Origin of the sequence: Promicromonospora alba (genome assembly GCF_042654905.1) — a bacterium.
Taxonomy (GTDB): Bacteria; Actinomycetota; Actinomycetes; order Actinomycetales; family Cellulomonadaceae; genus Promicromonospora; species Promicromonospora alba.
This window is the reverse complement of sequence record NZ_JBHSFI010000005.1, coordinates 113,985-171,655: the sequence shown is the minus strand read 5'-3', so window position 1 is coordinate 171,655 and position 57,671 is coordinate 113,985. Positions and strand designations below refer to the sequence as shown.

Here is a 57,671-nt window from a genome sequence, read left to right as displayed (position 1 = left end):
CCGGCTCGACGCCCGTCATCGAGCGCGTGCCGTACGGGGTGGTGAGCGTGACGTCGACCGGCCCGTCGTGGTCGTTCACCGCGCGCACGGCCAGCGTCGCGCTGCCGGCCAGGCACCGCGCCTCGGCCGTGACCGCCACGGCGGGATCGGACGGCCCGGTGCCCGGGTCGTCGGCGATGACCCGCCACTCGGTGGCGGCGACCGCGGAGAACTGCGTGCCGTCACCGTTCGCGTGGACCGTCGCCCGCAGGCGTGAGGTCGTGACCGGCCCGAACGTCATCCGGTTGAACTGGCTGGTGCTCGTGCCGGCCGCCGACGGGTCGGGTACGGGCGCCCACTCCTGCGCGGTCTCGTCCCAGTACGACAGCTCCCAGGAGTCGGGCGGGGCCACGCCCACGCCGGTGCCCTGCGGCTGGTCGGCCCAGAACCTGATCTCGGCCGCGGTGAGCCGGATCGGCCGGGGCCAGTCGTACCGGACCCACTGGGTGGCCGGATGGTCGCCCGACCACGTACCCCAGAGCTGCGCCTGCGGCGGGTTCGCGGGGTCCAGCCCGTCGTTGAGCGCGAGCACGGAGTTCCAGCCCGCCGTGTACGACGCCGTCGGCGTCGCCAGGGCCGCGACGTTCCCGGTGAGCGGCCCGCTGATATCGGCGGGGATGCTGATCGTCCGAGCGGCTTCGGCATTGCCCGCCCGGTCGACGGCGCGGTAGCGCACCTCGTGCCGGTCGGTGCCGCCGGCGGTCACCGGCCCGTCGTACGGCTCGAACCCGCCGCCGTCCACCGCTACCTCGATGCGCGCGACGCCGGACGCTGCGTCGGAAGCTGTCACCGTGACCGCCCGGGTCCGCTCGTCGAGCGTGGCGGTGCTGCGCGGCGGCGTGCCGTCGATGCGGACATCGAGGGAGGCCTCCGTCGAGGAGTTTCCGGCGCGGTCGGCCGCCGTCGCCCTGACCGTGTGCTCGCCGTCGCCCGTCACCTCCACGTCGGTGTACCGGACGGGATCGGTGACCACGGGCTCGGCGTCGTCGACCGACGTGGTGAGGACCACGCGCCCGCCGCCGTCGTCCGTGCCGGAGACCCGGGCGCGGACCGCCGAGCGGAACCAGCCGCCGGTGCCGGCGCTGCCGATCGGGGTGATCGCCACCTCCGGAGGTGTCTCGTCCCCGGAGGTGTCCGCGGGATCGACGACGGTCACCGTCCCCGTGACCCGTCCCGCGGCGTAGCCGAGCATCGAGCCCTGAACGGTGAGCTCGCCCGGCTGGGCGACGTCCTCGGGCGTGAGCGCGTCCCAGTAGGCGGGCACCTGGAGGGTGTGCCCGCCCGGGTAGGTCGCGGCGACGGTGCCGGGCAGCTCGGTCTCGCCGACCTCGACGGTCATCCGCCCGGGCGTCACGCTCTCCGGCTGCTCAGCCAGCACCTTCCACTCCTCGACGGCGATACCCGAGTAGGTGGAGCCGTTGGTGGACGCGTCGAAGACCGCCCGGACCTGTGTGGTGGTCACCGGGTCGAACGACGTCGGCTGGAAGCCCGACGTGCCGGTCGGGTAGCCGTCGGCCCCTGGTACGTCGGCCCAGGCGCCGTCGTCCCAGTACTGGATGCGCCACGACGTCGGGGCGGCCACACCCACGCCGGAGCCCTGCGGCTGGTCGTTCCAGAACTTGATCTGCGAACCGGAGACGCGCACGGGCTGGTCCCACGTGTACTGCACCCACTGCTGGGGCGGGTTGTTCCCGGTCCAGGTGCCCCACATGTCCGGCGGCAGCGGGTTGGGCCGCACGAGCTCGTCGTTGAGCGCCTTGACCCAGTACTGCGTCGGCACGGGATCGTTCGAGACGGTGACGCGCGCCTCCTGCGCGACGTTCGCGCGCGGCGTGCGGTCCGGCTCCCTGACCGGCGTGGTCGTCACCGGGAGCATCCGCGGCGGGCTCTGCGTGTCGTCCCACTCGACGCGGTCGATGGCCACCGACCGCCGGAAGTGGTTGCCACCCTCGGCGTCGGCCGTGTGATAGGCGATCCACCACTCGCCGTTCAGCTCGACGATGCCGGGATGGCTGGTGGTCGACGAGACGGGCGGGAGCACCGTGCCCCGGTAGGTCCACGGGCCCTCGGCCGACGGCGCCGTCGCGTACGCGATGCACGCGTGGTAGTTCGCGGGCGTGCATTGGCTGGTCGGGCCCGCGTTGTTTCCCGCGTACGCCAGGTAGTAGGTGCCGTTGCGCTCGAAGAGCCAGGGCGCCTCGAAGAACCCCGTGAGGCCCGTGACGGTCCGGACGCCGTCGACCGGCGTCTTCATGTCCTGCGCCAGCTCGACCTGACGCAGGTTGCCGAAGCTGCCCCAGTACATGTGGACGCGACGGGCGTCGCCGGTGCCGTCCACCAGCACGGTCGGGTCGATGTTGTGGATGGTGTTGGGCGTGGGGAGCCGCTGGGAGACGATGGGCCCGCCCGCGTGGTCGGTCCAGGGGCCGGTGGGGGAGTCGGAGACGGCGACGCCGATGCCGAACTTGTCGCCCGCCGGGCTCGCCGCCTCGTGCACGGGGACGTACCAGTAGTACCGGCCGTCGACGCCCTGCTGGACCTCGCCCGCGTAGGCGCGCCCCGGCGTCGCCCATGAGAAGACGTCCTCCGGGCGCATCAGGGACGGGTGGTGGGTCCACTGGCCGGCGTCGACGTCAGCGGTCACGAGCGCGCCCCACTCGTTCATGATGAAGTCGTTGCGCGTGGGGCCCGCCTCGTCATGGCCCGTGTAGACGTAGAGCTGGTCCGCGCCGGTGTCGTTGCCCGGTGCTCCCGCCGGGACGACCAGCGGGGCCGGGTCCGCCGAGTAGTAGCTGCCGTCGGCGAGGATCGGGTTCTCCGTGCTCGTGAAGCTGACGGGGTCCGCGGCCTGTTCGGCGGCCTGGGCCGCGGGGGCCGCGGGGACCGTGAACCCCGTGGCAAGCACTGCTGCCAGGATTCCCGCCGCTACCGGTCTTCCCCCGTCGATCTGTCTTGTGCGTGTCTGTCTCATGCGCGTTCTCCTGTCGTGGCACCTCGTCGTGGCACTGCCGCACTGACGCGCCGACCATCGCACAGCGGAGAGCCCTCAACAATGGGTTTCGGTCTTTTTCGGCGTGCAGATGCGCCATCAGGGTGATCATCAACCGAAAACACCGAAAACCATTGCCGGGGCCCGGAGGTGATGCTTCACTGGTCGGCGCCGGGCTCCTCGATGGCGAGCGAGCCGGCGGAACCACCTGGCGGACGCAAGCGAGCCGGGGTGGGGAGCGCAGCGATGCGCGGCCTCCGCCCGAGCGGCCACCGTCCGTCCGACTGCCTGGCCGTCGACGGAGAGGACATGTGATGTCGGGACGAACACGAAAGGGCGCGGTAGCGGCTACCGCCGTGGCGGCGCTGGTCGCGTGCGGGAGCGTGGCGCTGCTGCCGCCCACCGCGTACGCGGCCTCGCCGGTGCTGCCGGGGAACGAGGCCGACGTCGGCGTCTACACCGACGGGCTCGCGGACTCCCTGGACATCGGCGACCCGGTGTACCGCAACCTGGACGCCGTGGACGCCGCGCTCGACCCCGGCGTCCCGTTCACCGCGGACAGCATGTACCAGTCGATCTTCGACGCCGACGTCGCGGCCGGTGGCACCGACTTCTACCTCGACCGGGTGCTGGGCGTGACGGGGACGGCGGGCAACTCGGTGCTCCAGACCCGCGGCCGCACGCTCTACCTGCGGGGCGCGAGCGGGACGGCCTGGAACACCATGGGCTTCGCGGGCAACGCCTACGCGGGCGGGCCGAACGACCTCGGGAACTTCTACACGATCACCGTGCCGGGGCAGACCGTGAGCGAGGTGGGCACCGCCCGGTTCAACGCGCCGAGCCACGCGAAGGCCCGGTACACGATCGGCTCCACCGGCGTGACCGCCGACCTGCGCAAGCTGATCACCTACGACAACACCGCGCTGTCCGCGGTCACCTTCACCAACCCCGGCACGAGCGCCGTCACGTTCACCGTGCGCGCCGCGTCGCCGATCGCCCGGGCCGCCGCGGACGCCGCCGACGAGCTGACCGGCACCCGCACCCTGACCAGCGGCGCGAACAACGGGCTGGTCGACACCCCGTGGTCGACCGTGACGGTCGGCCTGAAGGCCGAGGGCTTCGCCCGCAACGGCACCAGCCTGGACCGCGAGGTGACCGTCCCGGCGGGCGGGTCGGTGGACCTGTCGGTCGTCGGCTCCCTGTACTCCGCCGCCCTGCCCGACGGCGAGGAGCAGCTCCGCGACTACGCGGGCATGGCGCCCGGCGCGGCGTTCCGGGCCGGCGTCACCGCGTTCAACGAGCGCTGGGCCGCCGACATCCCGTACATCGACGTGCCCGACCCGGCCGTCGAGAAGGCGATCGTCTACCGGTGGTGGGGCGAGCGGTACAACAGCCTGGACGCGAACGAGCCGGGCTACGTCTACCAGTACCCGACGACCATCGAGGGCGTGAACCTGTACCAGAACTCGGTGGTGCTCACGCAGCCGATGCACCTGCAGGACACCAAGTGGATCCGCAACCCGTACCTCGCGTACGGCCAGGTCCTGAACGTCGGCGAGCTGTCCGGGTCGTCGGCCTTCCTCGACAGCCCGGGGCACACCAGCTGGAACAACCACTACTCCCAGTACCTCGGCACGGCGGGGCTGGAGGCGTACAACGTGCACGGCGGCGGACCGGACGTCGCCGAGCGGTTCGCCCGCTACTTCGAGCAGGACGGCGTGGGCCAGCTCGAGCACTACGACGGCAACGACGACGGCCTGATCGCCTACGACACCAACTACATGCCCGGCAACGACGCCGACGCGATCAGCTTCGGCTACCCCCGCGCCAACGCCGGCGCCCCGGGCGCCCGCACCATCGAGCGGCCCGAGTCGGCGTACGTCTGGGGTGCGTTCGACGCCGCGAGCAAGCTCTACGAGATCGCCGGCGCGGACCCGGCGCGCGTGACGAGCACGGCCGCCCAGGCGGACCGCATCCAGCAGGCGGTGCTCGACAACCTCTGGAGCGAGGCGACGCAGATGTTCCTCGCCGGCACGTCGCACGGGGCGACGTCGGCGGCGTCGTCGGGCGGCAGCGCCAACCCGCTGCCCGAGGCGGAGCGGGACCTGATCCCCGCCAAGGAGTCCAACCTCTACGACGTCTACGCGCAGAACCTGATCCCGGCGGACGAGTGGGAGACGTACGTCGACGGGTTCCGGTTCCTGCGCTACGGCGACAACTTCCCGGTGTTCCCGTTCTACACGGCCAACCAGTACGACCGGTCGAAGTTCGCCATCGGCGGCTCCAACAACTTCTCGAACATCAACTTCACTGTCCAGTACCGGGGCGTGCGCTCCGCGCTGCGGCACTACGACCCCGAGCAGCGCTACATCACGCCGGAGTACGCGGCCAAGCTGCTCGACTGGATGGCGTGGAGCATCTACCCGAACGGTGACGCACGCGTCGCCAACCAGGCCGAGTACTACTCGGGCTGGAACGCGCAGACGCAGACCTACAACCGCAACAACCCCAACCACGTGATGCTCGGCAACATGAGCTACATCTTCGTCGAGGACATGGGCGGCCTCCAGCCCCGTTCCGACGACATGATCGAGCTCTCGCCGATCGACCTCGGCTACGAGCACTTCATGGTGAACAACCTCCGGTACCACGGCCACGACGTCACGGTCGTCTGGGACCCGGACGGCACGCACTACGGCCTCGGCGCCGGCTACTCGCTGTTCGTCGACGGGGACCGCAAGGCGTCCGCGGAGCGCATCGGCTCCTTCGTGTACGACCCGGCCGCCAACGAGGTGGTCTCCGCGGACGCGGGCATCGGCGCCGTCGTCGTCGCCGACCAGGGCGCCGACCTGCCCGCTGCGGTGGACACCCCCATCGAGGACGAGCGTGTCGTGTCGTACCTGAGGACGGCGGGGATCGACCTCACCGGGGATGCCGTCAACCTCGCGGAGGGCGCGACGCTCAGCTCGTCCGCCACCCAGGAGGGCGCCCGCCCGACGCCGTGGCGCAACTTCCACACCCCTGGCTTCTCCAGCGGCTCGATGAACTACACGCCCGGCGCCATCGCCACGACCGAGCGGCCCGTGTCCCTGGACGCTGTGACCGACGGCGTCACGGCGAACGAGCCCTACTGGGGCAACTACGGGACCGACGGCGACACCGGCCACGTGGAGCTCGATCTCGGCGAGCCGGTGGCGGTCGACAACGTCAAGGTCTGGTTCGTCGACGACCGGCAGGACGCCGGGTACGCCCCGCCGCAGCGCTACTCGGTCCAGGTGCCGGACGGCGACGGCGGCTGGACGGCGGTCCCGGGGCAGGCCAAGGCGCCCAAGGTGCCCGGGCCCAAGACGAACGAGGCGCTGTTCCCGACCGCCACCACCGACCGGGTCCGGGTGGCGTTCACCAATGCGCCAGGCCGCTGGACGGCGATCTCCGAGGTCCAGGTGTTCGACTCGGGCCGGGAGGTGCCGCCGGTCGAGAACGACCCGCCGGCGGTCACAGCGACCTCGGACGACAGCGCGGACGGCAACCTGTCCACCCTGCTGGTGGCCACTGCCACCGACGACGGCATCCCGGAGGACGGCGAGCTCACCTACGGCTGGGAGACCGTCTCGGCCCCTGAGGGCGCGGGCGTGATCTTCGCCGACGACGCAGCGCTCACCACCCGGGTGACCGGCACCGCCGCGGGGGAGTACGTGTTCCGCTTCCGTGCGACGGACGGGGAGCTCACCACCACCCGGGACGTCACGGTAACCCTCGCCGAACGCGAGACGTCCGCCGAGTTCGGGCGGCTCGCCACCATCACGACGAGCGGCGCCTCGCCGTGGGAGAACCCGCTGCGTGTCAACGCTGAATCGACGCCGGCGAGCTCGGCCCCCGGCGCGGGCAACGGCTGGGGCACCTGGGGCCAGGCGCAGAACGGCACCAGCGTGGGAACGGCCGCCTGGATCCGGTACGCGTGGAACGCCCCGGTCCGGGTCAGCTCCACGGACATCTACTGGTACGACGACAACGGCGGCGTCCGCACCCCGCGAGCCGACACGTACGCGGTCGAGTACACATCGGACGGCAGCACCTGGAGCCCGGTCACCCTCGCGGACGGGTCCACGTACAGCGGTGCGCTCGCCAAGAACACCTACAACCACCTCGCGTTCGAGCCCGTGGAGGCCAGCGCGCTCCGCATCAGGGTCTGGGGCGTGCAGACCGGCGGCGCCGGGACCGGCGTCCTGCGCTGGCGCGTGAACGGCGACACGGTGGACTCGGTGGCGAGCCCCGTGGTCATGCGCACCACCACCGGCGTCGTCCCGGAGCTGCCCGGTGGGCTCGACGTCGTCTACTCGGGCGGCACGCGCGGGACCCTGCCCTTCACCTGGCAGGAGATCACGCCCGCGATGGTGGCCGAGACCAACGTCGAGCCGTTCACGGTCTACGGCACCAACTCGGAGTACGGCCTGATCGCCGAGGCCCAGGTGTACGTGCGGCCGGAGACGGCCCAGGACGGCATCGCCATCCAGGGCGCGGAGCAGTTCGAACGGACCGTCGACGTCGGCGAGCTGCCCCACCTGCCCACGCGCGTGGCCGTGTCGTACAACGACGGGTCCCGCGACAACCAGGCGATCGGCGTCGAGTGGGACTTCGACGAGGTGGTGGTCCAGCGGCCGGGCGTGCACGTCATCACCGGGCAGCTCGTGCTGCCCGACTACGTGAGCGAGGCGGGGACCACGCAGACCACGCTCACGCTCACCGTGCTCGGCGACCCCGCCGAGGGGCCCGTGGTCACCGCGACCGCCGAACCACGCTGCCTGGCCGGGCGGGCGACCCTCGCGGTCCGGGCGGTGAACGACGAGGACGGCCCGATCGACGTCGCTCTCACCAGCACGTACGGCACCAAGGAGTTCACCGGCGTCGCCCCCGGCGCGGCGGCTTACCAGTCGTTCGTCACGCGCTCGACGGCGGTCGCGGCCGGGTCGGTCACGGTCACGGCGTCCGACGACGCCGGGGCCACCTCCGAGATCAGCGTCGAGTACCCCGCGCTCACGTGCGGCTGACGGAAGGGAGCACCATGCACAGCGAACCCGAGACCACACCGCGGAGCACCGCGTTCTCTCGCCGGTCGCTGCTCCGCCTCGGAGCAGCCGGCTTCGCCGGGGGCGTCGTCGCCCTCGGGCTCCCCGCCGGGGCGGCTACTGCCGCCCCGGCGGGGGCCGGACCGGCCGCCGTCGCGCGGCTGCCCCGCCGCTACCTGCGGCTCCTGGACCGGACGGCGGCGTCCGACCGCTGGCTCGCCGCGCCGTTTCCGCTCGCCGACGTGACCCTCGCGCCGAGCGTCGCCACCCGGTCGCAGGACCAGCTCCTGCACCTGCTGCGGGTATACCCGGTCGACCGGGTGCTCGCGGTCTTCCGCCGCAACGCCGGCCTCGACACCCGGGGCGCCAACCCGCCGGGCGGCTGGGAGGGCTTCGGCCACGCGAACGAGCAGCCCTGGGGACCCGACGACTATCCCGGCCGGGCCAACGTCCAGACCGCCAACCTGCTGCGCGGCCACTACGGCGGCCACTTCCTGTCGGCGCTCTCGCTCGCGTGGGCCTCGACGGGCGAGCAGGTGTTCAAGGACAAGGTCGACGAGCTGGTGGCCGGGCTGGGCGAGGTCCAGGCGGCGCTCGCCGCGATGGGCCGGTTCACGCACCCTGGCTTCCTCGCCGCCTACGGCGAGTGGCAGTTCAGCCAGCTCGAGAAGTACGCCCCGTACGGCGAGATCTGGGCGCCCTACTACACGTGCCACAAGATCATGGCCGGGCTGCGGGACGCCTACCAGCTCGCGGACAGCGACCGGGCGCTGGAGATCCTGGCGCCCATGGCGGACTGGGTCTCCGGCCGGCTCGACCCGCTGCCCGCCGACCAGCTCACGCGGATGTGGGGCATCTACATCGCCGGCGAGTACGGCGGCATGAACGAGGTGCTGTGCGACCTCGCGGCGATCACCGGAGAGGACCGGTACCTGGCGACCGCCCGGAAGTTCGACCTGACCCCGCTGGTCGACGCCTGCGCGGCGGGCACCGACACCCTCAACGGCAAGCACGCCAACCAGCATATCCCGCAGTTCCCCGGCTACCTCAAGGCGTACGAGCAGACGGGGGAGCAGCGGTACCTCGACGCCGTCACGGGGTTCTGGGGAATGGTCGTACCCGGCCGCACGTACGCGCACGGCGGCCACGGGGAGGGCGAGCTGTTCGGCCCGCCCGGAACCGTCGCGGGCGACATCGGGGCACGCAACGCCGAGACGTGTGGCACGTACAACATGCTCAAGCTGTCCCGCCAGCTGTACCTGCACACGCTCGACCCGAAGTACCTGGAGTACTACGAGCGCGGCCTGCTCAACCACGTAGTGGGCTCCAAACGGAACACGCGGTCCGACACGAGCCCTGACGTCACCTACATGTACGGCGTGAACCCCGGCACCCGCCGCGAGTACGGCAACACCGGTACCTGCTGCGGCGGCACCGGACTGGAGAACCACGTCAAGTACGCCGACACCGTGTACCTGCGGTCGGCGGACGGGACGGCGCTGCACGTGAACCTCTACCTCGCCTCGACGCTGGACTGGCCCGAGCGCGGGCTCCGGGTGGTGCAGGAGACGGAGTACCCGAAGGCCGGTTCCACCCGCCTGACGTTCGAGGGCTCCGGCGAGCTCGACCTGCGGCTGCGGGTGCCCGGCTGGGTGCGCAAGGGCTTCACGGTCCGGGTCAACGACGTGGTTCAGGACCTGGAGGCGGTCCCGGGCACGTACGTCAGCATCGCCCGCACCTGGGCGTCCGGCGACGTGGTCGACGTCGACATGCCGTTCAGCGTCCGGGCGGTGCCGACCATCGACGACCCGGCGGTGCAGAGCATCGAGTGGGGACCGACCGTCCTGCTCGTCCGCGACCCCTCGACGAGCTACCTCGACATCTCCCTCTACGGCCACATGGGCCTGGACGGCACCCTGGAGCGCGCGTTCGAGGCCACCGGCGACGGGTACTTCCGGCTCGGGGACCGCGTCCTCGAACCCGCGTGGTCGGGCGACCACACGACGTACCACATGTACGTGCGCCGCTCGGAGCCGCGCGTCGTGTTCGCCGGCCTCGACAGCGGGGTGGTGAACGCCGCCCGCCCGGACGGGACCACCCTGCTCGACGCCGTCTGGGCCGACGGCGGGTTCGCCACCCGGGCGGACTTCCTCGCTCATGTCCAGGCGGTCACCGAACGGTTCACCACCGAGGGCCTGATCAGCCGGCGCGACGCCCAGCGCGTCCTGCTCACCGCCGGGAAGGCGAGGATGGCATGACCACGACACACAGGACCGGGAGGCGAATCGTCGCCGTCCTCGGTGCGCTGGTCATCGCCCTGACCGGCATCGGCCCGGCCGCGGCCGCCGAGCCCGCGAACGTCGCGACCCTCGCCACCCCGACCGCGAGCTACACCGCCTCCTGGAACCGCGTCACGTCCGTGAACGACGGCGGGGGCGTCAGCAGCGGCGGCTCCCACGAGGACACCTGGGCGACCTGGGGCGAGGACCCGCGCCCCGCGACCCAGTGGCTCGAGTACACGTGGGAGGTGCCAGTCCGGGTCGACCGGTCGGTCCTGCGGTTCTGGTCGGACGGGACGGAGCCCAACGGCGACAACGTGCGCGTACCCGGCTCCTGGACCATCCAGTACTGGGACCAGGCCACCGGCGCGTTCGCCGACCTGCCCGGGGCGAGCGGCTTCCCGACCGACCGCCTGGGCCTCAACGAGACCACCTTCGAACCCGTCTCGACCACCCGGCTGCGCGCGACGTTCCAGGCGCTCGCGGGCGGCGCGGACAGCACGTACTCGGCGGTCGGGGTCTCCGAGTGGGAGGTCTGGGGAACCGGCGGCGTCGTCGATCCGGATCCGGAGGACCCGTTCGGCCCGATCGACCACACGCCGGTGCACATCCCGACCCCGGTCGGCGTGCTGCCCGAGCTGCCGGGGCAGCTCGACGCCGTCTACGCGGACGGGCGGGTCGTGCGTGTCCCGGTGACCTGGGCGCCTGTCGCGGCCGACGACGTCGCCGAACCCGGCTCGTTCGAGGTCACCGGCACGTCGCCCGACCTGGTGGAGCCCGTCACGGGCACCGTGTACGTGCGCGACGGCGAACCCGGCCCCGTCGTCGCGATCGACAACGTCGCCGTGGTCACCGTCGCGGGCACCGAGCCGGTGCTCCCGCCGTCGGTCACCGCGGAGTACGACGACGGGTCGCGGGACAGCCGCATCCCGGTCACCTGGGACGACGTCTCCGCCGGCGACTACGCGGAGGCCGGCGGTCTGTTCTTCGTCGCGGGCGCGGTCGAGGGCACCGACGTGGCGGCCGAGGCCGTCGTGTTCGTCCTGGAGCCGGACACCGCGGAGGACACGTCCCCGCCGTCGGTCACCCTGACTGCCGAGCCCGCGGCGGCGCCGTCGGGCTGGTTCGTGCAGCCCGTCACCGTCACCGTACGGGCGAGCGACAACCGCGACCCGGACCCGCTCGTCGAGGTGGTGATCGACGGCGGCGACCCGGCCCCGTACACCGGGCCGTTCACCCTGGACGACGACGGGACGCACACCGTGCGCGTGCTCGCGACGGACGCCGCGGGCAACGTCGGCGAGGCGGAACGGGACCTGCGGGTGGACACCACCGCCCCCGTGACCACCGCGAACGTCGAGAACCTCGGTTCGAGCGTCGAGATCACGCTCGCGGCCGACGACGGCGACGGCTCCGGCGTGGACCGGATCCAGTGGGAGGGCCCGGGGACGTTCTGGGGCACCTACACCGGACCGTTCACGCGGGCGCTCACGGACTCCGAGCAGGTCATCGAGTTCGCGGCCACTGACGTCGCGGGCAACCCGGAGGAGCGCAGGTCGCTGACGCTGCCCGCCGCCGGCGCCGAGCTGCCGGTGACCGCTGAGGCCTCCGCCCGCTGCGTGGCGGGCCGTGTGCATGTCGCGGTGCGGGCGACCAACGGCTCGGAGATTCCCGTCGACGTCGTCCTGACGACCGAGCACGGGTCGCGCGACGTGGCCGGCGTGAAGCCCGGGGCGAGCGCGTACCAGTCGTTCGCCACTCGGGTCGCCTCGGTCCCCGAGGGCACCGCTTCGGTGACCGCCACGGGCACCGTCGGCGGCGAGGAGGTCACCGTCCGGCACGACCTCGCGCTCGCGGCCCTGTCCTGTGCCTGAGCAACCACCAAGAAGACACGAAGGCTTGACGAGAAGAGACGAGACGAGATGATGAACAGCCGAACCACCCAGCGGATCGCAGCGGCAGCGGCGGGTATGGCCGTCGCGGCGACGGTCGGTGGCCTCGCCACCACCGCGGCGGCCGCCGACGACCCCACCGGCGTCGACCTGTCCGTGACCATCGAGGACAACACGCCGGGCGCCCTGAGCATGTCGGTGGCACCCAACGACGGTGTGGTCCTCTCCGAGGAGGGCTCAGACGCCGAGGCCCGGCAGTTCGTGGGCACCCTGCCCACGGTGACCGTCGCCGACACGCGGGACGCCGGGGAGATCCCGGAGGGCGCCTACTGGGCGGTGGTCGGCCAGGCGAGCGAGTTCACCGCGGAGGGACGCGCGCCGATCGGGCCCGAGTACCTCGGCTGGGCGCCGCGCCTGCTGACCCCGTCGCCCTCGGGCGACGTGGCGGCGGGCGAGCCGGTCTCCAGCGTCCTCCCTGACGGTTCGGGCGGCGCCGCCGTCGGCCTCGAGGGGCAGGAGCTGCTGCTGTCCACGTGGGCCGCGGGTGTGGAGGCGGGCCCGTGGGACGTGACGGCGGACCTCACGCTGCGCACGCCCGCGGACGTGCCCCCGGGCGAGTACTCCTCGGTCCTGACCCTCTCCCTCTTCGAGGGCTGACCACCTGTCAGACGCTCGGCGAGGTGTCAGACGCTCAGGTCACCCGGGTGACCTGAGCGTCTGACACCTCGCCGAGCGTCTGACAGGTCATTGCCGGGCGTGCCGACGCCGCACCCGGCTTCCCGTTCGACGGACACCCCAGAAAGGCCCGTACATGCGCATCCCCACGGTGATCAGGGCGGTCGTCGCCCTCGCCGCCATGGCGCTGGTCGCCCCGGCCCCGGCAGTGGCGTCGGCACCTGCTTCCGCGGTCGGCCCCGCCGCCGTCCCCGCCGTCTCAGCGCAAGCGGAGGACGGCGACCGCATCACCTGGTCCGTCGTGCCCGCCGACGCGTCGGGTCCCGACGGGCGCCGGGTCGTCGACCTGGAGCTCGAACCCGGCGAGCGCGCCGTCGACCACGTGGCGGTGAGCAACCACTCCGCGACAGAGGTGACGTTCGCGCTGTCGGCCAACGACGGGTACCTGACCGAACGCGGCAGCTTCGACATGCGGCCGGCCTCCGTCCCGCCCATCGACGGCGGCGCGTGGATCACCGTGGCGGACGAGGTGGTGGTCGGCCCGGGGGAGACCGAGGTGGTGCCGTTCGAGGTGGTGGCACCCGCCGACGCCGTGCCCGGCGACCACCCGGCCGGCGTCGCGGCGTCCGTGCGCTCGGGCGGGGAGATGCAGGTCGACTCCCGGGTGGGGGTCCGCGTGAACCTTCGGACGCCGGGGGAGGTGGCCGCCGCGCTGGACGCCGAGCTGCTCGACGTGTCGTACGCGCAGGGGTCCGGCCTGTTCGGGCCGGGGGAGGTCGTGGTGCGGTACGCGGTGGTCAACCAGGGCACCGTCGCGCTGCGCGCCTCGGCCGCAGTCCGTGCGGACAGCCGGTTCGGCGGTCCGGACGCGTCCACCGCGCCGGGGGACGCGCTCGAGGTGCTGCCCGGCGGCCGGCGCGAGGTCACGGCCCGGGTGCCCGGGGTCTGGCCGCTCGGGCCGTTCGGCGTCGAGACGGTGGTGCGCGGGGCGGTCCCCGACGGCGGCCCGGACGTGGCGGCGCCGGCGGACGTACCGCTCAGCGGCACCACATGGGCGCTGCCGCTGCCGCACCTCCTGCTCCTGCTCGTCCTCGCACTCGTCGCATGGGCCGCACGCAGGGCGCTGCGTGCACGCCGGGCCAGGCTCGACCGCCTGATCGAGCGGGCCCGCGCCGAGGGCCGTGCCGAGGCCCTGGCGGCACCCGGCCGCACGAGCTGATCACCTGGCAAAACGCTCGACGGTCCTCCCTTGTCGCCGTAATTCACCCTGCTAGTGTCGGGGCGATCGTGTGAGCCAGAACGGACCGCGAGGAGGCGGTGATGACCGAGATCGAACCGGTCTACGGGGCGGGCACCCTGCTCCTGATTGCGGCGGCTGCGGTCGCCTTGCTCCTGTTCCTGATCATCCGGCTCAAGATGCACGCGTTCGTCGCGCTCGTGCTCGTCAGCCTGCTCACCGCGGTGGCGGCTGGAATCCCGATCGCGGACGTCCCGGACGCGCTGCTGAGCGGGTTCAGCGGGACGCTGGGCTCGGTGGCCCTGCTGGTCGGCTTCGGCGTCATGGTCGGCAGGCTGCTGGAGACCACCGGCGGCGCCCAGGTCCTGGCCGACACCCTGATCGCCCGGTTCGGCGAGAAGCACGCGCCGCTCGCGCTCGGCGTCGCCGCGCTCATCTTCGGCTTCCCGATCTTCTTCGACGCCGGCCTCGTGGTCTTCCTGCCGATCATCTTCACCGTCGCGCGCCGGTTCGGGGGCGGCATCCTCCGGTACGGGCTGCCCACGGCCGGGGCGTTCGCCGTCATGCACGCCGTGGTGCCACCGCACCCCGGGCCGGTCGCCGCCGCCGACCTGATGGAAGGGAACATCGGCCTCACGCTCCTCCTGGGCGTGCCGGTCGCGGTCGCCGCCTGGTTCCTCGGCGTCCACTACGTGGCCCGTTACCTGAGCGCGCGGTACGTCATCGACATCCCGACCGCCGTGTTCGGCCAGATGAACGGCGGCAGGGACCAGGACGCCGCCGGAGACGGGGGCACCGGAGCGGGCGGTGCGCCGACGGCCACCGCCACCCAGGCGCCGCCGCGGTTCGGCACGGTCCTGTTCATCCTGTTGCTGCCGCTGGTGCTGATCTCGCTCAACACGGTGGTCAGCACGCTGGTCACGGCGGGCATCGTCCCCGAGGGCGCCGTCTGGGCGAACGCCCTGACCCTGGTCGGCCAGACCCCGATCGCCCTGCTCATCACCGTCCTGGTCGCGCTCGCGATGCTGTCGCGTGGCCGGTTCTCGATGGGCCAGGCCACCGGCATCCTGGACGACGCCCTCGGCCCGATCTGCTCGATCATCCTGATCACCGGCGCCGGCGGCATGTTCGGCGGCGTGCTGCGCGCCAGCGGCATCGGCTCGGCGCTCACCGAGGCGCTGTCCGACCTGGGCATGCCGATCCTCCTGCAGGCGTTCTTCATCGCGACGGTGCTGCGCGTCGCCCAGGGCTCCGCGACGGTCGCCCTGACGACGACGGCCGGGCTGATCTCGGCGCAGGTGGTCGCGGAGGGCCTGAGCGACGTGAAGATCACGCTCCTGGTCTTCGCCGTGGCGGCCGGGGCAACCGTCCTGTCGCACGTCAACGACTCGGGGTTCTGGCTCGTGAGCAGGTTCTTCGGTATGGACGTCAAGACGACGCTCAAGACCTGGACCGTCTTGGAGACCACTCTCGGTCTCGCCATCTTCCTGATCGCCGCGCTGCTCTGGCTCGTGACCGGATGAGCGCGCCCCGGCACATAGTGGTCATGGGCGTCACGGCGACCGGCAAGACGACGGTCGGCCGCGCGCTCGCCTCGGCGCTCGGCGGCGTGTTCGTCGAGGGCGACGCGTTCCACCCGGCCGCGAACATCGAGAAGATGTCGGCGGGGATCCCCCTGGACGACGACGACCGGCGCCCGTGGCTGCGCTCGCTCGCCGACGAGATCGCCCGGCTCGACGCCGCGGGCGAGATCTCGGTGACCGCCTGCTCCGCGCTGCGCCGGGTGTACCGCGACTGGCTGCGCGAGGGTCATCCCGGGCTGTTCTTCGTGCACCTCGACTCGACGTTCGAGGTGCTGATCGACAGGATGAGGCGCCGTACCCACTTCATGCCGCCGTCCCTGCTGCAGTCCCAGCTCGACACGCTGGAGCCGCTGGAGCCGGACGAGGCGGGCGTCGTCGTCGACGACACACCGCCGGCCGACGTCGTGATCGCGACCAGCCTCGCCGCCGTCCGGGCGGGGTGACGCTTCCCGGAGACCCGGTTGCCTACAGCGCGAACTCCTCCGGGGGCCAGCCGCCGGGGACGGGCTGCTGGAGCGGCGACGGGAACGTCACGGGCAGCCGGGCGGGGAAGCGCATCCACGGGCTGGTCGCCCACTCGACCTTGTCGGGGTCGCCGACCAGAGTGACCTGCAGGCGCTGCAGCAGCTCTGCGACGGCGATCCGCGCGATGACCCGCCCGAGACGCGGCGCGGGGCACCGGTGCGGACCGGCGCCGAACGACAGGTAGGCCCGGTTGCCCACGGTGTCCCAGGGGTCGGCGCTCTGGACCTGCGAGTCGTGGTTGGCCGCGTGCACACCGACGATCACCGCCGCCCCGCGCTCGATCAGCTTGTCGCCGATCGTCACGTCGCGTGTGGCGAACCGCGGCATGAGGTTGGGGTTCGTCGTCGAGCGCCACAGCACCTCGTCGAGGGCGTCGTCGATGTGCAGCCGGCCCCCGGAGACCCGGTGGGAGAAGCGCGAGTCGCTCAGCACCAGCGCGAGCGTCTGCGCGATCCAGGCCAGCAGCGACTCGTTGGCCGCCAGCGTGATGGCGGTCAGGGTCTGTGCCCGTTCCAGATCGCTCTCGAAATTGTCGTGCACGGCCAGGATCCCCGCGATGTCGCGGGTGCCGAGCGCCCTGCTGTGGGCGATGTGCCCGGTGACGATCTCCAGCAGCTCGACGGTTCGCTCGCGCGCCGCGGCGCCGGACTCGAAGATCGCCCGCGTGATCTCCTGGAGGCGCTGGGCCTGTCCCGGTTCGAGCCCGTCGAGCTCGGACAGGACGAGGAACGGGACGACCGCCGCGTACTCGGCGACCAGGTCCGCGCGGCCGCGGTCCTCGAAGCGGTCGATGAGCATCCCGCACAGCCTGCGCGTGATCGCGCCCGCCCGGGCCTCGTCGACCTGACCCAGCGCGTCGTCGACGGGTGGCCGCATGCGGGCGTGCTTGGCGCCGTCGGCGTCGGCGAGCGTCGGTTTCGGGGCGCGGGGGAGCACCAGATGGAGCGCCGACTGCGGGCCGAGCAGGTTCTCGGCGTGCCCGTGCCAGATCGACGGGTCCTTGATGAAGGTGCGGTCGTCCCGCAGCACACCCACCGCCTCGTCGTGGCCGAGCACGAGCCAGGCCGGCACGCCCGGCTCCAGGTCCACCGGCGCGACCGTTCCCCACCGGAGCCGCAGCCGTTCGTATACCTCGCTGGCGTCGGCGGCCGCCGTCGTCTCCACGAGGAGCGTGCGGTCACTGACGTCACCCAGCCGTACCAGCGGGCCCGACGGCGGTCGTGCGGTCACGATTCCCCTCTCGACGACAGCCCGGCGCGACGGTGTGACGCCGAGCACAGGCACTCGCTTCGGATGCTAGTGGACGGAGGCTCCGGATTGGCAAGACAGCTCCGTCACGATCCGGTCGGGCCGGTGCCCGGCGGCTTGTCGGCACCCGCCGGTATGGGCAGGATGTGCGCCATGCCCCAGGCCACGCCACTGCTTCGACTCCTCAACGTGCTGCTCGCACCCGGTATGCGCACCCGCAAGGACCCGGACGCCGTCTTCGAGCGGCTGCTCCAGGAGGTCCAGGAAGGACGCGTCCCGCTCGGCGCCGACGACCTCGCCGCGCTCGACGGGCTGCGGCTGCTCCTCGCCGACCACGCCGCCAACCCCGACCTGAGCGGCATGGGCTGGATGAGCACCCAGCAGCAGATCCGGGAGCGGCTGGACAACCGCGCGGTGGTCCGCGACATCCAGGCGAAGCACCCCGAGGTGCGCGACGAGCCGGTGACGGCGCCGGTGTTCGTCGTCGGCCTGCCGCGGACCGGGACCACGCTCACGTACAACCTGATCTCGCGCAGTCCCGGCAACCGCGGCCCCAAGCTGTGGGAGATGACCAACCTCGGCCTGCCGCGTCCGGAGGCGGAGCGCGAGAAGCTGATCGCGCAGGCCCGCAAGCGGTTCGCGACGGTGGCGAAGCTCAGCCCCGCGTGGGCGCACCTGCACCCGCTGGTCGCCGACAGCGAGGAGGAGGACTTCATGCTGCGCGCCCACACGGAGATGTTCGCGACGTGGGGGCCCGCGCCGCGCTACCTGGACTACGTGGCGGACGCCGACCTCACCGCAGACTTCCTCTTCCTCCGGGATGCCCTGCAGGTCATCGCGGCGGGCGAGGCGCCGGACCGCTGGGTCCTCAAGCACCCGATGGACCTGTGGCGGCTGCCGGAGATCCTGCGCGCCTTCCCGGACGCACGGTTCGTCTGGACGCACCGCGCGCCCGGGGCCGCCGTCGCCTCGGGCTGCTCGATGGCCGAGGCGACGCACACGATGTACATCAAGCCGGGCCGGATCGACCTGGCCCGGATCGGGCAGGAGTGGCTGGGTATCTCCGCGGGCGGGGTCGAGCGCGCGATCAAGCTGCGGGAGCAGCTCCCCGACTCCACTGTGGTCGACGTCCTCTACGACGACCTGCTCGCGGACCCGAAGACGGTGCTGCGCGGGGTCTTCGACCGGCTGGACCTGACGTGGGGTGAGCAGGACGACGCGAACCTTGCCGCATCGCTCGACCGCACGGGTCACCGCCCGCACGCCTACACGCTGGAACGCTACGCCTTGACGGAGGCGAAGGTGGCGGAGGCGTTCGCGTCGTACAACCTCCCGCCCTCAACCCTCTGATCAAACTGTTGAGTGCGTGATATTTGCCCTCCTGACAGCGTCAGAAGGGCAAATATCACGCACTCAACGAGGGGTCAGCGGGCGGCCGGGCCCGGCGGAAACTCCGGGCGCTCGAAGGCGTCGCGGATGCGGAGGCGGATCGTCGCCTCCAGCGCCTGGAGCTTCTTCGAGGCGCCGCGCTCGGTCACGTCGGAGATGTCGGTGACCACGTAGCCGATGTCGCCGCGCGTGGCGAGCATCTGGCCCTCGATGTTGGCGCCGTGGTCGGCGAAGATCTGGTTCACCGTGGCCAGCACGCCGGGCACGTTGCGGTGCAGCAGCTTGATCCGGCCGACGCCCGTGTGCTCGAGCTGCAGGTTCGGCAGGTTGACGCTGAGCATCGTCGAGCCGGTCATCACGTAGTCGCTGAGCTTCTTGGCCACGAACTGGCCGATCGCCTCCTGCGCCTCCTCCGTGGAGCCGCCGACGTGCGGCGTGAGGATCACGTTGGGCAGGTTGCGCAGCACCGACTCGAAGGCGTCGCCCCGCTTCTTGGGCTCCTCCGGGAAGACGTCGACCGCGGCGCCCGACAGGTGTCCGGACGTGATGTGCTCGGCCAGCGAGTCGACGTCGACGACGAACCCGCGGCACAGGTTGAGGAAGATCGCGCCCTGCTTCATGCGGGCGAACTGCTTCTCGCCGAACAGCCCGGCGTTGCCCGAGCGGCCGTCGACGTGCAGCGTCACGATGTCGGCGGTCTCGAGGAGCTCGTCGAGCGTCTCCGCGCGGCGGGCGTTGCCGAGCGCCAGCTTCTCGGCGGTGTCGTAGAAGATCACCGACATGCCCAGGTTCTCGGCGAGCACGGAGAGCTGCGAGCCGATGTTGCCGTAGCCGATGATGCCGAGCGTGCGGCCGCGCACCTCGTGCGACCCCTCGGCGGACTTGTCCCAGACACCGGCGTGCAGGGCGCGGTCGCGCTCCGTCATCCGGCGGGTCAGGGAGATGATCTCGGCGATGGCCAGCTCCACCACCGACCGGGTGTTGGAGAACGGCGCGTTGAACACCGCGACGCCGCGGTTCGCCGCGGCGGTCAGGTTGATCTGGTTCGTGCCGATGCTGAAGGCGCCCACGCCGACGAGGCTCGTCGCCTCGGCCAGGACGCGCGCCGTCACCTCGGTCTTGGACCGGATACCCAGGAGGTGGACGCCGTCGAGCGCTGCGATCAGCTCGTCCTCGTCGAGGGCTCCCTTGCGGTAGTCGACCTCGTACCCGGCCGATTCCAGGATCGGGACGGAGGTGGGGTGGACGTTCTCGAGGAGAAGGGCTCGCTGCACGCACCCATGGTGCGCCAGGCACACGGGAACCAACAAACGCACGACCCCCACGTCCCGCCCACTGGGACGGATTCGCCGAAGTAGAGCGCTCGTCCCCTTCTGCGTCCGGCGAACCGTCCGCAGTCTGGACAAGCGCTCTACTTCGGCGAAGCTGTCAGAACCCCTCCGGGAGGTTCCTCGTGTGCACCACTACCAGGCGCTGGGTCGGGCGGGTCATCGCCACGTAGAGGTCGCTCGTCGCGCCGGCCCCCTCGGCGATGGCGGCCGGCTCCACCAGCACCACCGCGTCGAACTCCAGGCCCTTGGTCTGCCGCGGCGCGAGCACCGGGACCTGCGCGTCCTCCGGGCGCTGCGCCGCCAGCCGGGCGGCCTCGGCGGCGCCGACGGCCTCGGGCAGGGCCGCGGCGACGGCCTCGGCCAGCCGCGCGACGCCGGCCGTTGGCGCCACGACCGCCACGCGCCCGGCGTCCGGCCCCACGAGCTCCTTGACGAGGGCGAGCGCCTGGGCGACCACCGCGTCGTCGTCCGGCAGGCCGTCGGGGCCCGGCGCGGTCCGTACGGCGGTGAGGGAACCCTCGACGTCGCGCGCCGCACGCAGCTCCGACACCGGCAGCCCGGCCGCCCGCGCGACGGCCTGGGCCGTGTCGGCGACCGTCGACGGTGTGCGGTAGGAGACGGTCAGCTCGGCGAGCCGCCAGCCGTCGTGCAGCAGCGGCGTGAGCATGCGGTCCCAGTTGCGCGCACCCGCCGCGGACGACGTCTGGGCGACGTCGCCGACGATCGTCATCGAGCGGGTGGGCACCCGGCGTACGAGCGACCGCCAGGCCATGGGGGAGAGCTCCTGCGCCTCGTCGACGACCACGTGGCCGTAGGTCCAGGCGCGGTCGCCCGCTGCGCGCTCGGCGGTGGTCAGCGACGGACCGCTCGCGGCGAAGCGGGAGGCGAGCATCTCGGCGTCCACCAGGCCGTCGCCCGCGCCCGTCGAGGACAGCACGGTGCGGGCGTACTCGATCTCCCGGGCCTGCTCGGCCTCGCGGTTGCGGGCCTCGGCCAGCGCCACGGAGTCGTCCTCCCCGAGCAGCTCGTACGCCTCGTCGAGGATCGGCACGTCGGACTCCGTCCACGGCGCGCCGGCGTCCCGGAACAGCAGACGCCGCTCGCGCGCGGTCAGCTCCGGCGCTGCCTCGGCGAGCCGGTGCGGCTTCGAGTACAGGTCCCTGACCAGCTTCTCCGGAGTGATCGGCAGCCAGGCGATGTTGAGCGCCACGCGGACCGTGCGGTCCGAGCGCAGGTCCTCGAACACCGAGGAGCGGTCCTCGCCCGACAGGAGCCCGCCCGTGAAGTCGCGGTACTGGTCGGTGAGGCGGTCGAGCATGTCGCGCACGAACGCGCCGCGGGCCAGGTTGTGCGGCTTGTGCGTACGGCGGGCGCGGGCGATCGCGTCGCTGATGTCCTTGGGGCGGATCACGAAGTCGTGCCCCTCCACCCGCACCGGCGTCTCGTGCTCCGGCACGCGCTCCCGCGCCCGCACGGCGCGGCGGATGATCTTGCGCCACAGGAGCAGACCCTTGAGCCGGGCTATCTGCCCCTCGTCGACGGCGGTCGCCCGGATGCCGGGGATGAGGTCGCCGACCGTCGTCGACACGACGCCGGTCTCGCCCAGCGACGGCAGCACCTGGTCGATGTAGCGCAGGAACGCACTGGACGGGCCCACCACCAGCACGCCCGAGCGCTCGAGCAGCCGCCGGTGCGCGTACAGGAGGTAGGCGGCGCGGTGCAGCGCCACCGCCGTCTTGCCCGTGCCCGGGCCGCCCTGGACCACGAGCGCGCCCGAGAGGTCGGAGCGGATGATGCGGTCCTGCTCGGCCTGGATGGTCGCCACGATGTCGGACATCCGGCCGGTACGGCCCTGGGCCATCGCGGCGAGCAGCGCGCCCTCGCCGGACAGCGCGTCGGGGTCGATCTCGGCGTCGAGGTCGAGCACCTCGTCCTCCAGGCCGGTCACCGACCGGCCCTTCGTCACCAGGTGCCGACGCCGGTGCACGTCACCCGGGTGCAGCGCCGTGGCCCGATAGAACGCCTCGGCCGCCGGGGCGCGCCAGTCGGTGAGCATCGAGCGGTGCTCGACGTCGGTCAGCCCGATGCGCCCGACGTACCGTGTGGCGCCGTCGGCCAGGTCGAGACGGCCGAAGACCAGCCGGTCCTCCACCGCGTCGAGCTGTGCGGCCCGGTCCTCGTAGAGGGTTGCGAAAGCGTCCCGCTCGCTGCGGTTCTGGTGCGTACCGCTGGCGCCCGCCAGGCGGACCCCCCGCAGGCGGTCCGCCGTGGTGCCCCGAAGGGTGTCCAGACGGACGTACATCGTGTCGACGACTGCCTGCTCGTGGGCGAGCTCGCCCGCGATTCCCGTCACGCCATACCTCCGTGGTTCACCAGCGAAAAAACCTCGGTCAGAATCAACCGGCCGACCATTATCGCCCACCTCTCGGCCTGTCCGCTGACACAGCGTCATCTCGCTGGATAGGATCGCCGCCATGGCACTGGGCGGGGCAGGTTCTGCGGGGCCCGGGAGCGGGCGCGGACCCGAGGTGCGCCCGGCCTGGATCGACGGTCCCATCTCGGTCCTGCTCGTCGAGGACGACGACGCGGACGCCTTCCTGGTGAGCGAGCTGCTCGCCGACGCCGACGTCGAGGCGGACCTGCGCGCCGAGCTGCACCGGGCGCGGTCCGTCGACGAGGCGCTCGGGGTGCTCTCGATGGTCGCGGTGGACTGCCTGCTCCTCGACCTGGGCCTGCCCGACGCCGAAGGGCTGGGCGCCCTGCGCCGGGTCATCGACGGCATCGACGTCCTGCCCGTCCAGCCCGCCGTCGTGGTGCTGACCGGAAACACCTCGCACGACCTCGGCGCCGCCGCCGTCGCCAACGGCGCCGACGACTACCTGGTCAAGGGCGAGGTGGACGGCGACGCGCTCGCCCGCTGCCTGCGCTACGCGACGCTGCGCCGCCGGTCCGCCGCCCAGCAGATCGCGCTGTACCGCAGCGAGGTGCGCGCCGCCGAGACCACCCGGCTGGAGCGCGCGCTGCTGCCCAAGGAGCTGGTCACCGACGAGAAGGTCTCGGTCATGGTCGGCTACCTGCCCGGCGGGAACGGGCTGCTCGGGGGCGACTTCTTCGACACGGTGGAGCGTCCCGACGGCACGCTCGTCACGGTCATCGGCGACGTGGCGGGGCACGGCCCCGACGAGGCGGCGCTCGGTGCCGCCATGCGCACCGCGTGGCGCACGCTGGTGCTCGCGGACACCCCCGCCGACAACGTGCTGCCGCTCCTCGAGCGCGTGCTCCTCGCGGAGCGGGGCCGTCCGGAGGTGTTCGTCACGATCTGCCAGGCGGTGATCTCGCCGGACCGCTCACGCATGGACGTCTACCTCGCCGGCCACCTGCCGCCGCTGCTGGTGGTGCCCCGGACCTCCACCGACTCCGCGGCGCAGGTGACGCACCACTGCGAGGAGCTGCCCTCGGTGCGGCGGGGCCGCGCCCTGGGTATCCCGGTGGACGGCGGCTGGTCGGCGCACACCGTCGAGCTGCCCGAGGTGTGGACCGCAGTGCTCTACACGGACGGGCTCGTCGAGGCGGCGGTCGGGGCCGATCCGAAGGGCACGCCCGTCCTGGCGCCCAGTGCGCACGGACGCATGCCGCGGCTCGGGGCGCACGGCCTGCGCAGCGTCGTGGAGCGCGAGATGGACCAGGGCACCGACGAGGTGGTGACCCGCGTGCTGCGCCGCGTCCGTGAGCTGCACGGCGGCCCCCTCGTCGACGACGCCGCACTGCTCTTCGTCGGCTGGGCCGGCGCCGGGGCGACGGGGCCGCCGGAGCGGACGTCGACGCTCGCCGACTCGGTGGAGTGGTCGCGCGCATGACGCTGGTCCCGGACGAGCACCGGTTCACCGGTGTGTCCATGCGTCGCCGGCTCGCCCGGCTCCTGGGTGCGGTCGCTGCCATGCTCATCATCGCGCTCGCGGTGGCTGTGCTCGCCCTGGTCCAGTCGCGCAGCCTCGACGCCAGGGCCGACGGCCCGTACACCCGCGCGCTGGTCGACGGCGAGCGCGCCTCGCTCGCGCTGGGCGACGCCGAGGCCTCGCTGCGCGCCTACCGCGCGACGTGCGACGACGCGGCGCTCGAACCCTGGACCCGGGCGGTCGGGTCGAGCGGCCGCATCATGCTCCTGGCCGACGTCGAACGGCGCGAGCTCGCGTCCGACGCCGAGGTGGCGCTGGCCCACGAGGAGGCGGTACGCCGCACCGACGCCTGGTTCGAGGAGTACGCCGAGCCGGTGGTGGCTGCCGTCGAGGCGGCGCCGGCGGGCCAGATGGCGTGCCGGATGGAGCTGATCGGCACCGCGCCGGCATCTGCCGACGGCGAAGCGCTCTACGACAGCGCCCGCGTCGCCGTCGTGCGGTACCTGGCCGAGCTGGGCGCGCAGCGCGACGAGATCATGGAGACCCGGGCCGTCTGGGAGCAGCTCCTGCTGGGCGCGGTCGTGGCCCTGGTGCTGGTCGTGGTGCTCATGGGCACGATGATGTGGCTGGCCCTTGAGACCTGGGTCATCCGCCCGCTCACCACGCTCACCGCCGGCGTGCGGGTGGTGAGCAGCGGCGTGCTCGGCCGCGAGATCCGTCCGGTGGGTGCGGGGGAGGTCGCCCTGCTCGCCATGCACGTGGAGACGATGCGCCGCGAGCTGGTGCACCAGGTGGAGGAGATCCGGCTGTCGCACCAGGAGGTCGAGAACGCGCACGGCCTGCTCAGCGAGCAGGCGCGCGAGCTCGAGCGGTCCAACCGCGACCTCGAGCAGTTCGCCTACGTGGCCTCGCACGACCTCCAGGAGCCTCTGCGCAAGGTCGCGAGCTTCACCCAGCTCCTGCAGAAGCGGTACGGCGGCTCCCTCGACGACCGCGCCGACCAGTACATCGAGTTCGCCGTGGACGGCGCCAAGCGCATGCAGCGCCTCATCCAGGACCTGCTGAGCTTCTCGCGGGTGGGCCGGACCGGGGTGCCGCGCGAGGACGTGGAGCTCGAGGCGGTGCTGGCCGGCGCGCTGTCCGAGCTGTCCGAGCGGGTGGTGGAGACGCAGGCCGAGATCGTCCACGACCCGATGCCCGTCGTGCACGGTGAGCGTGCGCTGCTGCAGCAGCTGTTCGTCAACCTGGTGGGCAACTCGCTGAAGTTCCGCGACCCCGAACGGGCGCCCAAGGTGCGCATCGAGGTGCGGAGCATGCGCGCGCACTGGGAGATCTCCGTGGTCGACAACGGCATAGGCATCGACGCCCAGTACGCGGAGCGGGTCTTCATCATCTTCCAGCGGCTGCACCCGCGTGACGAGTACGCGGGCACCGGCATCGGCCTCTCGCTGGTCAAACGCATAGTCGAGTACCACAAGGGCCGCATCTGGATCGAGCCGGCGGCCGGCGGCGGCACCATGGTGCGGTTCACCCTCGCCAGGCGGCAGGGCCAGCCCGGCGGAGGGCGCCTTTCGACCGAACGTGCGCAGTCGACTACGCTCGGATGAGGCGGCCTGACCAGGGCCGACGGCGGGTCGCGACGACGGGTCCCGTTGTTGCCGAATCCAGGGGACAGGTACGGGCGTGAGCGGTCACAAGGTGATGGAGATCCTCCTGGTGGAGGATGACCCGGGCGACGTCCTGATGACCCGGGAGGCGTTCGAGGACCACCGCGTGCCCAACAACGTCTCGGTGGTCGGCGACGGCGTCAGCGCGCTCGAGTTCCTGCGCAAGCAGGGGCAGTACGCCAAGGCCCCGACCCCGGACCTGGTGCTGCTGGACCTCAACCTGCCGAAGATGGACGGCATGGAGGTGCTCGCCGTCGCGAAGGGCGACCCCATGCTGCGGCACATCCCGGTGGTGGTCCTGACCACGTCCGACGCGCAGGAGGACGTCGTCGGGTCGTACTCGCTGCACGCCAACGCGTACGTCACCAAGCCCGTGGACTTCGACCGCTTCATCGACGTGGTCCGCCAGATCGACGAGTTCTTCGTCTCCGTGGTGCGCCTGCCCGGTCGGTAGGGTCCCTGCGCTCGGTGGGTTCCGCGACTCGGTAGGGTTCCCGCGACGCTGAGGGCGTAACGGGAAGACACCGGGGCGTCGCGGCGTTGGACCTCAGCAGAGCACCCGTCATATCGGGTGATCGCCGAACCACTCCGACGAGCGAGGGAGCGCACGTGCTTGACCCCCAGGGCATCTACGACGTCGACGAAGCAGCGGTCGAACGCACGCTGGGTCGCAGCGTGCCCGGAAGCACCGACGGACCTGTACTGCTGCACGCGGTCCGCGGGTTCGTGGACGCAGGCAGCGCGGGCGACCTCGCCGTCGAGCACCTCGTCGACGAGTTCCGCGTCGAGCGCCTGGTGACGTTCGACGTCGACCAGCTGCTCGACTACCGCTCCAAGCGAGCCACCATGACCTTCGACTCCGACCGCTGGACGGACTACCAGGCGCCGTACCTCGCGATCGACCACGTGACGGACGCCGAGGGCACCGGCTTCCTGCTGATGCACGGCGCGGAGCCGGACCTGCAGTGGGAACGCGTGGTGGCCGGCGTGATCCAGCTGGTCGAGCGTTTCGGGGTCAGCCTCGTGGTCGGTATCCAGGGCATCCCGATGGGCCTGCCCCACACGCGCCCGCTGTCCCTGACCGCGCACGCGACGCGGCCGGCCCTGGTCGACGACTACACGTCGTGGTTCGGCAGCGTGAAGGTGCCGGGCTCGCTGGCCGCGCTGCTGGAGTACCGGCTCGGCGAGGCGGGGTACGACGCGATGGGCTTCACGGTCCACGTGCCGCACTACCTCTCCCAGGCGCAGTACCCGCCGGCAACCGTGGTGGCGCTGCACCACACGGAGCGGGCCACCGGGCTCGACCTGGCGATCCCCAAGCTGGAAGAGGCAGCCACCGACGCGAAGATCGAGGTGGAGAAGCAGGTCGCCGACTCGGCCGAGATCGCGGCGGTGGTGAAGGCGCTCGAGGAGCAGTACGACGCCTTCGCGCGTTCCGTGGGTCGCCCGAGCCTCCTCGCGGAGACCACCCCGATCCCCAGCGCGGAGGAGCTCGGCGCGGAGTTCGAACGGTTCCTCGCACAGCAGAACGGCGACTGATCCGGGAGTCCCGCGTCGGGCGCGCGCCGAGCAAGAGGTCGCGCGCCCCACGCGGGAACCGCAGGCCTGAGCCGCACAGCGGGCGCCCGAGCCGGAGGCTGAGGCGCACACCGGCTTGGTCTGAACAGGGCATACAGAGCCCGGTGTGTCATAGCTGCGGCAGAAATGTGCCTGTTCCGTGGCACATTTGAGTGGTACGTGCCACACTGTCGCACGTTGCAGTGACGTACCAACGCCACGTCCGCCGTGTCGTGAGCAAGCGGGGAAAGCATTGCGGCACGGGGGTGGGCATCGGGCCCGCCGTCGGTTCCCGGACGGAAGGTCGAAGGACAGCATGGCGCAGGGTTCTGTGAAGTGGTTCAACGCGGAAAAGGGTTTTGGGTTCATCGCCCAGGACGGCGGCGGCGCCGACGTCTTCGTCCACTACTCCGCGATCCAGTCCAACGGGTACCGGTCTCTCGAGGAGGCCCAGCGGGTCGAGTTCGAGATCACCCAGGGTCCCAAGGGTCCGCAGGCGGAAGCAGTAGTCCCGCTCTGAGGTATCTGTGAAAGGCCGCCGCCCTTCGGGGTGGCGGCCTTTTCGCGTCCGGGCCGGCTTCCGGGTCGGACGACCGGTCGGTCGGACGACCGGTCGGTCGGACGACCGGTCGGTCGGACGACCGGTCGGGCGACCGGGTCAGGGTGCGGCGGTCTCCAGCGGTGCCGCCGTGCCGGCGAACGCGGTGGCGTCGTCGCCCACGAGCAGGGTGGCCGGCACGGCGAGCGTGCGCAGGGCGCGCCCCAGGCGGGCCTCACGCAGGTCCGGCCGCACGATGTCGCCGTCGCGCCCTCCGCGGGCCTCTGCGGCGCCCTGAGGGGCGTTGTGCGGCTCCCCGTCGTGGCGGGCGGGGTCGTGGCCGGCTTGGTCGTGGCGGGCCGCCTCGTGGCGGGCCGCCGGAGGGTCCTTCGGCAGCTCCCGGACTGCGGCGAGGACCAGGTTGCCGTAGCGGCGGCCCTTGAGGATCGCGGGTTCGGCGACGGCGGCGAGCCGGCCCGAGGAGGCGGCGTCCGGCCCGAAGGCCTGGGCGAGGCTCGCGACCTCGCGGCGGGCGGTGGTCAGGGGCGGCTTGTCGGCGCAGTTGACCAGCAGGACGCCGCCCGGGCGGAGCACGCGGTGCGCCTCGGCGGCGAACCCGGTGCCCACGAGGTGCGCGGGCGTGCGGTCCCCGGCGAAGACGTCGCGGACCACGACGTCGTAGGACTCGTCGCGGGCGGACGCGAGGGCCCGCCCGGCGTCGTCGGCGCGCAGCCGCAGCAGGGGTGAGCGCGGCAGGGCGAACCACTCGCGGACGAGCTCCAGGAGCCGGGCGTCGAGGTCGACACCGAGCTGGCGTGAGCCCGGCCGTTCGTGCTCCACGTGCCTGGCGAACGCGCTGCCGGCGGCGCCGAGGTGCAGCACCTTGAGCGGTCCTGGCGGCAGCAGGGCGACGAAGGCGGCCATCTGCTGCATGTACTCGAAGTCGAGGAATCCCGGGTCCGCCAGGTCCAGGCTGGAGCTCGGCACGCCGTTGACGTGCAGCGTCACCCGCTGCGGGAAGTCGGGGTCGCGAATCACCTCTGCGGTGCCGGTGCTGATCGGTACGGGGCCGACGGGCAGCTCGGCGGTGAGTGTCAGTGGTGCGGAGGAGGATGGGCTGCGTCGGGCGGAGCGGCGGGCCATGGGGACAGTCTCTCCCGGGTCGGCGGCTCGCTTGACAGAATAGAACGTATGTTCGATAGTGTCGCACAAGGGGTTCGATCGGAGGTTCGAGATGGGCACCATGCACTCTCAGAGCGCGCGGGACGTCGTGTCCGCGCGGATGCTCGTGCCGGTCCCGCCAGGTGTCAGCGCCCTGCTGCGCAAGGCGGACGCGGAGCTGGCCGAGGCGGCGCGTTCGGCAGACCCGGGGGACCGGTTCGTCCACGCGCACCTCGCGGCGATCCGTTCGGCGGCCGCTGTCGTGGCGCTCCGCGGGCGACCGTCGGCGCGTTCCGGTGCGCGGACGGTGTGGGACATGCTCGCGCACGCCGAGCCGGAGCTGGCGGCCTGGTCCGGCTACTTCGCGGCGGGGGCGCCCCTGCGGGCTGCCGTCGACGCGGGCCGCCCGGAGCAGGTGGAGCCCGCCCGGGCCGACGAGCTGCTCGCGTGCGCCGAGGACTTCCGGGACGAGGTGGCGATGCTCGTCGATCCGCAGGCCGGGTTCTCCGCGCAGCGCCTGACCCTGGTGCCCGAGGCGTCGTAGCAGGCGCGTACGCGGCCGGGCGGGCGCGTCCCGCCTGATCGATACTCGGAGCGATTCTCGGAGCGCTGAGCAAGCACTGAGCAACAGCAAGAAACGGAGCACGTTCGTGAGCAAGGGGCCGCGGTCAGCGGCAGCGAGACGCAACTGGGGATCGGACGAGTCCGGCTGCTCGGTGCTGCACCTGGACATGGACGCGTTCTTCGCGTCCTGCGAGCTGGCTCGCCGGCCGGAGCTGCGCGGCCTGCCGGTGATCGTCGGCGGACAGGACCGCGGGGTCGTGCTGGCGGCGACGTACGAGGCCCGCGCGTACGGCGTGCGGTCCGCGATGCCGATGACACGGGCCCGCCTGCTGTGCCCGCAGGCCACCGTGATCAAGCCTGACCACACGCTGTACCACGACGTGTCCCGGTCGGTCATGGGCATGCTCCAGGAGGTCACCCCGCTCGTCGAGCAGATCAGCGTGGACGAGGCGTTCCTCGACGTGAGCGGCGCCCGGCGGCGGCTCGGCCCGCCCACGGCGATCGGGGCCGCGCTGCGCCGACGCATCCAGGCCGAGCACGGCCTGACGGCGTCGGTGGGCATCGCGCGGAACAAGTTCGTGGCGAAGCTGGCCTCGACGCACTCCAAGCCCGACGGTCTGATGCTCGTGCCCGTCGAGGCCACGGTGGACTTCCTGCACACGCTGCCGGTCGGCGCCCTCTGGGGTGTCGGCGAGAAGACCGAGAAGGCCCTCGCCGCGTGGGGCATCACCACGGTCGAGGAGCTGGCGCACACGGACCTGGCGAGCCTGCAGACCGCCGTCGGGCGGGTGAGCGGTGCGCACCTGCACGACCTGTCGTGGGGTCGCGACCCCCGTCCCGTCGTGCCGGAGCACCGGGAGCACAGCATCGGGGCCGAGACCACCTTCGGCACCGATCAGGACGACACCGTGGCGGTCAGCCGCAAGGTGCTCGAGCTGTCCGACCGGGTCGCCGCCCGGATGCGGCACCAGGGCGTCATGGCGCGCACAGTGTCCGTGAAGGTCCGGTCCAGCGACTTCGCCACGTTCACCCGATCGCGAACGCTGGAGGGGCCCACCGACGTCGCACGGGACATCTACCTGGTCGCTCGCGAGCTCGTCGCGGGGGTCGATCTGGGCGGGCTGCCGGTGCGGCTGGTCGGCGTGCGGGGTGAAAATCTCCAGCAGAGAGACGGCTCCACGCAGCAGCCGACGCTCGAGGAAGCGGTCGATCCGCGCTCCGGAGCCCAGCGAGAGGCTGAACTTGCGCTTGACGCTGTGCGCGAAAAGTTTGGGAAAACAGCGATCGACCTGGGTGTACATCACAAGAACGGCGCGCATCGATACTGATCTGCCCCTATAGTCGCTGGTATGCCCGGGATGTCGACTACCAACGACGGCCGGGTCGTCCTATCCTGGAAGGGACACTGTTCCTTTGCGAGATCCGGGGGTCTCGATGCCTCTGTCCGAGTACGAGCAGCGGGTGCTGGAGCAGATGGAGCGTGCTCTGACGTCAGACGACCCGCGGCTTGCAAATACGCTTCAGTCCACAGGTCGGGGTAACGCTCTTCGCTATGTGCTGTCCGGGGTCGGCGTTGTCGTCGGTCTGCTTCTTCTTGTCGTAGGTGCGGCGACGTCACAGACCTGGCTCGGCGCCATCGGCTTCGTGCTGATGTTCGCCGGCGTGGTCTTCGCGTTCCTCGGACCGCGCAAGAAGCAGCAGGACGGTCCGGTCGGCGTCGTTGCTGACGACGGCACGGTCCAGCCGCCGCACGGGGGAGCACGCAAGCCCCGTAGGCGGCAGGGTGGTGGCAGCTCAGGCGGCTTCCTGGCCCGGCTCGAAGAGCGCTGGGAGAACCGGCGCAACGAGGGTGGTCGCTAGCCGACCGACAAACGTCGGTGGTCCGTCACCGGACCACCGACCCATGTGCGTGTCAGGCACAGTGCTACGTGCCTGACACGGCCACATGAACAGGAGCCGGGCCCCTCGGGGCCCGGCTCCTGTCATACCCGCCCACGAACCCGTTGAGTGCTGGGTATTTGCGCCCTCCGAGGTCCGGAGGGCGCAAATACCCAGCACTCAACGTGGTCAGGGCTTGCTGGTCAGGGCCTGGGTCAGGTCCGTCGTGATCGTTGTCGTGAGCTCCTCGAGCTCCTCCGGGGTGGGCGGCGTCGAGGAGCGGGCGTAACGCTCCTCCTCTGCGGCGTCGGCCAGCGCGGTGAGCCGCTCCGCGACGTCGTCGGGCAGGGGTGTGCCGGTCCGGGTGCGCACCTCGTCCGCGATGAAGGCCGGAGCCCTGCGCAGGGTGATCGACGGGCCGAGCCGCACGTCCTGTTCCGCGAGCAGCGCCAGGACACGCGACCAGGCGCGTTCGGGGTCGAGCACCTCCACCTCGGCACGACGGCGCAGCAGCAGCCATGCGGCACCGCCGAGGACGCCCAGCGCGAGGATCACCGCGACCACCCAGGCCCAGCCGGGAAGCGTCTGGTCGGAGACGTCGTTGCCGGACGATCCGCCTGCCGTGGCAGCCGGGCCGGACTGCGCGGGGTTCCGGGTCGGCTGCTGCGTCGGTACCTCGTTGGCCCGCGGGGCCGTGGGCGAGGCGCTGGGGGCGCTGCCGACGCTCGGGTTGGCGTATGCGGGCAGCGGACCCGTCTGGACCTGGGGAGTCGGCTCGAAGCGGACCCACCCGACCGTCGGGAAGTAGATCTCCGGCCAGGCGTGCGAGTCCTGGCCGGTGACCCGGTAGCCGTTGTTCCCGTCGGGCCGGCCCGGCAGCCAGCCGATGCCGATCCGCGCGGGGATGTCCAGGCTGCGCGCCATCACCATCATGGACAGGGCGTACTGCGTGCAGTACCCCTCCTTGTCCTGCAGGAAGTCCCAGACGGTGTCGGACGAGCCGCGGTAGTCGGCGTCCGGGTTGTACGTGAACCCGGCGCCCGACCGCAGGTGGTTCTGCAGCGCGACCGCCGCGTCGAACCTGGTGGGCGCGTCACCGGCGATCTTGCGGGCGTACTCGGCGATCTCGGCCTGGTGCTCGGTCTCGGGCACCTGGATGTAGCCGGACGACCGGGGGTCGCCCGACATCGGCGCGGCGCGCAGAGCCTCTGGCGTCAGCTGCCGGTCGATGATCTCGACGCTGTACGGGGCGCCGGGCTCGGCGCCTCCCGGACCGCGTACCTCGTCCCGGATCGCGTCGTAGCCCCACTCGCCGCTGACGTCGACGGTGCGGGGCTCGAGCGGCAGCGGTAGCTCGGCGCCCTTGAGCTGCCCGATCTGGATGTCCATCCGGCGGCGTTCGCCGACGCCTCCCTCGTTCTCGGGCGCCAGGACCGAGGACGCGTCGAACTCGGCAAGGCCGCCCTCGGATACCGAGCGGTGGGTCTGGACGCCGTCGAAGGCCGTGAGGGTCATGACCCGCAGGGGGCCCGCCGGTTCGTCGCCCGCGAGCGTGTATGTGAGCACGGTGCTCGTGGAGCGAGCGCTCAGGGGCTGGCGCATGTCGAGCTCCGACGAGAGCTCCACCGTGTCGGACGGCGTGGAGATGAGCTGGCTCCACGTCCCGGCCAGCGCGGGCAGCGCGGCCATGCCCGTGGCGACGCCGAGCGACGCCGCCGCGACCGCCGCTGCCGTGACCGCCGTGATCCACGAGCGGAACCGCTGTGCGCGGCGGACCGCCGCCGAGTCGGACTCGCTGTGCCGGCCGGGGGTCACGCCCACGGGGTCGACGGTGAGCAGCAGGAGCATCGCGGTGACACTGATGAGGAAGACCGGCCACTGCACCTCGCCGATCAGCGTGAGGGGCGGGGTCCACAGGAGCAGCAGGGGCACGCCGGCGAAGCCGGGCATGCGGGCGCCGGCGAGAGAGTCCACCACGAGCAGCACCAGCAGCGTGCCACCCACGGCGACCATGCTGATGGCCTCACCCGGGCCGACCGGAGCTACCTGCGTGCTCATGGTCTCGGTGGCCTGCCGGAACCGCTCGATGACCTGGTCCAGGGAGTCCGGCCCCACGAACGGCTCGAAGCGCTGGCCGGGGCCGCCGTAGCGGGCCAGCACGAACCAGCAGGCGACCAGCACGCCGGCCGCTGTCGCGACGAACGAGGCGTTGCCCGACGCGCGGTCGGCGGCCCGGTCGGCACTCAGGCCCTGGCCCGCGGCGCGGCGAGCCGCTGCCCGGTCCACGGCAGCCCGGAGCAGCAGGTAGCGCACCAGGCAGCTGGTGGTGGACACGAGGACGACGCCGGTGGTACCGGCCGTGAGCCACGGCCCTGGGTCGATGACCAGCGTGAGCGCGTGCATCGACGCGATGACGGCGATGGCGACAAGGATGCCCGAGGCGACCGTGCGGACCAGCGGTCCGCGGTGTGCGGGGATCATCGTGCACGCTCCGCGAGCAGGGCCCAGGCGCGTTCCGGGTCGGTCCGGGCCTCTGACGTGCTGACCTGCCAGCCGGACGTGCTCAGCTCGGCTGCGGTCTCGTCCATCTCGTGCTGGAACCCGGCTCCCCGCGGGGTGACCAGGATCGCCCAGCACGTGCCCTCGGCGCCCAGGGCGGCGAGCTTGTGGCGGGCGTCGGGGTCGTGCGGGCCGAGCACGGCGATGACGATCTCGCCGGGCGTCCTGGCGAGCCGGAGCGCACGCGCGGTGGTGCTGGTCGCGTGATTTCCCTCGGCGGAACCGCGGTGCCCGCGGATGTCCACGCAGGCGTCGAGCAGCGCCGACCGGCTCGCCCGGGTCGTCGCGAACCGCTCACCCTCCAGGCTGGGGGCGACGGTGGTGGTCAGCAGGCGGGTCGGGTGCCCGGCGTCGAGGAACGACGTGGCGATCGAGGCGGCGAGCTCCACTGCCCACTCGCCGTCGTCCACCGCCGCGGGACGGCGCGGGCTCCCTGCCTCCTGCCAGTGCGGCAGCAGCGAGCGGTCGAGCAGCACGGTCACCGGGCGCACGCCGGCGCTCTCGTCGGCGCGGACCATGAGCTGGCCGCGGCGCGCGGCGCTCGCCCAGTGGACGCGGCGCGGGTCGTCGCCTGCCACGTACTCGCGCAGCACCGAGTCGTCGGTCGACTGCAGGCGCGCCCCGGTGGCCGAGTGGTCGACGTCGCCCACCGATCGCGTGCGGACGGCGAGCTCGACGGTGCGCGGCCACACCGGCACGTGCGTCGCGGCGCCCAGCGGCTGGGTGGCGCGGACCAGGCCGAACACGTCGGTCCGGGTGGTCAGCAGCGGGCCGAGCGACCAGCGCCCGCGCCGCGTCGGGGTCAGCGAGTAGTGCACGGCGATCCGGTCGGCGCGTGCCGACACCCGGGCGCGGATGCCCTGGTGGCCGGCGAGCTCGTGCGCCGCCTGCTCGGACAGCCGCAGCCGGGACAGCCGTTCGTACGCGGCACCGCTCGCGTGGTGCGCGGCGACGAGCAGGCTCACCTCCGCGGTCCGGTCGCGGACCACCGGGTTCGGGGTCACGGCGCGGGTCACGTGCAGCGCGCCGCGCCCGGACTCGAGCCGCTGGGTCCCGATGGCCACCCAGGCCACCGCGACGGCGAGCAGCGCGGCCGCGCCCAGCCCGACGAGGTCGGGCAGGGTGAGCACCAGGCCGAGGGGCACCATCGCGCCACCCATGCAGGCTGCCCCGATGCCTCGCGGGGTCAGCCTGACCCTGCTGATCCGGACTAGCGTGTCACGCCACCTCATGCGCTTGTCGCCCTGGCCGCTCAGAACTTGCGCCGGTCGGCGGGCCCGAGGGCGGGCACCGGCGTGCGCTGCACTATCTCGTCCACGAGCGTCTCGGGGGTCACACCGCTGAGGCGGGCCTCGGTGGTGAGGATGAGGCGGTGCGCCAGGACCGGCCGGGCGAGCCGCTGGACGTCGTCCGGCAGCACGTGGTCGCGGCCCGCCATGGTGGCGATCGCCTTGGCGGCGCGCAGCAGCTGGAGCGAGGCGCGCGGCGACGCGCCGAGGCGCAGACCCGCGTGCTCACGCGTGGCTCCGACCAGGCCCACCACGTACCGCTTGACCGAGGGCGACGCGTACAGCGACCGCGCGAGCTGGGAGAACCGCAGCATCGAGCGACCGTCCGTCACCGGCTGGAGGTGGGCCAGCGGGGTGCTGGTCTCCTGCCTGTCGAGCATGAGGATCTCGGCGTCGACGTCGGGGTAGCCGACGGTGATGCGCGCCATGAAGCGGTCCCGCTGCGCCTCGGGCAGCGGGTAGGTGCCCTCCATCTCCACGGGGTTCTGCGTGGCGACGACGAGGAACGGCCGCGGGAGCTGGTGGGTGGTGCCGTCGACGGTGGTCTGGCCCTCCTCCATGCACTCCAGCAGCGCGGACTGCGTCTTGGGGGAGGCGCGGTTGATCTCGTCGCCGATCACGATGTTGCTGAACACCGGACCGGGCCGGAACTCGAACTCGTGGCTGCCGGTGCGGAAGATGTTGACGCCGGTGAGGTCGCTCGGCAGCAGGTCCGGCGTGAACTGGATGCGGCCGACGTGGCAGTCGATGCTGCGGGCGATCGCCTTGGCGAGCGTCGTCTTGCCGACGCCGGGCACGTCCTCGACCAGCAGATGGCCCTCGGCCAGCAGGACGGCGAGGGTGATGTCGGCCAGTCCTGGCCGGCCGGTCACTACCGACTCGACGGCTCCGCGGACGCGAGCCATGGTTTCCACCAGCTCGTCGAGCGCACCCGATCCGGGTGCCGCCTGCGGGGCGGCCCCGCCGCTGTAGTGAGTTTCCGCGAGGCCGGGCGCGGCGGGTTCCGTGTGCACAGGTGGAGACCTCCATCAGGGCCGAGCTACTGGCCGGGGTTTTCGGTGCGTCGCCGCGCCGATTCGGAGCCGGGGCGGTTGGCGCTGCCCGGCTGGTCCAGCGTAGTAGAGATGTAAAGCACTCAGTTGTATGCATCACGCAGTCTTCACAGGTCCCAGAGGGTGGTTTGCCCGGCGGGATCGGCCCCCTGCCAAGGCTGTGGACTGGCGCGGGAGCGCGGCCCGGTGCCAACTACTCCGACATTCCACGCCGCGCCGGACGCGAATTTACTCCACCCGCTCTTTACCTCTTTGACCTGCGCATTGAGGGTCTGTGGGTAGTTCTCCCCATCGTTTTTCCGAGTGGTGTGGTGGAAAGTGGAGTAGCGTGGAGTGTGCGGGAGCGAGAGGAGGTGCTGGCCCATGGCTGCGATGGCAGAAAATTTCGCGGGTCTGGGTCTGCTCCTCGGTACGTACACCCCGAAGCTGGACGAGAAGGGCCGGTTGATCCTTCCCGCCAAGTTCCGGGGGCGTCTGTCCAGCGGTCTGGTCATGACCAAAGGGCAGGAGCGGTGCCTCTTCCTTCTCCCGATGGACGAGTTTCAGCAGATCTACACCCAGATCCGGCAGGCGCCGGTGACGAGCAAGGCTGCACGGGACTACACGCGAAACTTCCTCGCGGGAGCTAGCGACGAAGTACCGGACAAGCAGGGCCGGGTCTCCATCCCGTCACACCTGCGCGAGTACGCCGGCCTGGATCGCGAAGTGGTCGTGATCGGGGTCGGGAGCCGCGTGGAGGTGTGGGACGCGCAGGCCTGGTCGACATATCAGGAGCAGACCGAACCCGACTACATCGATCAGGCCGAGGAGATCTTCCCCGGACTGAGCTTTTAACAGGCTTCTAGGGCAGGGCGAGGCAGGCGGCCGTACGGCCAGGCCTCCTCCCGCTGGATCCGGCGCACTTCCCCGCCGCCGGAACCGTGCGGAGGGAGACCTGACCGGACGGCCGGCTCCTGCAGGTTCAGCAGCAGGTTCAGCAGTAGGACACCAAGCAGGACAGCAGGGCACGACGCAGGAAAGGAGCCACCGATGAACGCGACCGACAACCGTCCAGGTACCAACAGCGACGCCGCCGACCGCCACCTCCCGGTGCTGCTCCAGCGGTGCGTCGACCTGCTCGCGCCGGCGCTCGCATCGCCCGGCTCGGTCCTCGTGGACTGCACGCTCGGCATGGGCGGCCACACCGAGGCGGTCCTCGACCAGATCCCGACGGCCCGTGTGATCGGCATCGACCGGGACCCCCAGGCGCTCGCCCTCGCGGGTGCGCGGCTGGCCCGGTTCGGCGACCGGTTCACGCCGGTGCACGCCGTCTACGACGAGATCGGTGAGGTCGTGGACGAGCACGCCGGCGGCTCCGTGCAGGGCGTGCTCATGGACCTCGGGGTGTCCTCGCTGCAGCTCGACGAGGCCGAGCGGGGCTTCGCGTACGCGCAGGACGCGCCGCTCGACATGCGCATGGACTCCACCCAGGAGCTGACGGCGGCCGACGTGCTCAACACGTACGACGAGCGCGACCTCGCGCGGATCCTGCGGGAGTACGGCGAGGAGCGGTTCGCGAGCCGGATCGCGAAGGGCATCGTCAGGCTTCGGGCTGAGCGGCCGTGGGACCGCAGCGGCGAGCTCGTCGACCTGCTGCGGGCCAGCATCCCCGCGGCCACGCGCAAGACCGGCGGACACCCGGCCAAGCGCACGTTCCAGGCACTTCGGATCGAGGTGAACGGCGAGCTCGAGGTGCTCGAGCGCGCCGTGCCCGCCGCGATCGAGGCGCTCGCCGTGGACGGCCGGATCGTCGTGGAGTCGTACCAGTCCCTGGAGGACCGGATCGTCAAGCGTGCCATCGCGCAGGGCACGACGTCGTCCGCCCCCTCAGGGCTGCCCGTGGAGCCGGAGACGCACCGGCCCTACCTCGAGGCGCTCACCCGGGGCGCGGAGGAAGCCGACGCCGAGGAGCTGGAGCGCAACCCGCGTTCCGCCTCGGTTCGGCTCCGCGCCGCCCGGCGTCTGCGCCCCACGCCTGACCACCTGCTCAACCGCACCACCCAGCACCACACCGCGAAGGAGGACCGCCGATGAGTGCCACGACCGCTGCGACGGCCCGCGCCGCTCGTCCCGCCGAGCTGCCCCGTACCCGCAGAGCGCCCCTGACCGCGATCTCGGGGGGTGCCGGCCAGCGCGGCCGCCGCCTCGACGCCGTCCGCGCGCCGCTGCACGCGAAGAGTCGCGTGCCGTTCCTCGTGCTGTGCGCGACCCTGATGATCGGCTCGCTCGTGGCGGTGCTGATCCTGAACACCACGCTCGCGCGTGGCTCCTACGAGATGTCCAAGCTGCAGAGCGAGGTCGCGCAGACCGCTCAGGACGTGCAGGGCCTCCAGGAGGGTCTGAGCGCGGCCGAGACGAACCTGGACGACAAGGCCCGCAGCCTCGGCATGATCCCGGCGGAGAACCCGACGATGGTCAGTATCGAGACTGGCAAGGTGGTGAAGGGAACGGGTCAGTGACCCGCCCGACGTCGGACCCGGGCCGGCAGCGCACCCCGACGGGGCGCGCTGCCGGCCCGCGTTCCACGCAGCCACGCGCTGGCCAGCCTCGTTCTGCCCAGCCCCGCAAGCCGCAGGCCGGTAAGCCCCAGCCCAGGAATGCTCAGCCGAAGCCGCAGGCCAAGAAGGCTCAGCCGAAGGTGCAGCCCGGGAAGGCTCAGCCCAAGAAGGCGCAGCCCAGGAAGACCCAGCCCGGCAAGGCCCCGCCCAAGCCCCAAGCGAAGAAGTCTCAGCCCAAGCCCCAGGCCAAGAAGTCCCAGCCCCGTGCGACGAGCACCCGGCTGGGACTTCAGGCGCCCGCAGGGCCCGGCCGCAGCGCGGCCCCGGCGCGCCCCGCCCAGTCGCCCGCCCGCTCCCGGATGGCGCGCCCGCTGCCGTCCCGGCCGGGCCGGCCGGAGGAGCGGCAGCGCTGGCTCGTCGGCATCGCGGCGCTCGTGGTGCTGATCTTCCTGGTGCGGCTCGTCCACGTGCAGCTCATCGAGGGCCCGAGCCTGGCCGAGAAGGCCCAGGCTGCCCGCACGGCGACCGCCGTCACCCCGGCGCACCGTGGCGACATCACGGACGCCGACGGCAAGCTGCTCGCGACCTCGGTGGACCGGTACAAGGTGATCGGCGACCCGGTGGCGATCAAGGACTTCCGTGGCGCGGCGCGCGGCGTGGAGGACGGCGCGCTCGGCATCGCGCACCTGCTCTCGCCGATCCTCGACATCCCCAAGAACGAGCTGGCCGCCCAGCTCGTGGGCAAGTCCCGCTACGAGGTGCTCGCCAAGAACGTGGTGCCGGAGGTGCAGCGCGCCATCGCCGCGCTGGAGATCCGCGCGTACGTCCGGACCGACCTCACCTCGCGGCGCATCTACCCGTCGGGCGAGGTCGCGGGCTCACTGGTCGGGTTCGTGAACGACGAGCAGACCGGCCAGCTCGGCATCGAGATGGCGTACGACGACCTGCTGGCCGGCACCGCTGGATCCGACACCTACGAGCGCAGCCTCGACGGCCTGCGGATCCCGGCGGCGGGACAGGAGTCGGTCCCCGCGGTCCCGGGCAGCGACGTCAGGCTCACGCTGGTGCACGACGTCCAGTGGAAGGCCCAGGACGCTCTCGACGAGGCCAAGCGGAAGACCGGCGCCGCGTACGGCATGGCCATCGTGCAGGACATCCGTACCGGCGAGATCCTGGCGCTCGCCGACTCGGGTTCGGTGGACCCGAACGACCGCTCGACCGCGGCGGTGGCGGACGGTTCGCGCGTGGTCAAGGACGTCTTCGACCCGGGCTCGACGGGCAAGGTGATCACCACGGCAGCGGCGCTGGAGGGCGGCCACTGGACCCCGGAGAGCCGCTTCTCGGTGCCGGACACGTACACGGCGCCGAACGGCCAGACCTTCCACGACTCGCACGACCACCCGGTGCAGCGGCTCACGCTGACGGGGATCCTGGCGCAGTCGTCGAACACCGGGACCGTCCAGGCGGGCGAGAAGATCCCCCTTCAGGAGCGGCAGGAGTACCTGGAGAAGTTCGGCTTCGGCCAGCCGACGGGCCTGAACCTGCCCGGCGAGTCGGTGGGCTTCATGCCGCCCGACGACGTCGCCGACTGGGACGGCCGCACGCAGTACACGGTCCTGTTCGGCCAGGGTCTGTCGGTGAACGCCATGCAGGCCACCAGCGTCTTCTCGACGGTGGCGAACGGCGGGGTGCGGATGACCCCCACCCTGTTCGAGGGCTCGACGAGCCCGGACGGCACGGTGACGCCGGCCGACCGGGAGCCGGGGAAGCGTGTCATCTCCGAGGAGACCGCCGACACGGTCGTCGAGATGATGGAGACGGTGACCGAGGACGGCGGTACCGGCACCAACGCCGACATCCCCGGCTACCGGATCGCGGGCAAGACCGGTACCGCGCAGATGCCCGCGGGCAACGGCTGGACCTACATGGCGTCGTTCATCGGCGTCGCCCCTGCCGACGACCCCCGGTACACCGTCGCCGTCTTCCTCAAGAGCCCGAAGAGCTCGATCTTCGGTGGCGACGTCGCCGCTCCGGTGTTCAGCGACATCATGGGGTTCACCCTGCAGAAGATGGACGTGCCGCCCAGCGAGCGGGAGCACCGGCGGCTCAGGACCGAGTGGTAGCCCCGGGGTCCGTGATCTCCACCGTGCTGCCCAGCGTCGCCGTCAGTATCGACTCGATGGCGAACCGCGTGGACTCCGCGAGGTCGACGGCGTCCGGGTCGAGCAGCCACTGCAGCTGAAGACCGTCCATCAGGGCGATGACGGAGTTGGCCGCGCGCTCGGCCTCGCCGTCGGGCAGCGTGACGTCGCGCTCCTGCGCGATCGCCAGCACCGCCTGCGAGATCTCGCCGCGCAGCACCGAGAACCGGTGGGCCACCCAGCTCGACGCCGGGTGCCCGTCGGTCACGGACTCGCCGGTGAGCACCGCGTACGCCTGCACGATGCCGCGCCGGTCGGCGTTCAGCCGTGCGGTGGTGACCAGGTGCCGGAACAGGTCCATGCCGCCGGGGATGTGCTTGCCCTCCAGGTGCTGCACGTCCACGCGGTCGCGGTACTCGAGCACCTCCCACAGCAGCTTGTCCTTGCTGCCGAAGTGGTGCAGCACGCCGGCGTGCGTGATGCCGACCTGCGCGGCGACGTCGACCAGCGAGCCCTGGTGATAGCCCTTGGACCCGAAGACCCGCGTGGCCGCGGCGAGGATCTCCTCCCGCCGGTGGGCGCGGGTCGGTCGCTTGGTCTTCGGGGCAGCCTGCTCGGTCGCTTCGGACATGCCCATACGATACGGGGTGAACGGGCTTACTAACCAGTAAGTAAGTGTGGTTGAATGCGTGGCAGCCGTCCGACGCTGAACGGAGCACACGTTGTCATCGCAGGCAATCACCCGACAGGCCAGCACCACGCAGCCCGTCAACAGGCAGGCCACCCCCACGCAGGCCGTCGCACCGGAGCCCGAGCTGCTCCGTCTCCTCGACGAGCTGTCCACCGAGGAGAAGGTGTCGCTCGTCGTGGGCGCCTCCATGTGGGCGACCACCGCAGTGCCCCGCCTCGGGCTGGAGCCGGTGGTGATGTCCGACGGTCCGGTCGGCGTGCGCGGCCCGGGCGGCGGGACCTCGGCGATGTTCCCCGCGCCGTCGGCCCTCGCGGCCACCTGGGACCTGGACCTGGCACGCCGGTCGGGTGCCCTGTTCGCCGCCGAGGCGAAACGGCACGGCGTCTCCGTTGTACTCGCCCCGCAGGTGAACCTGCAGCGCACGCCGGTGGGAGGCAGGCACTTCGAGTGCTACTCCGAGGACCCGCACCTGACCGCCGAGATCGCGGTCGCGCTCGTGGGCGCCGCGCAGGAGCGGGGCGTCGGGATGTGCGTCAAGCACTACGTCGCCAACGACTCCGAGACCGAGCGCACGCGCTACCTCGCGCGCCTCGACGAGCGCACGCTCCGCGAGGCCTACCTGGCGCCCTTCGAGCGGCTCGTGCGCGACGTCGGCCCGTGGTCGGTGATGGGCGCCTACAACGGCGCCGACACCGGCGGCGTCTCCGCCAGGCTCCTCGAGCACCGCCCGCTCGTGGTCGACCTGCTCAAGGAGGAGTGGGGCTACGACGGCCTGTTCGTCAGCGACTGGGTCGCCACCCAGTCGGTGGCGCCCGCGGTGCGCGGCGGCCTCGACCTGCAGATGCCCGGACCCGACGGCGCGTGGGGAGACGGACTGCTCGACGCCGTCCGCTCCGGCGAGGTCGCGGAGTCCGAGCTCGACGACAAGGTGCTGCGCCTGCTACGTCTCGCCCGCCGCACCGGCCGCCTCACGCTGCCCGACGACGGCGCGGGCGACCGCACGGGCGTGGTCGCTGCCGGCGTCCACGCCGCGATCGACCTCGCCGCCGCGAGCAGTGCCGAGCCCCCCGCCGAGCAGCTCCTGCGCGAGCTCGCCGCGCGCTCCGTCGTCGTGCTCAAGGACGACGCCGGGCTGGTGCCGTTCGGGCACGACCCGGCCCGGCCGCTGCGTGTCGCGCTGCTCGGCCCCGCGGCCGTCGAGCCGTTCTTCCAGGGCGGCGGCTCGTCGTTCGTGCACCCCGACCGCCTCACGTACCCGGCCGACGAGCTGCGCGCGGCGCTGCCGCAGGGCTCCGAGGTGACGCTGCTGGCCGGCGCGCGCGCCCTGCACAACCCGCCGGAGCTCGACGTCGACCGGTGCACGGACCCGGCGACCGGCGAGCCGGGCCTCCACGTCGAGCTGCTCGCGGCCGACGGCAGCACGCTCGAGGAGTACACGGCCCAGGAGTGGACCGGCTGGCTCCACGACGTCCGGCCCGACGCCGACGCCGTCCGGCTGCGGGCACTCGTCCGCCTCGACGAGACGGGTGAGCACGAGCTTGGCGTCGGCACGGTCGGTGTGCACCGGGTGACGATCGACGGTGCCCAGGTCGCCGCGGGCGACACCCGGGTGGACGAGGGCATAGTGCTCTCCTCGGGGCACAACCACCCGATCGCGGACCTCGTCCCGGCGAGCGGATCCGCAGACCTGGACGCCACTCTCCAGGTGGTGCACGCGGTGGGCTACGGGCACTTCGTGCGCGCCGCCCTGGTGCACCGGCTCCCCGGTCCCTCGGTGGCGGACGAGCTGGCCCGTGCGGTGACGGCCGCCGCGGCCGCCGACGTCGCCGTCGTGATCGTCGGCACCACCGCCGAGGTCGAGTCCGAGGGCTACGACCGCCCCGACCTGAACCTGCCGGGCAACCAGGACGAGCTCGTGCGCCGCGTCGTGGCGGCCAACCCGCGCACCGTCGTCGTGATCAATGCCGGGGCCCCGGTGCTGCTGCCCTGGCTCTCCGACGTACCGACCGTGCTGTGGGGCTGGCTGCCCGGGCAGGAGGCGGGGACCGCGCTCGCCGACGTGCTGACCGGCGTCACCGAGCCGTCCGGGCGCCTGCCGTGGACCCTTCCCGCGCGCTTCGAGGACGTCCCGGTGCCGCACGCGCGGCCGGTCGACGGGGTCGTCGACTACGCAGAGGGCACCGACATCGGCTACCGGGCCTGGGAACGCCGGCTCGCGGCCGCGGCCGACGGCGGCGCGGCAGGCGGCTCTGCCGACGCAGGCCCGGACGCCCCCGTCCCGGCCGCCCCGTTCGGGCACGGCCTGGGCTGGACCACCTGGGACTACGAGGACGCCGTCCTCGCCCGGGGCGAGGCCCACGGCTCCCCAGCGACCCTGACCGTGTACGTGACGGTCCGGAACACCGGCCGCCGTGCGGGCCGTGAGGTCGTCCAGGTGTACATCGAGGCGCCCGACGGCGGCCCGAGCCGCCCCGTGCGATGGCTCGGCGGCTTCGCGGTCGCCGACGTCCCCGCCATGGGGAGCGCCACCGTCCGCGTACCCGTCCCGGCCCGGGCGCTGCAGGTCTGGGACCCGCAGACCAAGGACTGGGTCACGCCGCCGGGCGTCTACCGGCTGCGTACCGGCAGGTCCGTCGCGGACCTGCGACTGACCAACGAGCTGACCACATAACCATCCGTCCCGCACACGCGGGAGGAGTGCAAGGAGGCACACCGTGAGGATTCACAAGCACGTCGCCGCGGCGGCAGCCGCGGCAGCCATCGCGCTGCTGGCCACGGCCTGCGGCGGGGGCGGCGGAGGCGAAGGCGCCAACCAGGCCGGAGGCGGGGAGACCCTGACCGTCGGCATGCCGAACGGCGTGCAGACGGAGAACCACAGCCCGTTCGCCACGGGCTCGTCGGCGCTCTCGCTCGGCTACGCGTTCACCATCTACGAGCCGCTGATGATGCGTAACCAGGCGCGTCCCTCGGAGGAGCCGTCCCCGTGGCTCGCCGAGAGCGTGGTGTGGAACGAGGACTTCACCGAGGCGGTCATCACGCCCCGCGAGGGAGTGACCTGGTCGGACGGCGAGGAGTTCACCGCTGACGACGTCGCCTTCTCGATCCAGCTGCGCAAGGACTTCGACGCGCTCAACGCCGCGGCCCTGCCCTACGACACGATCGAGACCGACGGGACCACCGTCACGGTGACGTTCACGGCCGGGCAGTTCGTCAACCAGTCCAAGCTGTACGACCTGGTCATGGTGCCCGAGCACATCTGGGCCGACGTCGAGGACCCGACCACGGACACCAACCCGGAGCCGGTCGGCACCGGCCCGTACACGCTCGAGTCGTGGACGCCGCAGGCCGCCACCGTCGTGGCCCGAGACGACTACTGGGGCGGCGAGCCGGCCGTGCCCGAGATCCGCTACTCGTCGTACAACGACAACAACGCCCTCACCACGGCGCTCACCACCGGCGAGGCGCAGTGGGGCTGGACGTTCATCGCCGACTTCGAGAACGTCTACATCGCCCAGGACCCCGAGCACTACAACCAGTACGCCGCGGGCGGCCTCGGCATCGACGTCCTCTACCTGAACAACGAGACCAAGCCGTTCGACGACAAGGCGTTCCGGCAGGCCCTCAACATGGTGATCGACCGCCAGGAGCTCGTAGACGTCGCGACGTCCGGCGTCAACCCGGCCCTGACCAGCGTCACCGGCCTGCCGCTGCCCGCCGGCGAGGAGTTCCTCTCGCCCGAGTACGCCGGCCAGGAGTACGAGGTCGACGTCGAGGGCGCCCGCGCCCTGCTCGAGGACGCCGGGTACACCTGGGAGGGCGAGAAGCTCGTCGACCCCGACGGCGAGGAGGTCACGTTCGAGCTGGTGAACCCCGCCGGCTGGAACGACTACCTGACCGCGCTCGACCTCATCAAGAACTCTGCGGCCGAGCTCGGCGCCACGGCGACGGTCAACCCCGTCAACCAGGACGGCTGGTTCGCCGACGTCATCCCCGGCGGAGACTTCCAGGCCACCCTGCACTGGACCGACGGCGGCGCCACCCCGTGGGACATGTACTCCGACATCATGGACGGCGCCCACTACAAGAAGCTCGGCGAGCCGGCCACGTGGAACTTCGGCCGGTTCCAGAACGACGACGCCACGAAGGCGCTCGCCGACTACGCCGCCGCACCCGACGAGGCAGCCCGCGCCGCCGCGCTGGAGACCGTCCAGAAGGTGTTCGTCGAGGAGGTGCCGGGCATCGCCATCTGGACCCGCCCGGCCACCGCGCAGTACTCGACGCAGAACTACGTGGGCTGGCCCTCCGAGGAGGACCCCTACAACCAGCCGCAGCCCACCGGGGTGCAGGCCGCCCAGATCCTGATGAACCTCGAGCCTGCGGACGGCTGATGAGTCACAGCACACCGGTGCTGGCCGCGCACGGCCTCACCAAGCACTTCCGGGCGGGTGGACGCCGCATCGCCGGCCGTCCGCCCGCCCGGGCGATACACGCCGTCGACGGCGTCGATCTCGAGCTCCACCGCGGCCAGGTCCTGGCCGTGGTGGGGGAGTCGGGCTCCGGCAAGTCCACCGTCGCCCGGCTGCTCGCCCAGCTCATCCCGCTCACCGACGGGCAGGTCCTGCTGGACGGCGCCGACGCGCGGGTGCGCGGCCGGCGGGCGTTCCGCGCGTACGTGCGACGCGTGCAGATGATCTTCCAGGACCCGTTCGCCTCCATCAACCCCGTGCACCCGGTGCGCTACACGCTCACCCGGGCGCTGCGGCTGCACCGGGGCAGGCTGCAGGGCGCGCAGCTGGAGGCCGCCCTGACCGAGCTGCTGGAGCGCGTGCACCTCACGCCCGCGGCGCGGTACGTCGACAAGTACCCGCACGAGCTCTCCGGCGGGCAGCGGCAGCGCATCGCGATCGCGCGGGCGCTCGCCGCCGAGCCGGAGGTGCTGCTCGCGGACGAGCCCGTCTCGATGCTCGACGTGTCGATCCGGCTCGGCATCCTCAACCTGCTGGCGGACCTGCGCGACCGGCTCGGGATCGCCGTCCTGTACATCACGCACGACATCGCCTCGGCGCGCTACTTCGCCGACCGGACGACGGTGCTGTACGCGGGTCAGGTCATGGAGACCGGGGACAGCGAGTCGGTCACCCAGGAACCGCTGCACCCGTACACCCGGCTGCTCGTGGCCTCCGCACCCGACCCGGACGATCTGGCGGGCGCCGGTGCGGCGGCCGTGCGGGACCAGGGGACCGGCGGTGAGCCGCCGAGCCTCGTGGACCCGCCGCCCGGGTGCCGGTTCGCGCCGCGCTGCCCGTACGCGGCGGACCTGTGCCGGCGTGAGACGCCGGCACTGATCGAGGTGTCGGCCGGCCGGTCGGCCGCCTGCTGGGGGTACAGCGAGCGGGAGGACCGGCCGTCGGTGCCGGCGGGGGCCGCGACCAGCGGTGGCGGCTCGACCAGCGGTGGGGAGGGGAACGCATGAGGTTCCTCCTGCGGAGGGTCGCGTTCTACGCGCTGACCGCGTGGGCCGCCATCACCATCAACTTCTTCATCCCGCGCCTGCTCCCGGGCGACCCGGTGACGGCCCTGCTGGGCCGCATGCAGGGCCGCATCGACTCGAACGCCGAGCACTCGCTGCGCGTCCTGTTCGGGCTGGACCAGGACACCACCCTGTGGCAGCAGTACGTCGACTACTGGGGTCTGCTGTTCCGGGGCGACCTGGGCCTCTCCTTCACGCACTTCCCGACGCCGGTCGCGGACATCGTGAGCCAGTCGCTCCCGTGGACGGTCGGCCTGGTCGGCGTGGCGACGATCATCGCGTTCGTCATCGGCTCGCTCATCGGCATGTTCCTCGGCTGGCGACGCGGTACCTGGGCCGACGGGCTGCTGCCCGTGGCGACGTTCTTCCAGGCGGTGCCGTACTTCTGGCTCGGCCTGATCACCATCGCCGTCCTGTCGGTGAACCTGGGCTGGTTCCCGTCCAGCGGCAGCTACGACCGCGGCCTGGTGCCCGCGTTCACGGGCGAGTTCATCGGCTCGGTCGTCTACTACGGCTTCCTGCCGGCCCTGACCGTCGTGCTGTCGTCGGTGGCGGGCTGGGTGCTCGGCATGCGCAACATGATGGTGACGGTCTCCTCGGAGGACTACGTCACCGTCGCGCACGCCAAGGGCCTGCCGGAGCGCCAGGTGATGCTCGGCTACGCGGCCCGCAACGCGGTGCTGCCGCAGGTCTCCAGCTTCGCGCTGTCCCTGGGCTTCGTCGTCGGCGGCACGCTGATCATGGAGATGGTCTTCTCCTACCAGGGCATCGGCTACACGCTCTACCAGGCGGTCTCCACGCACGACTACCCCCTGATGCAGGGCTGCTTCCTGGTCATCACGCTGTCCGTCCTCGTGGCGAACATGGTGGCCGACCTCGCCTACGCCTTGCTCGACCCCCGCACCCGGACGGAGGACCGATGAACAACCGGCTGATGTTCCTGCGCAACGGCAAGGTGATCACGGGCCTCGTCATCCTCGGCTTCTTCACGCTGCTCGCGCTGTTCGGCCCGTGGATCGCGCCGTACGACCCGAACCAGGTGAGCGACGCGCTGCTCAGCCCGCCGTCGGCGGCGCACTGGCTCGGGACCGACCACACGGGCCGCGACATCCTGTCGCAGCTCGTGGTCGGCACCCGCGGCGTGCTCGTCGTCGGCCTGGTCGCCGGCGTGAGCGCCACGGTGGTGGGCGTCCTCGTGGGCGTGACCGCCGGGTTCGTCGGCGGCGTCGGCGACGAGTCGCTGTCCGCGCTGTCGAACATGTTCCTCGTCATCCCGCAGCTGCCGCTGATCATCCTGATCGCCGCGCAGCTGCCGTCCGCGGGCGGGCTGACGGTGGCCCTCGTCATCGGTGCCACCGGCTGGGCGTGGGGCGCGCGCGTGCTGCGGGCCCAGACGCTGTCGCTGCGCAAGCGCGACTTCGTCGAGGCGGCACGGGCCAACGGCGAACGCACGTGGCGCCTCGTGCTCGCGGAGGTGATGCCCAACCTGACGGCGGTGATCGCCTCGGGCTTCGTCGGCACCGTGACGTTCGCCGTGCTGTCCCAGGTCACGCTGTCGTTCATCGGCATCACGCCGGTCAGCGAGTGGAACTGGGGCACCATCCTGTTCTGGGCGCAGAACAACCTCGCGCTGCAGCGTGGCGCGTGGTGGTGGTTCGTGCCGGCGGGTGCGTGCATCGCCCTGCTGGGCATGGCCCTGACGCTGGTCAACTTCGGTATCGACGAGATCGTCAACCCCCGCCTGCGGTCCACCGGCCTGCACGCACGCTCGCTGCGCCGCCGGGGTATCCGGCCGCGCGTGGGGTTCACCCCGGTGGTGCGGGAGGCACGGTCATGAGCCAGACGGACATCGGTACCCAGATAAGCGCACAGGCCGAGGCGCCGACGCCGTCGGACCCGGTCCTGGAGATCCGGAACCTGAGCGTCGACTACGGGTTCGGCGACGACCCCACGCACGTGCTGCGGGAGGTCTCGCTCACGCTGAACCGCGGCGAGGTGCTGGGGCTGGCGGGGGAGTCGGGCTGCGGCAAGTCCACGCTCGCCTACGCGGCCACCAGGCTGCTGTCACCGCCCGGTCTCATCACGGGCGGCGAGGTATGGCTCACGGGCCGCGACGGCAAGCGCGCGGACCTGCTCTCCCTGTCCGACGCCGAGCTGCGGGCCGCCCGGTGGCGCGACATCGCCATCGTGTTCCAGGGCGCGATGAGCTCGCTCAACCCGGTGTTCCGGGTCGAGCGCCAGCTCATCGACGGCATCCTCGCGCACCGGCCGCGCATGCGGCGCGAGGAGGCCAGGGAGCGGGCGGCCGAGCTGCTGCGGCTCGTCGGCATCTCGGCGGACCGGCTGCGGTCCTACCCGCACCAGCTCTCCGGCGGCATGCGGCAGCGCGTCATGATCGCGATGGCGCTCGCGCTGGAGCCGCAGGTGCTCATCATGGACGAGCCCACGACGGCGCTCGACGTCGTCATGCAGCGCCAGATCCTGGAGCAGGTCATGGAGCTGCGCGAACGGCTGGGCTTCTCCGTCGTGCTCATCACGCACGACGTGTCGCTGCTCGTCGAGGTCGCCGACCGGATCGCCGTCATGTACGCGGGCGAGATCGTGGAGACGGCGGCCGCGCGGGACGTCTACGCGAAGCCACGGCACCCGTACTCGGCGGGGCTGCTCGGGTCGTTCCCTCCGCTGCACGGGCCGCGGCGGGAGCTCACGGGTATCCCGGGCGCGCCGCCCGACCTGTCCCAGCGCCCGCCGGGCTGCCCGTTCGCGCCCCGGTGCCCGCACGCCATGGACGTGTGCCGTACGGAGCTGCCCGTGCTGGGACGGACGGCGCAGGCCGAAGAGGGGCGTCTGGTGGCGTGCCATCTGCACACGTCCGGGCTGGTGGACGGCGAGCTGCCGGACCTGGTGGCGCGGTAGCGGGTTGCCCTGCCGGGACCGACCGGCGGAAGGTGCTGGTCCACGAGGTGTGTTGCCGTGAGTAGACGATGTCTACTCACGGCAACACACCTCACCCGTGTACGGCATTCGAACTCGAAACTCACCCTCGGCGGGTAATAGTTCACCCGTGATTCGGTAAGAATGGCCCCTTCTTACCCCTAATCTCCCCTATGTGGATATTTTGGGCATGGGTGGGGCGCGCCGAACAGCATCTGCGGTGGGGGAGCGTCTGGCGCGAGGGATCCGGACGCGTGCCGGCAGCGCGGTAGCAGCGGTGACGGCGCTGGTGGTGCTCGCGACGGGTGCCTCGGCGCTGGTCACGACCGGGGCTGCCGACGGGATGCTGTCGGCGATGGCCTGAGTGACGAGCCCGTGCTGGACTGTCCCGTCGAGGAACCCACGCTGGCGGACGCCCTGGCCACCGCCGCCCGGTGTGGGCACGAGGTCGAGGCGCTCGACGAGAAGACGCCCTGGCAGTCGCTCTTCGGCCAGCCGTCGGGGCAGGTACGGCTCGAGGTCGGGAGCAGCGCCGACGCGTCGGACGCGGACGGTGACGGAGACTTCGAGCCGATCGAGACCGCGGTCGCCGAGGACGAGACCGGCCGCCTGAGCCCCGCCGCGCCCGCGGTGGCGATGAGCTTCTCCTCGGGCGGCGACGATGCCGCCTCCGAGCCGGACGTGCTGGCACGGATGACCTCAGCGGACGGTCAGGTCGTGGATGTCGAGGCGCCCTTCGAGCTCACCGACCCGGTCGTCGACGTGGATCGCATCGTGTACCCGGACGTCCTGTCGACCGGCGGCAAGCCGTCCGGAGTCGACCTGGTCGTCGCGGTGAACGCTGACGGTTCGGGCTTCAGCCAGGTGCTGCGGATCGCGGACGAGAAGGCTGCGCGCAACCCGCACGTGGCGGGCCTCGATGCCGACTTCGGCCTCGGCGTGAGCGCCCAGGACGCCGCCGGTGCGGGCCTGGACGTCGCGCGGGAGCACGGCGCGTTCACCGTCACCGATCCGCACGCGACCGAGCCGGACGCCGACGGCGGCGACCCGGAGGTCTTCCGGTCGTCCCGCCCGCTGGTCTGGACCTCTGAAGTGCCCCCAGGCGAAGCGCCCGCAGACGAAGCGTCTTCGGACCAGGCTGCCGGCGCGGCTGCCGCTCCGGCCCGGGCGGCGTCGTTCTCCGAGGCGGAAGCCAGCCCGTCCGCCTCTGCCCTGTCCGGCACGGCGGACCCGCTGGCAGGTCCGCTCACCCCGGACGCGGTCGTCGAAGTTCCCGTGTACGACGGCGACGGTACCGAGGGTGCGGTCGGCGCCGCGATCGAGAGGGCGGCGGCCGAGGAGTCGACGGCGTTTCCGATGTTCGCCGCTCTGGCGGTGTCCGGAACTCTCTCCGAGGTGACGGCGATCCGCAGCGCCTGGCCGGACAGCTCCTCCTCGTACCAGTTCGACGGCGACGCCGGCGTCGGCCGGTGCTCGGCGCCGGACCCGTACGCGGGGTACCAGTGCGGGCTGACCAGCACGCACCGGACCCTCTACGAGTTCGGCGGCCTGAGCGGGGTGGGAGGCCTGTCGTCGTCGGACGTGACGAAGGCCGTCTTCAACATCAACGCCACCTTCTCCTACAACTGCGACAAGACCGGCGTCTGGGTGTACCAGGCCGGCGGGAACGTCGTCAGCAGCTCGACGACGTGGCACAACCCCGGGTCCTGGTCGACGAGGCTCGATACGGCGCTGGTGACACACCGGTCGGACTGTGACGGCATGGTGCGGTCGGTCGGGTTCGACGTCACGGCAGGTGCGAAGAAGGTCGCGTCGTCGAACTGGTCGTCGCTCACCCTGGGCGTGCGCTCCGCGAACGAGACGACGATGACCGGCTGGAAGCGGTACATCGGCCGGAACGACGGCAACGGCGGCACCAGCGGACGCGCCACGCTCTCCATCACGTACAACCGCGCCCCGGGCGTTCCGACGAGCCCGACGACGTGGTACGGCAAGACGGACTTCTCGTGCAGGACCGGGTCGGACCGCCCGATGCTGCGCACCACGACCCCCAAGCTGTCCGTCTACATCCGTGACCCCGACGGGAACGCGACCAAGGCGCGGTTCCAGATCTGGCGGATCAACAGCAGCACCCAGGTCTGGGGCGCCTACATGTCTTCCTACCAGCCCTCCCGGAAGACGCACCACATCCAGGTACCGACGGGGAGGCTGGCCCACAACACCGTCTACAGGTGGCGCGCACTGGCCAAGGACTCGACGGGCCGCGAAGGCTCGTGGTCGCAGTGGTGCGAGTTCGGCGTGGACACGGTCGGGCCGAACACGCCCAGTGTCACCGTCCTCACCTCGGGTGAAGGCATCGAGGCGGCCTATCAGCACGGACAGGAGACCGGCGGCGTCGGCCTGACCGGAAAGTTCCGCCTCGGCCCGAACGGTTCGACCGACGTGGCGAGGTACGCCTACTCGTTCGGGTCCCAGAACCTTGACAAGACCGCCAAGGCGCAGTCCTCGGGAACCGCGACGATCTCGTTCACGCCCAAGACCTCAGGTCCGCAGCCGTTGTGGGTGCGTGCGTACGACCGCGCGGGCAACCCGTCGGAGCTCCCCGACCGCGAGCACCGGATCGATGTGGGCTACCCGGAGACCACAGGCCTCTGGCGCCTCGACGAGGGCACTGGGACCACGGCGTACGACGCCTCTGGATCGAAGACGCCGCGCAACCTCACCCTGGGCTCGGGGACCACCTGGGGCAACGGCCCGCACTCACTCTTCGGTTCCCGGACGGGCGACCGGGCCCTGTCGCTCAACGGGGTGAACGGCCAAGCTTCCTCGCCCGCCGTCGTCGCTCCCACCAAGAGCTTCGTCGTCACGGCACACGTCCGGCTGGACCCGGGGGCCGCGCAGGACCAGCAACACGTGGCGCTCTCGCAGAACGGGACGACCAACCCGGCGTTCACCCTCGGCTACCGCACGTCGTGCGCAGCCACGGGCAGCCAACCCTGCTGGTCGATGATGATGTACCGGTCGGATTCCTCGGACCTGACCAATGTTGCCGCTCAGTCGAGGATCAGTCCGGTCAGGGGCCAGTGGGTCCACCTGACCGGGGCATACGACGCCGACACGGACAAGGTCTCACTGTGGGTGTGCGAGATCGGCACCCCCGACATCCCGTCACCGGCAGAACCCGTGCGAGCCGACTCGACCTCGACCCTGACCGCACCGTGGGCGGCGACCGGCTCCTTCAACGTGGGCCGCCGCACCCTCGCGGGTGTGTCCGACAGCTTCTGGCATGGCCAGGTGGACAACATCCGGGTCTTCGACGGGCAGGTCCTGGCAGAGAACAAGATCCGCCGGCTGTGTCAGGGGGCGGACGACGTCGACTTCAAGGGCGGGGCCCCCGCGCTGGACCCGACCGTCAAGGACAAGTCGGCCGAGGAGATGAACCAGTGATCGCACGAGGAGCGGGTAGGGACGTGCGGAAGCTGACGAGCCAGATGGGGACAGCGGTGACGGGTATGGGTGCGCGGATGCGTGACGGTCTGACCAAGGCCACGGTCGCCACGGCACGAAGGGTTCGGTCGCAGTGGCGCACCGGAGCCCGCCGCGCCGGTCTGGTGACCGTCGCGAGCGGACTGGCCCTCGCGCTGGTCGCGGAGCCGGCGCTCGCGGTCGGCCCGCATGTGGGTGTCGACTGCCAGAGCACGGCGGTGGACCAGAGCACGGCGCTCGAGCTGGCGGACGCCTGCGGGCGGGACGTCGAGATCACGTCGGCCCGCTCCCCGTGGTCGACGTTCATCGCTACCGAGGACGGCCTGGTGTCCCAGGAGGTCACTGCGACCGCCTCGCGCACCGCGGTGAGCGGCACCTGGGGACCGGTCTCGAACCGGGTCGTCGACGCGGACCCGACCGACGGCGTGCTCTCCGTGGCGGCACCCGTGTACCCGATCACGCTGTCGGACGGCACCGAGGGGGTGCCGCTCGCGACGATCACCAAGGACGGGCACGCGCTCACCTACGACAGCCCGTTCGACCTGACGGAGCCGGTCGTCGAGGGCGACACGGTCACCTATCCTGCGGTCGCCGGCAAGGGTGCCGACCTGGTCGTCACCATCAACCAGGACGGCACAGGCATCTCCACGGCGCTGCGGCTGGCCGATCGCGCCGCCGCCCGGCGCGCGGACGAACAGCTCGGCCTGGGCGAGCTCACCTTTCCGGTCACGACGTCGGCGGGCCTGACCGTCACGCAGAACGCCGCCGGCGGCTTCGACGTCGTCGACCCCTTCGGACAGGACGTCTTCCGCGCTCCCGAGCCGAAGATGTGGGACTCCTCTGCATCCGGCGCGCCCGACGAGAGCGCCGCGGGTTCCGGTCTGTTCAGCGCTGGTGCCACACAGCGGGAGACGAAGGCTCCCGCAGGCCCGACGCCCCCCGCGCGGTGGGATCAGATCAGCGGCGAGGACGCCGGCGACCCGGCGGCCCGCGCGACGGCCCCGCTCCACGGGGACCAGCAGGTGTCGATGCCGGTAGACCTCGTCCCGGCCAAGGCCCGCCACACCACCGGCGCATCCACTGCATCGCCGTCGGCCGACTCCGGCACGGGCGTGCCGAGCGGCCCCTCCGCGCCCGGCGTCGACCTCTCGGGCGGTCTGTCCGTGGGCGGTGACCCGCTGGAGACGTCGGGTGGTTTTGGCTCCGCGGGTTCGACGGAGACCTCGACGGTCGGTGTGCGGATCCGTCCGGACCGGGACTTCCTGCTCTCGGACCCGGACACCGTGTTCCCCGCGCTGATCGATCCGACGGTTACCTCTGCGGCCAACGAGTGGATCATGACGCACGATGGCGCTGTCAATGCCACCGAGTACATGTTCGAGGGCAGCCGGGGCGTGGGGCTGTGCGACATCGCGGTGGTTGCCTCCTGCGGGGAGACGAAGCGGTACCGGCTCGGCTGGCAGTTCGCCGGCCTCGACCACCTCGGGCTTCTCGAACCGGATGCCATCTCGTCGGCCACGTTCAGCGTCTACGGTGAACACAGCTGGGACTGCACGGCACGCACGGTGCGGCTGTACGCCACGAAGCCGATCGACGCTGCGTCGACCTGGGACAACTGGGGCATTCCCCCGTTCGGTACGGAGCTGTCCCGCGTGACGGTCGCGCACAGGGAATCGTGCGACAACGCCGGATGGGTCGACTTCGACGCGACGACGGGCGCCAAGAACCTGGCCTCGACCGATACCGGCACGCTCAGCCTGGGCCTCGTGACCCTCAACGAGACCGACATGACCCAGGGGTGGAAGCGGTACCGCCACGACGCCAAGCTCACCGTCGAGTACGAGCCCCCGGCTGTCTCGCCGGACGCCGAGGGCGCCGACCTGGCGGCTCGTACGGAGAACCTCGACCCGGCCGAGCAGGCCGCTGACGATGCAGCACCGGATGCCGCCACGCCGACGCCGGCGCCGGTGGCTGCTCCGCCGGAGCCGACCGCGGACCCGGCGCTCGTCCCCGTGCAGCAGACGCCGGATGCCGCCGAGGCCACCCTCCCCGTGCCCGCGACGCTGACCGCGGTCCCTGAAGGTGCACTGGGCGGGCTCGAGCTGAAGATCGGTGCCCCGGCCCCTGCCGCGGGTACGCCTGAGGCCGCCTCAGAGGTACATGTCGAGGTCGCCGACCAGGCTGCGGCCGTCGGCGCCGGGATCTCCGGTGTGCTCCTCGACGTCACCGACACGTCCGCCGAGGCCCCGCCGGAGAACGGGGTGCGGCAGGTGCAGGTCCAGGTGGACTACGACAGGTTCACCGATCTGGCCGGCGCCGACTGGTCCAGCCGTCTCGGCATCGTCCGCATCCCGGAGTGCCATGCCACGACCCCGGACCTGGTGGAGTGCTCGCCCACCCCGGTCGACTCGACGAACGACACCGAGCAAGGGACCGTGACGGCGACGCTCGACCTGGCTGCCGCCGGCAGCCCGGCCGTTGCAGAAGCCGGTGCGGAGAAGAGCGCCGGCGCGAACGAGAGCACCTCCGCGGAGGCGCAGGTGAGCGCGCTCACGGCGGGCGGTGGCGACACCTTCGCGGTCACGGCCGGCACCAGTTCTGGCTCCGGCGACTGGGGTGCCACACCGTTGTCGTCGGCATCCTCGTGGTCGGTCAGCGGCGGCACGGGCTCACTGGGCTGGTCGTACCCGATCCAGGTTCCGTCCCCGGCGGCCGGGCCCTCGCCCGAGCTCGCGATCGGGTACTCGAGCGCCTCCCTGGACGGGCGGGTGTCCAGCACGAACAACCAGTCCTCGTGGGTCGGGGACGGGTGGGACATGACCAGCGGCTTCGTGGAGCGGCGGTACGTGCCGTGCTCCGAGGACCGCGACGAGTCCAGCGGCGGGCAGAACCCGAACAACACCTCCCGCAAGACCGGTGACCTGTGCTGGGACAGCGACAACGCCTTCCTGGTGTTCAACGGGACGTCCTCGGCCCTCGTCCGTGACGACGACTCCACGACGTCGAGCGCGATCGAGTGGCGGCCCGAGTCCGACGACGGCACTCGCGTGCGGCAGTTCGGCCGACCCACGGGTGATGCCGCCAAGAGCGACGAGGGCTGGGCGGGGGAGTACTGGGAGGTCACCACCACCGACGGCACCAGGTACTACTTCGGCAAGGACGAGCGGTACTCCGGCGACACGCTGGCACAGAACTCCCGCTGGACCGTGCCGGTGTACTCCAACCACCCGAACGAGCCCGGGTACGAGTCCGCCTTCGCGGAATCGAGCCACCAGATGGGGTGGCGGTTCAACCTCGACTATGTCCGTGACATGTCGGACAACACGATGACCTACCGGTACGAGAGCGAGACCAACCGGTACGGCGCGAACAACAACACGGGTGCCACGCGCTCCTACACACGTGGCGGCACGCTGGACTGGATCAGTTACGGCACCCGCGCCGGGTCCGAGCCGGTGAGCGCCACCGGAGCCGGCGCTCCGAACCTGGTCGCCTTCGCCACTGCCGAGCGCTGCCTGGTGGCAGCGACGGACTGTGAGCTCGCCGACCGCGGTACGACGGCGGGCGCGGTGCGCTGGCACGACGCACCCGTGGACCTGCTGTGCTCGTCGAACATCAGCTGCCCGGACGTCCGGAGTCCGGCGTTCTTCTCGACCAGGCGCCTCACGACCGTGGTGACGAAGGTGAACGTCGGCGGCACGCTGACGGCCAAGGACACCGTCGCGCTGACACAGACGTGGCGTGACCCGGGTGACGGCACGGGCCGGATCCTGTGGCTCGACGCCATCAAGCGCACGGCCAACGGCCCCAGCAGCGCGGCGTCGGACGACGTTGTCTTCGACCCGATCAGGTTCGACGGCGAGCGGCAGTTGCCGGGTCGCGTCGCGGACACCGTCGACGACGGGCTGCCGGTCATGAACCGCATCCGGGTCACGGGG

38 protein-coding genes (2 of these 38 cut by a window edge) are annotated in these 57,671 nt (G+C 71.9%); 29 read left to right on the top strand and 9 right to left on the bottom strand.

Annotation, left to right across the window (positions count from 1 at the left end):
* Nucleotides 1–3,010, bottom strand: partial view of a family 43 glycosylhydrolase gene (locus tag ACFO6V_RS15730; RefSeq protein WP_377136796.1) — the 5' portion only. It extends 146 nt beyond the left edge of the window; 3,010 of the gene's 3,156 nt are visible here — the first part of the coding sequence; it begins with the start codon at nt 3,008–3,010; its stop codon lies beyond the left edge, outside the window.
* A 332-nt stretch (nt 3,011–3,342) separates the two neighbouring features.
* On the opposite strand from ACFO6V_RS15730, the gene ACFO6V_RS15725 reads away from it, so the two are divergent.
* The 7 genes from ACFO6V_RS15725 (at nt 3,343) to ACFO6V_RS15695 (ending at nt 16,203) form a co-directional block, all read left to right on the top strand.
* Nucleotides 3,343–8,076, top strand: coding sequence for a galactose-binding domain-containing protein (locus ACFO6V_RS15725; RefSeq protein WP_377136794.1), 4,734 nt, complete (start codon nt 3,343–3,345; stop codon nt 8,074–8,076).
* Between the two features lie 14 nt (nt 8,077–8,090).
* Complete coding sequence (locus ACFO6V_RS15720; RefSeq protein ID WP_377136792.1) at nt 8,091–10,352, top strand: glycoside hydrolase family 127 protein; 2,262 nt, start codon at nt 8,091–8,093, stop codon at nt 10,350–10,352.
* Nucleotides 10,349–12,247: an Ig-like domain-containing protein gene (locus ACFO6V_RS15715; RefSeq protein ID WP_377136790.1), complete on the top strand. Its 1,899-nt coding sequence runs from the start codon at nt 10,349–10,351 to the stop codon at nt 12,245–12,247. The genes ACFO6V_RS15720 and ACFO6V_RS15715 overlap by 4 nt, the downstream gene beginning before the upstream one ends.
* Before the next feature lie 48 nt (nt 12,248–12,295).
* The gene (locus tag ACFO6V_RS15710; RefSeq protein WP_377136789.1) at nt 12,296–12,922 is read left to right on the top strand and encodes a hypothetical protein; all 627 of its coding nucleotides are present in this window, start codon (nt 12,296–12,298) and stop codon (nt 12,920–12,922) included.
* A gap of 154 nt (nt 12,923–13,076) precedes the next feature.
* On the top strand, nt 13,077–14,159 hold the full coding sequence (locus tag ACFO6V_RS15705) for a hypothetical protein (protein WP_377136787.1): 1,083 nt from the start codon (nt 13,077–13,079) through the stop codon (nt 14,157–14,159).
* A 101-nt stretch (nt 14,160–14,260) separates the two neighbouring features.
* On the top strand, nt 14,261–15,700 hold the full coding sequence (locus ACFO6V_RS15700; protein WP_377136786.1) for a GntP family permease: 1,440 nt from the start codon (nt 14,261–14,263) through the stop codon (nt 15,698–15,700).
* Nucleotides 15,697–16,203 carry a gluconokinase gene (locus tag ACFO6V_RS15695; RefSeq protein WP_377136784.1) on the top strand — a complete coding sequence of 169 codons (507 nt, stop codon included), beginning with the start codon at nt 15,697–15,699 and terminating at the stop codon, nt 16,201–16,203. The genes ACFO6V_RS15700 and ACFO6V_RS15695 overlap by 4 nt, the downstream gene beginning before the upstream one ends.
* Nucleotides 16,204–16,225: 22 nt before the next feature.
* Here ACFO6V_RS15695 and ACFO6V_RS15690 read toward each other — a convergent pair whose 3' ends face one another.
* A complete protein-coding gene (locus ACFO6V_RS15690; RefSeq protein WP_377136782.1) occupies nt 16,226–17,515 on the bottom strand; it encodes a cytochrome P450 in 1,290 nt (429 codons plus the stop codon).
* 171 nt (nt 17,516–17,686) lie between these two features.
* On the opposite strand from ACFO6V_RS15690, the gene ACFO6V_RS15685 reads away from it, so the two are divergent.
* Nucleotides 17,687–18,883 carry a sulfotransferase family protein gene (locus tag ACFO6V_RS15685; RefSeq protein ID WP_377136781.1) on the top strand — a complete coding sequence of 399 codons (1,197 nt, stop codon included), beginning with the start codon at nt 17,687–17,689 and terminating at the stop codon, nt 18,881–18,883.
* A 74-nt stretch (nt 18,884–18,957) separates the two neighbouring features.
* Here the strand turns inward: ACFO6V_RS15685 and serA are convergent, their stop codons facing one another.
* Together serA and ACFO6V_RS15675 are read right to left on the bottom strand one after the other, a co-directional pair.
* On the bottom strand, nt 18,958–20,196 hold the full coding sequence (gene serA / locus ACFO6V_RS15680; protein ID WP_377136780.1) for a phosphoglycerate dehydrogenase: 1,239 nt from the start codon (nt 20,194–20,196) through the stop codon (nt 18,958–18,960).
* A 154-nt stretch (nt 20,197–20,350) separates the two neighbouring features.
* The gene (locus ACFO6V_RS15675; protein ID WP_377136778.1) at nt 20,351–22,606 is read right to left on the bottom strand and encodes a HelD family protein; all 2,256 of its coding nucleotides are present in this window, start codon (nt 22,604–22,606) and stop codon (nt 20,351–20,353) included.
* A 121-nt stretch (nt 22,607–22,727) separates the two neighbouring features.
* Between ACFO6V_RS15675 and ACFO6V_RS15670 the strand changes: the two genes are divergently transcribed.
* From ACFO6V_RS15670 to ACFO6V_RS15650, 5 genes are all read left to right on the top strand, one after another.
* Nucleotides 22,728–24,110 carry a PP2C family protein-serine/threonine phosphatase gene (locus ACFO6V_RS15670; protein WP_377136776.1) on the top strand — a complete coding sequence of 461 codons (1,383 nt, stop codon included), beginning with the start codon at nt 22,728–22,730 and terminating at the stop codon, nt 24,108–24,110.
* Nucleotides 24,107–25,756, top strand: a complete 1,650-nt coding sequence (locus ACFO6V_RS15665) for a sensor histidine kinase (RefSeq protein WP_377136775.1) — start codon at nt 24,107–24,109, stop codon at nt 25,754–25,756. The genes ACFO6V_RS15670 and ACFO6V_RS15665 overlap by 4 nt, the downstream gene beginning before the upstream one ends.
* A 94-nt stretch (nt 25,757–25,850) precedes the next feature.
* Complete coding sequence (locus ACFO6V_RS15660; protein ID WP_116677634.1) at nt 25,851–26,270, top strand: response regulator; 420 nt, start codon at nt 25,851–25,853, stop codon at nt 26,268–26,270.
* A gap of 155 nt (nt 26,271–26,425) precedes the next feature.
* A complete protein-coding gene (locus ACFO6V_RS15655; RefSeq protein WP_377136773.1) occupies nt 26,426–27,355 on the top strand; it encodes a proteasome assembly chaperone family protein in 930 nt (309 codons plus the stop codon).
* 334 nt (nt 27,356–27,689) lie between these two features.
* Complete coding sequence (locus ACFO6V_RS15650; RefSeq protein WP_116674592.1) at nt 27,690–27,893, top strand: cold-shock protein; 204 nt, start codon at nt 27,690–27,692, stop codon at nt 27,891–27,893.
* 138 nt (nt 27,894–28,031) lie between these two features.
* On the opposite strand, the gene ACFO6V_RS15645 is transcribed toward ACFO6V_RS15650, so the two are convergent.
* Entirely contained in the window at nt 28,032–29,054 is a 1,023-nt protein-coding gene (locus ACFO6V_RS15645; protein ID WP_377136771.1) for a spermidine synthase, read from the bottom strand.
* A gap of 100 nt (nt 29,055–29,154) precedes the next feature.
* Here ACFO6V_RS15645 and ACFO6V_RS15640 point away from each other — a divergent pair, with 100 nt between their 5' ends.
* The 3 genes from ACFO6V_RS15640 to ACFO6V_RS15630 all read left to right on the top strand — a co-directional run bounded on the left by ACFO6V_RS15640 (nt 29,155) and on the right by ACFO6V_RS15630 (nt 31,496).
* Nucleotides 29,155–29,616 (top strand): SAV_6107 family HEPN domain-containing protein, encoded by a 462-nt coding sequence (locus tag ACFO6V_RS15640; protein ID WP_377136770.1) that lies wholly within the window; start codon nt 29,155–29,157, stop codon nt 29,614–29,616.
* A 106-nt stretch (nt 29,617–29,722) separates the two neighbouring features.
* Nucleotides 29,723–30,964, top strand: coding sequence for a DNA polymerase IV (locus ACFO6V_RS15635; protein ID WP_377136768.1), 1,242 nt, complete (start codon nt 29,723–29,725; stop codon nt 30,962–30,964).
* A 106-nt stretch (nt 30,965–31,070) separates the two neighbouring features.
* Nucleotides 31,071–31,496, top strand: coding sequence for a DUF3040 domain-containing protein (locus ACFO6V_RS15630; protein WP_116674596.1), 426 nt, complete (start codon nt 31,071–31,073; stop codon nt 31,494–31,496).
* 207 nt (nt 31,497–31,703) lie between these two features.
* Here ACFO6V_RS15630 and ACFO6V_RS15625 read toward each other — a convergent pair whose 3' ends face one another.
* From ACFO6V_RS15625 to ACFO6V_RS15615, 3 genes are all read right to left on the bottom strand, one after another.
* On the bottom strand, nt 31,704–33,995 hold the full coding sequence (locus tag ACFO6V_RS15625; protein WP_377136766.1) for a transglutaminaseTgpA domain-containing protein: 2,292 nt from the start codon (nt 33,993–33,995) through the stop codon (nt 31,704–31,706).
* Nucleotides 33,992–35,221: a DUF58 domain-containing protein gene (locus tag ACFO6V_RS15620; RefSeq protein ID WP_377136764.1), complete on the bottom strand. Its 1,230-nt coding sequence runs from the start codon at nt 35,219–35,221 to the stop codon at nt 33,992–33,994. The genes ACFO6V_RS15625 and ACFO6V_RS15620 overlap by 4 nt, the downstream gene beginning before the upstream one ends.
* A 104-nt stretch (nt 35,222–35,325) precedes the next feature.
* On the bottom strand, nt 35,326–36,375 hold the full coding sequence (locus ACFO6V_RS15615) for an AAA family ATPase (RefSeq protein WP_377136762.1): 1,050 nt from the start codon (nt 36,373–36,375) through the stop codon (nt 35,326–35,328).
* A gap of 402 nt (nt 36,376–36,777) precedes the next feature.
* On the opposite strand from ACFO6V_RS15615, the gene mraZ reads away from it, so the two are divergent.
* The 4 genes from mraZ to ACFO6V_RS15595 all read left to right on the top strand — a co-directional run bounded on the left by mraZ (nt 36,778) and on the right by ACFO6V_RS15595 (nt 41,074).
* Nucleotides 36,778–37,248 (top strand): division/cell wall cluster transcriptional repressor MraZ, encoded by a 471-nt coding sequence (gene mraZ / locus ACFO6V_RS15610; RefSeq protein ID WP_116674600.1) that lies wholly within the window; start codon nt 36,778–36,780, stop codon nt 37,246–37,248.
* Between the two features lie 195 nt (nt 37,249–37,443).
* The gene (rsmH, locus tag ACFO6V_RS15605; RefSeq protein ID WP_377136760.1) at nt 37,444–38,487 is read left to right on the top strand and encodes a 16S rRNA (cytosine(1402)-N(4))-methyltransferase RsmH; all 1,044 of its coding nucleotides are present in this window, start codon (nt 37,444–37,446) and stop codon (nt 38,485–38,487) included.
* On the top strand, nt 38,484–38,912 hold the full coding sequence (gene ftsL, locus ACFO6V_RS15600; protein ID WP_377136758.1) for a cell division protein FtsL: 429 nt from the start codon (nt 38,484–38,486) through the stop codon (nt 38,910–38,912). Before rsmH ends, ftsL begins: the two co-directional genes overlap by 4 nt.
* A 179-nt stretch (nt 38,913–39,091) precedes the next feature.
* A complete protein-coding gene (locus tag ACFO6V_RS15595) occupies nt 39,092–41,074 on the top strand; it encodes a peptidoglycan D,D-transpeptidase FtsI family protein (RefSeq protein WP_377136756.1) in 1,983 nt (660 codons plus the stop codon).
* Here the strand turns inward: ACFO6V_RS15595 and ACFO6V_RS15590 are convergent.
* Nucleotides 41,058–41,723: a TetR/AcrR family transcriptional regulator gene (locus ACFO6V_RS15590; RefSeq protein ID WP_377136754.1), complete on the bottom strand. Its 666-nt coding sequence runs from the start codon at nt 41,721–41,723 to the stop codon at nt 41,058–41,060. The two genes, ACFO6V_RS15595 and ACFO6V_RS15590, sit on opposite strands and share 17 nt — an antisense overlap.
* A gap of 91 nt (nt 41,724–41,814) precedes the next feature.
* On the opposite strand from ACFO6V_RS15590, the gene ACFO6V_RS15585 reads away from it, so the two are divergent.
* The 9 genes from ACFO6V_RS15585 to ACFO6V_RS15545 form a co-directional block, all read left to right on the top strand.
* The gene (locus tag ACFO6V_RS15585) at nt 41,815–44,454 is read left to right on the top strand and encodes a beta-d-glucosidase (protein ID WP_377136752.1); all 2,640 of its coding nucleotides are present in this window, start codon (nt 41,815–41,817) and stop codon (nt 44,452–44,454) included.
* A 43-nt stretch (nt 44,455–44,497) separates the two neighbouring features.
* Nucleotides 44,498–46,171, top strand: a complete 1,674-nt coding sequence (locus ACFO6V_RS15580) for an ABC transporter substrate-binding protein (RefSeq protein WP_377136750.1) — start codon at nt 44,498–44,500, stop codon at nt 46,169–46,171.
* On the top strand, nt 46,171–47,256 hold the full coding sequence (locus ACFO6V_RS15575) for an ABC transporter ATP-binding protein (protein ID WP_377136748.1): 1,086 nt from the start codon (nt 46,171–46,173) through the stop codon (nt 47,254–47,256). Before ACFO6V_RS15580 ends, ACFO6V_RS15575 begins: the two co-directional genes overlap by 1 nt.
* Nucleotides 47,253–48,236, top strand: coding sequence for an ABC transporter permease (locus ACFO6V_RS15570; RefSeq protein ID WP_377136746.1), 984 nt, complete (start codon nt 47,253–47,255; stop codon nt 48,234–48,236). The genes ACFO6V_RS15575 and ACFO6V_RS15570 overlap by 4 nt, the downstream gene beginning before the upstream one ends.
* The gene (locus tag ACFO6V_RS15565) at nt 48,233–49,150 is read left to right on the top strand and encodes an ABC transporter permease (RefSeq protein WP_377136744.1); all 918 of its coding nucleotides are present in this window, start codon (nt 48,233–48,235) and stop codon (nt 49,148–49,150) included. The genes ACFO6V_RS15570 and ACFO6V_RS15565 overlap by 4 nt, the downstream gene beginning before the upstream one ends.
* Nucleotides 49,147–50,229 (top strand): ABC transporter ATP-binding protein, encoded by a 1,083-nt coding sequence (locus ACFO6V_RS15560; protein ID WP_377136743.1) that lies wholly within the window; start codon nt 49,147–49,149, stop codon nt 50,227–50,229. The genes ACFO6V_RS15565 and ACFO6V_RS15560 overlap by 4 nt, the downstream gene beginning before the upstream one ends.
* 238 nt (nt 50,230–50,467) lie before the next feature.
* Complete coding sequence (locus ACFO6V_RS15555) at nt 50,468–50,611, top strand: hypothetical protein (protein WP_377136741.1); 144 nt, start codon at nt 50,468–50,470, stop codon at nt 50,609–50,611.
* Nucleotides 50,612–50,622: 11 nt separating this feature from the next.
* Nucleotides 50,623–53,694, top strand: a complete 3,072-nt coding sequence (locus tag ACFO6V_RS15550; protein ID WP_377136739.1) for a hypothetical protein — start codon at nt 50,623–50,625, stop codon at nt 53,692–53,694.
* Nucleotides 53,695–53,717: 23 nt separating this feature from the next.
* On the top strand, nt 53,718–57,671 hold the beginning of the coding sequence (locus ACFO6V_RS15545) for a colicin E3/pyocin S6 family cytotoxin (protein ID WP_377136737.1). It continues 5,085 nt past the right edge of the window; the window shows 3,954 of its 9,039 coding nt (coding positions 1–3,954); its start codon is at nt 53,718–53,720; the stop codon falls past the right edge of the window.

Excerpts from the sequence above, each read along its gene's own strand:
- ACFO6V_RS15625 (WP_377136766.1), bottom strand. The coding sequence starts at position 33,995 with ATGATCCCCGCACACCGCGGACCGCTGGTCCGCACGGTCGCCTCGGGC.
- ACFO6V_RS15620 (WP_377136764.1), bottom strand. The coding sequence starts at position 35,221 with ATGGTGCCCCTCGGCCTGGTGCTCACCCTGCCCGACCTCGTCGGGCTG.
- ACFO6V_RS15710 (WP_377136789.1), top strand. The coding sequence starts at position 12,296 with ATGATGAACAGCCGAACCACCCAGCGGATCGCAGCGGCAGCGGCGGGT.
- ACFO6V_RS15700 (WP_377136786.1), top strand. The coding sequence starts at position 14,261 with ATGACCGAGATCGAACCGGTCTACGGGGCGGGCACCCTGCTCCTGATT.
- ACFO6V_RS15670 (WP_377136776.1), top strand. The coding sequence starts at position 22,728 with ATGGCACTGGGCGGGGCAGGTTCTGCGGGGCCCGGGAGCGGGCGCGGA.
- ACFO6V_RS15685 (WP_377136781.1), top strand. The coding sequence starts at position 17,687 with ATGCCCCAGGCCACGCCACTGCTTCGACTCCTCAACGTGCTGCTCGCA.
- ACFO6V_RS15715 (WP_377136790.1), top strand. The coding sequence starts at position 10,349 with ATGACCACGACACACAGGACCGGGAGGCGAATCGTCGCCGTCCTCGGT.
- ACFO6V_RS15725 (WP_377136794.1), top strand. The coding sequence starts at position 3,343 with ATGTCGGGACGAACACGAAAGGGCGCGGTAGCGGCTACCGCCGTGGCG.
- ACFO6V_RS15650 (WP_116674592.1), top strand. The coding sequence starts at position 27,690 with ATGGCGCAGGGTTCTGTGAAGTGGTTCAACGCGGAAAAGGGTTTTGGG.
- ACFO6V_RS15720 (WP_377136792.1), top strand. The coding sequence starts at position 8,091 with ATGCACAGCGAACCCGAGACCACACCGCGGAGCACCGCGTTCTCTCGC.
- ACFO6V_RS15565 (WP_377136744.1), top strand. The coding sequence starts at position 48,233 with ATGAACAACCGGCTGATGTTCCTGCGCAACGGCAAGGTGATCACGGGC.
- ACFO6V_RS15630 (WP_116674596.1), top strand. The coding sequence starts at position 31,071 with ATGCCTCTGTCCGAGTACGAGCAGCGGGTGCTGGAGCAGATGGAGCGT.
- ACFO6V_RS15560 (WP_377136743.1), top strand. The coding sequence starts at position 49,147 with ATGAGCCAGACGGACATCGGTACCCAGATAAGCGCACAGGCCGAGGCG.
- rsmH (WP_377136760.1), top strand. The coding sequence starts at position 37,444 with ATGAACGCGACCGACAACCGTCCAGGTACCAACAGCGACGCCGCCGAC.
- ACFO6V_RS15645 (WP_377136771.1), bottom strand. The coding sequence starts at position 29,054 with ATGGCCCGCCGCTCCGCCCGACGCAGCCCATCCTCCTCCGCACCACTG.
- ACFO6V_RS15660 (WP_116677634.1), top strand. The coding sequence starts at position 25,851 with ATGGAGATCCTCCTGGTGGAGGATGACCCGGGCGACGTCCTGATGACC.
- ACFO6V_RS15575 (WP_377136748.1), top strand. The coding sequence starts at position 46,171 with ATGAGTCACAGCACACCGGTGCTGGCCGCGCACGGCCTCACCAAGCAC.
- ACFO6V_RS15695 (WP_377136784.1), top strand. The coding sequence starts at position 15,697 with ATGAGCGCGCCCCGGCACATAGTGGTCATGGGCGTCACGGCGACCGGC.
- ACFO6V_RS15570 (WP_377136746.1), top strand. The coding sequence starts at position 47,253 with ATGAGGTTCCTCCTGCGGAGGGTCGCGTTCTACGCGCTGACCGCGTGG.
- ACFO6V_RS15590 (WP_377136754.1), bottom strand. The coding sequence starts at position 41,723 with ATGTCCGAAGCGACCGAGCAGGCTGCCCCGAAGACCAAGCGACCGACC.
- mraZ (WP_116674600.1), top strand. The coding sequence starts at position 36,778 with ATGGCTGCGATGGCAGAAAATTTCGCGGGTCTGGGTCTGCTCCTCGGT.
- ACFO6V_RS15665 (WP_377136775.1), top strand. The coding sequence starts at position 24,107 with ATGACGCTGGTCCCGGACGAGCACCGGTTCACCGGTGTGTCCATGCGT.
- ACFO6V_RS15705 (WP_377136787.1), top strand. The coding sequence starts at position 13,077 with ATGCGCATCCCCACGGTGATCAGGGCGGTCGTCGCCCTCGCCGCCATG.
- ACFO6V_RS15640 (WP_377136770.1), top strand. The coding sequence starts at position 29,155 with ATGCACTCTCAGAGCGCGCGGGACGTCGTGTCCGCGCGGATGCTCGTG.
- ftsL (WP_377136758.1), top strand. The coding sequence starts at position 38,484 with ATGAGTGCCACGACCGCTGCGACGGCCCGCGCCGCTCGTCCCGCCGAG.